This is a genomic window from Rhodopseudomonas faecalis (assembly GCF_003217325.1).
GTDB classification, from domain to species: domain Bacteria; phylum Pseudomonadota; class Alphaproteobacteria; order Rhizobiales; family Xanthobacteraceae; genus Rhodopseudomonas; species Rhodopseudomonas faecalis.
In genome coordinates this window covers 167205-224875 of record NZ_QJTI01000003.1, presented here as the reverse complement: position 1 = coordinate 224875, position 57671 = coordinate 167205, and the positions used below count along the sequence as shown (strand labels likewise).

The following is a 57671-nucleotide window of genomic DNA, read 5'->3' as shown; positions in this document are numbered from 1 at the left end:
GCATGTTGAACCATTCCAGCGACACGCCCGGCTTGCCGTCCTTGGCCGCCTTCTTGTGATCGAGGAACGGCTCGCGGCGGCCGATCTCATAGACCACGTCCTGGATCGCCTCGGCGGTGGCGTCGGCCGGCAAATTGGACAGCGCATCGCGCAGATCCTGCAGCGCGGCGCGCTCGGCGTCGGTCGGATCGCGGAACACTTTGGTCGGCGCCACGAAGTCGCGATAGTAATTGATGGCGTAGCCGACCATGGCGTCGAGCTTGGGGTGGGTCTGCGGCGTCACGCCCGGGCGATAGCGGCCGATGAAGCCCCACAGCGTTTCGGCGTTTTCGGCATTGGATGACGACACCAGCGTCAAGAGCAGCTGGAACGTGACCGGCATATCGCCCTGCGGCGGCTTGCCGGAATGGATGTGCCAGACCGGATTGCTGAGCTGCTGCTTGGCGTCCTGACGCGAGAAGCCGTCCAGGAACTGCTGGTAATCGTCGACATTGCGCGGGATCACGTCGAAATACAGCCGCTTGGCGGCCTTCGGCTCGCGATACATGAACAGCGCCAGCGATTCCGGCGAGGCATAGCGCAGCCATTCGTCGATGGTCAGGCCATTGCCCTTCGACTTGGAAATCTTCTGGCCCTTGTCGTCGAGGAACAGCTCGTAGTTGAAGCCCTCCGGCGGCTTGCCGCCGAGCGCTTGGGCGATCTTGCCCGACAGTTTCACCGAGTCGATCAGGTCCTTGCCGGCCATCTCGTAATCGACGCCGAGCGCGGTCCAGCGCATCGCCCAGTCCGGCTTCCATTGCAGTTTGCAGTGACCGCCGGTGACCGGCACCGTGACGCGCTCGCCGGTTTCCGGGTCGTCATAGGAGATGGTGCCGGCCTTGACGTCATGCGCCACGATCGGCACCTGCAGCACAATGCCGGTGCGCGGGCAGATCGGCAGGAACGGCGAGTAGCTGGCGGCGCGCTCCTCGCGCAGGCTCGGCAGCATGATCGCCATCACCTTATCGAGCCGTTCCAGCACCTTGAGCAGCGTGGCATCGAACCGGCCGGACTTGTAGTAGTCGGTGGCGCTGGCGAATTCGTAGTCGAAGCCGAACGTGTCGAGGAAGCTGCGCAGCCGCGCGTTGTTATGCGCGCCGAACGAGGGATGGGTGCCGAACGGGTCGGGCACGCTGGTCAGCGACTTGCCGAGATGCTGTGCCAAGAGTTCCTGGTTCGGCACATTGTCCGGCACCTTGCGCAGCCCGTCCATGTCGTCGGAAAACGCCAAGAGCTTGGTCTTGATCTTGTCCTCGGTCAGCACGCGGAACGCGTAGCGCACCATGGTGGTGCGGGCCACTTCGCCGAACGTGCCGATATGCGGCAGGCCGGACGGGCCGTAGCCGGTCTCGAACAGCACCTCGTCTTTCGGCGCCTTCTTCAGCCGCGCCACCAGCGCCCGCGCCTGCTCGAACGGCCAAGCATTGGACTGCTCGGCGATCGCGCGCAGATCACTCGGGGAAGGGACAAGGTCGGTGGTGGACATCATTTACTCCAGATCGCAAGAGCCGCGCCGCAGGGCGCGAGCATTCAGAACGGGCTGACCGAAAAATATTTTAGCCAGAGATCGGTGAAGCGGCCTTTTTCCCAAAGCCGGAACAGGCCCCAATTCAGCGCTTGCCGCAAAACATCATTGCCCTTGCGGACGCCGATGCCGATGCCCTCGCCGAAATAACGGCTTTCGATAAACGGACCGCCCGAGAAAGCGCAGCAATTTTCTGAATCGGTGCCGTTGATCCAGAACGCCAGCGAAATCGCGTCGCCGAAAATGAAATCGACCTCGCCGCGGCGCAAGGCGGCGCGCAGCGCGTCGTCATTGGCATAGGGGCGCAATTCGGCGTCGGTGAACAGCGCTTTCAGATAAGCCTCGTGCGAGGAGCCGGCGATCGCGCCGACTTTCTTGCCTTCCAGCAGTTCCGGCCGCATCTCGATCAGCACGCCGTCCTTGCGCGAGGCAAAGCGCGCCGGCGCCCGGTAATAGGGATCGGTGAAATCGAGCCGGGCCCGGGTCTGCGCCGTCACCGCCAGCGAGGCGATGATGGCGTCGCCGCGATTGCTGGCGATGGCGTCGAGCAGCGTTTCGAAGCGGCGCATCTGCACGGTGCAGGTCGCCTTGATCTCCTCGCACAGCATGCGGGCGAGTTCGACGTTGAACCCAGCCGGGTTGCCGTCGGGGCCGGTGAAATTGAACGGCGGATAATCGGTCTCGGTCAGAAAGCGGATCACCGTGACCTTGGCGAGGTCCGGCCGCTCGGGGCGGCGGCGCGGGTCCCAGAAGCCGGGCACTGCCTGCGGTCCCGGCTGCACCACCGGGGGCGTTGCAGGCTGCGCCGCGGGCGGCGTGGCCGGCGCGTTTTGCGCGAGCGACGGCGCGCTGGGCGCGGCGCTCAGCATGACGCCGACCGCCAAAGCCGCGAGCCAGCGGGATATGGTTGTGGCGGGCGTCAAAACAATCTTCCGTTGAAGTGTGGCGCGATCGATGGTTGCATGATCGGGGGTCCGGGTCGGCTGGGACTTATAGCCCATCCGATGCCGTAGGCGAGCGTCGTTTGCGTTGGGGTAGCGTAGCGGATGGCGTGGGGGGCTGTTGGTGGCCACCAATCGGGCGGCGCTCCGGTTGTGGCCGTGCGGTGTGATGTCGAGCGCCATGAAAACGGGCGCCATGAAAACGGGCGCCGTGAAAACGAGCGCCATGAAAACGAGCGCCATGAAAACGAGCGCTGTGAAGTTGGGCGGTACCAAGCCGACCACAGCGACATTAGGCGATGCGAGCGGTTCGCAGGTCTGGCGCCCGAGCTGCACTGCCTGCGCGCGGTATTGCCGTCGCCGCTGTTGCACGCGGCGCAGCGCCGCGCCGAGCAGCTCGGCATCGGCGCCGACCAGGTGCTGATCCGCTGGGGCGCGATCGACGAGCGCGCCTATCTGCACCGACTGTCCGCGCATCTGGGGATCGCCGAAGAACCGTTCGCGCATCCGGCGCGCGCCGATACGCCGCTGCGCGATGATCAACTGCCACTGGCGGCGGCGTCGGGCTTGCTGCCGCTGCGCCGGAACGGCGAACTGCTCTGGACGGTGGCGCCGCGCCGTCTGGCGGCGCGCACCATCTGCCGTCTGACCGCAAGCTACCCTTCGACCATTGCCCGGCTGCGCGTCGCCAGCACGGCCTCGCTGCGGCAGTTCATGCTGCGTCATGGCGCGGCGCCGCTCGCCGACCTCGCGGTGTTCGGCCTGCAGCGCCGCTTTCCAAAACTGTCGGCGGCGCCGAGGCAAGGTCGCCACCCGGCGCTGGCGCTGCTGCAGCGCGCGCTCGGGGCGGCGCTGGTGATGTTGCTGCCGCTGTTGTTTGCCAATCCGGTCGGCAGCGCGCTGTCGCTGCTGCTGTTTCTCAGCTTTGTCGGCTTTCGTCTGGTGGCGGCGTTGGTGACGCCGCCGGCGCCGGCGCCGGCGCTGCAAGCGGCGCCGCGCGATTGGCCGATCTATACTGTGGTGGTCGCGCTGTACCGCGAGGCGAGTTCAGTCGCGCCGCTGCTACGCGCCATCGAGGCGCTCGATTATCCGCGCGAACAGCTCGACGTGATCCTGGTGGTCGAGCCCGATGATACTGAAACGCTAGCGGCGATCGCCAGGCTCGCGCCGCGCCCGCATCTGTTGACGCTGGTCGCGCCTGGGTCAGGACCGCGTACCAAACCGAAGGCGCTGAACTGCGCGCTGCCGTTTGTGCGCGGCACCTATGTCGCGGTGTTCGATGCCGAGGACCGTCCTGATCCTGGGCAGTTGCGCGCCGCGCTCGGTGCTTTTGCCGATGGCGGGCCGGCAGTGGCCTGCGTGCAGGCCAGCCTGTGCATCGACAATCTCAGCCATAGCTGGCTGTCGCGGCTGTTTACGGCCGAATATGCCGGCCAGTTCGACGCGGTGCTGCCCGGCATGAGCCGCTTTGCGCTGCCTTTGCCGCTCGGCGGCTCCTCCAATCACTTCCGCACGGCGGTGCTGCGCGAGGTCGGTGGCTGGGACCCGTTCAACGTCACCGAGGATGCCGATCTCGGCTTTCGTCTCGCCCGCTTCGGCTATCGCGCGATCAGCTTCGACTCGGTGACCTATGAAGAAGCGCCGCTCCGGTTCGGCGCCTGGTTGCGGCAGCGCTCGCGCTGGATGAAAGGCTGGATGCAGACCTGGGGCGTGCATATGCGCGATCCGCGGACGCTGTGGCGCGAGGCGGGCTGGCGCGGCATGCTGACACTCAATTTCGTGGTCGGCGGCGCGATCCTCACCGCGCTGTTGCATCCGCTGCTGCTCACTGATTTCGGCTATGCGCTCGTGCGGCTGTATCACGGCGAAACGCTGGCCAGTGTGATCGGGCCGATGACCCTGGTCTATGCCCTGACCATTGCCGCGAGCTATGGCGGCAGCGCCGCGGTGGCGCTGATCGGCCTGTCGCGGCGCGGCCGCGCCTGGCAGGGCTGGTGGCTGCTGCTGATGCCTGGTTACTGGCTATGCCTGTCGATCGCGGCGTGGCGCGCGCTCGGCCAGTTCGTGCTGATGCCGCATCATTGGGAGAAGACCGAGCATGGTCTCGCGCGGCGCGAGGCCGTGGTGACAGCCGGCAAGGGTGCGTCATCAGCCAAGCTGATGGCGGTGCGCGCGCTCACAGATAGCGCTTGAGATCAGCCGCGGCCACGTCCGGTTTGCGCTTGATATCGAACGGCGCCACGAAGCGGCCGTTGCGGTCCATCAGATAGACCAGCGCGGTGTGGTCCATGGTGTAGTCGCCGTCTTTGAGCGGCACCTTGCGGGCATAGACCCGGTAACTGGTCATCATGGCGGCGATCGCGGCCGGATCGCCGCTCAGCCCTTTGATGCGCTCATCGAAGCTCGACAGATATTCTTTCAGCGTCGCCGCGGTGTCGCGTTCCGGATCGACCGACACGAAATAGACGTTGATGCGGTCGCCATCAGGTCCCATGGCGCGCAACAGCTCGGTCATCTCGAACAGCGCAGTCGGGCAAATGTCCGGACAATGCGTGAAGCCGAAGAAAATCAGGGTCGGCTTGCCTTTGAGATTCTGATCGCTGACGCGCTGGCCGTTCTGATCGCTGAGCTGGAACGGACCGCCGATCGTCGCCGACGGCGTGACATTGCGCAGTCCGCCGAGCGCAAACAGCGCAAACAGGCCAATCGCCAGACTGATGGCAAAAGCCGCGAAGATGATGAGAGGGCGTCTGTTGTCGGCGGCCATGGCGCGATCCTCCCGCCTCATGTCACGCACACAATCGTATCACGAAAGTTCGGACACGGCTTGCTTCTCCAGATAGGCGGCGAACTGGCGACCGGCAAGCGCTGCACGCGCCGATCGGGGCGGCTCAGCGCGAGGTGCTGGCCCGTGCGTCGAGATAGCACGGCTTGTACATGTTCATCAGCTGCTTGCCGCGCAGGAAGATCATGCGCGGCGTCAGCCCGCCGCGCTGGGCGATCCAGCGCTGAACCTGCGAGGGATACATCGAATACAGCATATCGGTGGCTTCGCGGTTGGTGACCGCGCGGCCATTGACGCCGAGGTCCCACGCGGCATGGAAGCCGAGATTGGCGCGCGGCGTCACGCAGATTTTGTCGTGCGGAACGGCGCCGAGCACGATGGTGCAGGCCGACGCGCACAGCCCGTCGATCATCACCGTTTCGCCGGATTGCCGCAGCCCCTGATATTTATCGACATAGGTGCCGATCCGTCCGCCGCGGTCTTCGGTGATCCGCACCAGCGCCTGGCTCGTCTCGATGCCTGCCAAAACCAGCACGGCCGCCAGCAATCCGGTCGCGAACTTCATGATCTGCCTCAGTCCAACCCCGTCGGCTCGCGCTTGAGCAGCGCCAGCCGTGATCCCGAACCTCGGGAAAGGTCATTCGAAACCAGGTGCCTTGTCCAGATCACCACGAACGTTCGGGTGCCAAATAAACCGAGTGTTGCACGCAAGATGCACCCTTGATGCGCGCCTTTGGGGATGTTTCCCAAACTGAAACAACCAGCGGCGGGCACTGCGCGGGGCGGGCGCGGCGATCATGCAGCGCAACATCGGCGAAGGCGGTGCGTGCGCGGCGCGGAAAATCGCCGGTTGAGCCGGTTCGACTATAGTCGGGCGCGTCGCAGGCCGAGATCGAGACCGCTTGCCGCGCCCCACTATTTGACGCCGGCAAGCCATTGACAGGGGCAACGCGCGGTGCGACGTGCCGCGGGTCACGGCCTGCATTTGTCTGATGTCAAGGCACCTCTGCCGAAATCGGCGTCGGATGACCGCAGGCACGGCCCCCTTGCTGTCCCTGGCCGTCTTCCAACCTCAAACGATTGTCATCCGGAGTTTTCCGTGCGTCCTGCCGTCATCGCCGCGACTGGCCTTTTTACCCCGCCCGAGAGCATCAGCAACGACGAACTGGTCGAGTGCTTCAACACCTATGTCGAGCGCTTCAATGCGGAGAACGAGGCGGCGATCGCCGAGGGCAAGATTGCGGCGCTGCTGCCGTCGTCGTCGGCCTTCATCGAAAAGGCCTCGGGCATCAAGTCGCGCTATGTGATGCAGAAGTCCGGCATTCTCGATCCGGAAGTGATGCGGCCGGTCATTCCGGAGCGCTCCAACGAAGAATTGTCGCTGCTGGCGGAAATTGCGGTCAAGGCGGCCGAACAGGCGCTGGAGCGCTGGGGCAAGCCGCGCGAACGGATCGGCGCGGTGTTGTGCGCCGCCTCGAACATGCAGCGCTCCTATCCGGCGATGGCGATCGAAGTGCAGGCGGCGCTCGGGCTGCCGGGCTTTGCGTTCGACATGAACGTGGCCTGCTCGTCGGCGACCTTCGGCCTCAAGACCGCGGTGGACTACATCGCCACCGGCACGGCCGACGCGGTGCTGATGGTCAATCCGGAAATCTGCTCGGGCCACCTCAATTTCCGCGATCGCGACAGCCACTTCATCTTCGGCGATGTCGCGACCGCGGTGATCGTGGAACGCGCCGACCAGGCGGAAGGCGGCTGGGATGTGCTTGGCACACGGCTGCGCACGCAGTTCTCCAACAACATCCGCAACAATGCCGGCTTCCTGAATCGCGCCTGGCCGGAAGGCCGCGATCTGCCGGACAAATTGTTCGTGCAGCAGGGCCGCAAGGTGTTCAAGGAAGTGGTGCCGCTGGTGTCGGAGATGATCAACGATCATGCCGCCGAGATCGGCATTGAACTGCCGACGCTCAAGCGCATGTGGCTGCATCAGGCCAACATCAACATGAACGAGATCATCGGCCGCCGCGTGCTCGGCCGCGATCCGACCCCTGAGGAAAACGTCATCATCCTCGATGACTATGCCAACACCTCGTCGGCCGGCTCGATCATCGCGTTCCACAAGCGCTGCGACGATCTCGTCGCGGGCGACCTCGGGCTGATCTGCAGCTTCGGCGCTGGTTACTCGGCCGGCACGGTGTTTGTGCGCAAGCGCTAACGGCACCAGCCTAGCGTTTTCGAGCGACGTTGCTGCTGGCTCGAACCACTCCGCTTATCATGGCCGGGCTTCGTCCCGGCCATCTGCGTCTTTGACTCTGAGCAGGGTGGCTGAGCCATCACGATCGGCCCTTGTTCGATGGCAAGGGTCTTCGATGGCAAGGGTCTTCGATGGCGGAGGTTAGCCCGGTTTGCGGCGGTGCAATCCGGTCGCAAGGCTGACCGCGACCGCAGCTTGCCACACCGGGTAGAGGAAAGAGAAGAACTCAAATCCGACCGCGAAATCGACCGCCAGCAGGCCGCCCGCCAGCGTGCCGATCAGCGGGGTGACGATCCAGGCGAGGCGCTCCACCGGCACGCCCGGCAGCGGCAGCAGGCCCAGCACCAGCAGCAGCGAGCCGGTGCCGCCGCCGGCCAAGCCGGCCAGCGCGTTGCGGATGTTGCGGCCGCTGTCGAAGGTCAAAGCATCGACCAGGATCGCGACATTCACCGCGGCGACGAATGCCAGCATCGTGACCAGCGCGGCGAGCGTCGCGGTCCACCAGCGCCGCCCGGTGCGCCACACCAGCCATTGCACCAACAGCGCGAATGGCAGCGCCATCAGCGCCACGCCGACGCCGCCGGGCGGCAGGTCGACGCGGTCGAGCAGCGGTTGCAGCCAGGGCGTGATCAGCCCGGTCGCCAGCCCGGCGCACATCACCTTGAACAGGTCGAACAGCCGCCGCAGCGTGGCGTGATATCCAGTTTCAGTCGGGTCCACTCGGGCCACTCCGCAGTCTTGCGGCTGCCCTCAAATCATCGATGCCGCTTCGGATCAACGCCACCTTTGATCAGGATCGGCGATCAAACCAATGCGCAGGCTATCGCGACAACATAACGCAGCCCGTTGACGGTCACCCCTTACCCTGGGGGCTTCCCCAGGTCGGCACCGGAACCTTGGGGAACCTATATCGTCATCGGGGGTTGAAGCTCGAAGACGACGGAGAGCCATGATGCCCAGCGACCACACCACCAAAAGCGGAATTGCGCTTGCGCTTGCGCTGGCGGTCGGCGTGACGTCGATCGGTCCGGCGCCGGCCTTTGCGGGAGTGGCCCCGGCCGCGCCCAAGGCGCCGGTTGCCACTGTTGCCACCGATCAGTCGGTCACCGACCTCAGCGCCGCCCGCAAGAAGCGCCGTTATGTCCGGCATCGCGGCGATGGCGGAGCGGCGGCCGCGGCGGCGTTTGTCGGCATCGTCGGCGCGATCGGCGCCATGGCGGCCGCGCAGCAGCGGCGCGACTATTATTATGAGCGGCGCTATTATGGCGGCCCCGGCTACTATTACGGCGGCCCGCCGCCGGCCTATGGCTACCGGCCGGGCTGGGGCTATTACGGCTATTGACGCGGTTTCCGGCGCGCCGGACGGGCAGAACGCCGCTCGATCTCGCGGCGTCCGCTCTATTCGTTAACGCGCTGGCGATCTGTCTGGACTAGTGTGCCGACATGTCCGATTCGCTTGAACGGCTCTATCAGGCGGTACTGGCCGCCCGGGACCTGGACCCGTCGAGTTCTCGGACCGCGCGGCTGTTTCAGCGCGGCCCGGCGAAAATGGCCAAGAAGCTGGCCGAAGAGGCGATCGAGGTGGCGATCGACGCGGTCGGCGGTGACCGCGATGCGGTGATCAGCGAAAGCGCCGATCTGCTCTACAATCTGGCGGTGCTGTGGGCCGCGGCCGATGTCAGCCCGGACGACGTCTGGGCCGAGATGGACCGCCGCGAAGCGCTTCTTGGCATCGCTGAAAAGCTGCCCAAGGAGCGGGCCAAGGACCGGCTCAAGGCGCGGCTCGAGCGGCCCGTTGTCGCGGCCGAAGCCGCCGAGCCGGCCCCAAAGCCGGCGCAAGTGGTCGCTTTGCAGCCGCTTTTGTCGGTGCGCAAGAGCGGCTGATTGTCAGGAGTTGGTTCGCAAAGCATGGACAAAACCGCCTAAGGGTGGTTGATCGCGCCCATGCTGAGACGAATCTACGACTGGTGTATCGACGCCGCCCACAAGCGTTACGCGACCTGGATCATGGGCAGCGTGTCCTTTGCGGAAAGCTCCTTCTTTCCCGTCCCCCCGGACGTGATGCTGATCCCGATGTCGCTGGCGCGGCCGGAGCGGGCGTGGTTCTACGCCGTGCTCTGTACGCTGACCTCGGTGGCCGGCGGTATCGCCGGCTATGCGATCGGTGCGCTGCTCTATGACTCGGTCGGCCAATGGCTGATCCAGCTCTATGGCTATGGCGACAAGGTCGAGGCGTTCCGGGCCGGCTATGCCCAATACGGCGCGCTGATCATCCTGCTCAAGGGGCTGACGCCGATCCCCTACAAGCTGGTGACCATCACCTCGGGCTTTGCCGGCTACGATATCTGGCTGTTCATCCTGTTCTCGCTGATTGCGCGCGGTGGCCGGTTCTTCATCGTGGCGATCCTGCTCAACCGCTACGGCACCGCGATCCGCGCGGCGATCGAGCGGCGGCTCGGGTTCTGGGTGGCGGTCGGCACCGCGCTGTTGGTGCTGGGCTTTGTGATTGCGCTGCGCGCTTTCTAAAACCTGAGGCGGTAAGGCGTTCGCCCCGCGCATGGCGCCGTTGCGTGATGTCGCAGCGCCGGCGCTTTTGCTTTTCGCTGCGCCGCACCGGGATTACGGTGCGGCCGATGTCTGATTCTCCTGGTTTGTGGATGATCGCGGGGCCGGCGCGTGTCGCCGTCGCCGCGATGGCGCTTGTGATGTCTCCGGCGATGATGTCGGCCGTTATGGCTCAGCGGGCCGCAACGCCGCCGCCGGCGAGCGCTGCCCCAAGCGCGCCACCCGGCGCGCCCGCCGTCCCAAGCGCGCCGCCCGTTGCGCCCGCCGCCGCTCCGGCCGCGGATGACAAGCCCGGCCTGATCGATGAGATCGGCAAGATCTGGGACAAATCCACTTCGATGCTGCCGAGCCTGACGCCGTCGCCCGCAGCGCCCGACCCCGCGGCCGCCGCCAAGCCGGCAGAACCCGCTCCTCCGGCGATGGCCCCCGTCCCGGCTCCGTCCGGCCGTGCCGCTGTACCGGCGCCGGCTCCCGCTCCCGCTGGCCGCGTCACCGCTCCAGCGCCCGCGGCGCCTGCTCCGGTCCCCCCGCCGGTCGCCGCACCTGCCGTCCCGGCTGTCCCCCCGCCGGCAGCCCCGCCTGCCGACAGCAGCATGGTGCCCTCGATGGTGTCGGGCCGCGTGCAATGCCCGACCGCCAGCGATGGCGCGGCCGATTGCAAGGCTGGCGCCGATCAGCTGTGCCGCAGCAAGGGCTTTCGCGAAGGCAAGAGCCTGACCACCGATTCCGCCGAAGCCTGTTCGGCGAAAGCGTTGATCCCTGGCCGGCAGCGCGAGCCAAGCGATTGTCACACCAATTATTTCGTGACGCGGGCTATCTGCCGTTAGCAGACGTTTTCGTGCGCAGCTACGCGCAGCGCGCGCTTGCACAGCGCCGGCGCTCTTGCTTTGCTGGCTGTCGCGGCCGTCCGGCCGCGCGCCAAGCACACAAGAACACGCCGGAGGAATGCCTGAATGTCGATGCCTGCCTTGTTTAAGGGCCGTCTGTCGCTGCCTGTGATCGGTTCTCCGCTGTTCATCGTCTCGGGCCCCGATCTGGTGATCGCGCAGTGCAAGGCGGGAATCGTCGGCTCGTTTCCGGCGTTGAATGCGCGCCCGGCCGCGCTGCTCGACGAGTGGCTGCATCGCATCAGGGAAGAACTCGCCGCCCATGACCGCGCGCATCCGGAGCGGCCGTCAGCGCCGTTCGCGGTCAATCAGATCGTGCACAAATCCAACAACCGGCTCGAACAGGATCTGGCGCTCTGCGAAAAGCATAAGGTGCCGATGATCATCACCTCGCTCGGCGCGCGCGAGGATTTGAACCAGGCCGCCCATGGCTGGGGCGGCATCGTGTTTCACGACGTGATCAATCAGAAGTTCGCGCATAAGGCGGTCGAGAAGGGCGCCGACGGCCTGATCCTGGTGTCGGCCGGCGCCGGCGGCCATGCCGGCACGCAGTCGCCGTTCGCGTTCGTGGCCGAGACCCGCGCCTGGTTCGACGGACCGATCGCGCTGTCAGGGGCGATCGCCAATGGCCGGGCGATCCGCGCGGCGCGCGTGCTCGGCGCCGACTTCGCCTATATCGGCTCGGCGTTCATCGCCACCGACGAAGCCAATGCCGTGCAGCGCTACAAGGAGATGATCACCACCTGTAGCGCCGACGACATCGTCTATTCCAACCTGTTCACCGGCGTGCACGGCAATTACCTCAAGCCGTCGATCGCCGCGGCCGGGCTTGATCCCGACAATCTGCCCAGCTCCGATCCCTCCAAGATGAGCTTTGGCACCGACGACAGCGGCGAACGCGCCAAGCCGAAAGCCTGGAAGGAAATCTGGGGCAGCGGCCAGGGCATCGGCTCGGTCTCCAGCATCGTGCCGGTGGCCGAGCTCGTCGCGCGGCTGAAGCGCGAATATGATGCTGCCATCGATCCGGCGCTGTGAGGTCGGCGATGGAGGCGATCTATCGGATTGACGGAAATCACATCACCACCAGCCCGTATGCGGCTGGTCCCTGGGATCTCACCATGCAGCACGGCTCGCCGCCGTCGGCGCTGGTGGCGTTTATCGCCGAGTCGATTCCGACCGCGCAGCCGATGCAGATCGTTCGCCTCACCATCGATCTGATGCGGCCGGTGCCGGTGGCGCCGCTCACATTCGAGACCGAGGTGATCCGCGATGGCCGCAAGATTCAGCTCTGCGCGGTGCGGCTGCTCGCTGAAGGCGTGGTGGTGGTCAGCGCCACCGTGCTGAAAATGCGGATCGGCGCGCAGACACTGCCTGATGAAATCGAGCATCCGCCGATCGACGTGCCGCCGCCGGAGCAAGGCCAGCCGCTGCGCGCCATGGGCGACAACAATCCGTTCGTGTCCTGCGTTTCGATCCGCGAGGTTCATGGCGGTTTCCTGTCGCTCGGCCCGGGCGCGATCTGGTACCGGATGGACCGGCCGATCGTCGAAGGCCATGCGATCTCGCCGGTGATGCGCGCCGCGGTGGCGGCCGATTTCAGCAACGCCACCTCGGCGGTGCTGGATTTCAAGGAATGGACCTTCATCAACGCCGATCTCAGCATCAATCTGGCGCGGCCGCCGATCGGCGAGTGGGTGCTGCTGAACTCGGAAATGTGGATTAGTCCCGATGGCGCCGGCATCGCGTCCTCCAAGCTCGGTGACCTGCATGGTTATTTCGGGCGCGCGGTGCAGAGCCTGGTGATCGAGAAACGCTAACCGCCGGCTCGGCGGTTAGTTATTCGTTAACCACATACTTAGTTGTTTCTTAACCAAGCGGATTCACCATAACGCATGGCTGATCGCGACTGCCGTGCATCATCGCGCTGCTGCGCTACCAGCCAAAGCGAAAGCTGGATGCCGCCATGCTCGTTGAAAAAACCCCCGCGACTCTCTGTGAGATCCGAACCCGGGTGTACCATGCGTTGCAGCGTCACCCGCTCTGCCGGCAGGTGAAGTTCGACGTCATGCAGACGCCGCGCTCCCGGCGCGGTGTGAACTGGACCGTCAATATCCGCGCGGTTGAAGCACGCGCCCTGTGGGAAGCGTCGGAAATCGTCGCCGATATTCAGGACGCTTACGACCTCGCCGCCGCCTGACGCCTGTCGCAAGCTGAGCGACCGATGGCCGTTTTCGCGCCTTGATGATGTGGTGCGATCGGCTTGCTACGCGCCGCCTCCGCCAGGCTGCAGGCCTGAGCGGAGCTGCTCGCTGCTCGAAAACCTTGTTTTTCCGGGCTTTTCCATGCGGTGCCGGGGCGCGCGCGACCTGTTAACAGGCCGTAACTAGCAAGTCCGAGTTGTAACCAGTTCTTAACGATCTCGCCGGGCGCCGCCGCGGAACTTATGGTTAAGCCATATTTAATCTGCAATTATGTTCAAGATGGCCGGCGATCCGTACCGCGGAAGGGAGACCAGCGTGACACGAACCATTGCCCTGCTGGCGCTGGGTTGCACGCTCATCGCCAGCGCAGCCGCGCTGAGCATCGTGACTCGCAATGATGGTGTCGCCGAATTGGCCGGCACCGAGTCCGCCAATCACCGCCCGGTCGCCAATCGCACCGCCAAGACCGACCGGCTGGCGGTGATGACGGTGTCGACCAACGCCGCCGAATCCGCGGCCGCGCTCGCCGCCGCGCCGGAAGAAGTGCCGCTGCGCCAGGCCTTTGCCGCCGATACCCCGCTGGTACTGCCCAAGCCGGTCGAAGCTGCTGCGGCGATGGTGCCGGTGCCGGAAGCCAAACCAGACGCCAAGCCCGATGCCAAGCTCGAGGCTAAGCCGAAAGCGGCCAGCAAGCCGCCGGTGCAGAAGACCTATGCGCTGCTCAGCGATTCACAGATCGCCGCCATCAAGAGCCGGCTCAATCTGTCGTCGTCGCAAGCCTATTATTGGCCGTCGGTCGAGCAGGCGCTGCGTGCCGTCGCGCGCAAGATGCACGCCACCCAGCAGGCCAATCCCAAGGGCGCCGCACCGGCCATCGATCCTGATAGCGAGGAAGTGCAACAGCTTAAGTCGGCGGCGATGCCGCTGCTTTTCCAGTTGCGCGAGGATCAGAAGCAGGAAGTGCGCTCGCTGGCCCGCATCATCGGCTTGCATCAGGTCGCCGCGGCAATCTGATCAATTCTGCACATCCAGCGGTGCATCCGATTGTGTACGCTGGGCCGGCCGATTGTCTTAACAACTGTTAATAAAAAGTTTCTCATCCGCAGTCGATTTCCCGAAACCAAATTGTACCGGGCGCGACTAATACGGGGTGCCGAAATCGTCAGCGCCGCGTGTTCAAGGATGAGGGTTGATGTCTGGCACTGCCGAGTCTGCGTTCCTACCGAGGTCCGCTTTTCAAAAAGACCTGCTGTACACTCTCGGCGGCGGTGATCCGCGTATCACCATCGCCGTGCTGGATGGGCCGGTGGATCGCACCCACGAGTGTTTTCGCGGCGCGCGGCTGACGCCGATCGATGATTTCGCTCCCGATGAATTTGTGACAGCGCGCACGTGCAACGATCGCACCATGGCGCAGGGCTCCCATACCGCCAGCGTGATTTTCGGACAGCCATGCAGCGCCGTGGAAGGGCAGGCGCCGCTATGCCGTGGCCTGCTGGTGCCGATCTTCGCCGATGGCGCGGTCTGCACGCCGCAGCGGCTGGCGCGGGCGATCGTGGTGGCGGTCGATCATGGCGCGCAGGTCATTCATGTCGGCGGCGGCGCGTTTGTCACCATGGCCGACCATGACGGCCAGCTCGCCAAAGCGCTGGCGCTGTGCCTGCGCCGCAAGGTGCTGATCATCGCGGCGGCGGGTCGCAGAGGCAGTGCCGAATTGCTGCGCGCCGCGCTGGCGGCGCCGGTGTTGGCGGTCAAGGCGGTCGAGCAATTGCCGTCGCCGGGCTGCGATGGCGCGCTGGCGATCGGCGGCGGGTGCGGTATCGCGATGCCGGGTAGCCGGATTTTCGGCGCGGCCTTGGAAGGCCGGGTGGCGCGCCGCAGCGGGGCCTGTAGTGCCGCGGCATTGGCCAGCAGCCTCGCCGGGCTGTTGCTCAGCCGGCAATTGGTCACGCAGGATCGCGCCGATCCGCTCGCGGTGCGCCACTGGCTGCTCGATGCCGCCTGCGCCAACAAAGCGCGCGGCGGCTATGCGGTGCTGGACAGCCAGCGCGATATCGAGCGGCTGGCCGCCCATGCCGGCCTGGCCTATCCGGTGACGCGGTCGTTCGGCCCGGCGTGAGGCCGCGCTCATCGAGCTAAGCGCGACATCCCCGGTGTCATCATGCCGTCGGGCTGTGGCTGGGGTCGCGAGACCTGTCGCCGCGTCCCGGCGCCAGCGCCACGCCCTTGACCTGGGCGATCACCTGCTGGCCGGTGGCAAGCTGTAAATGATCCCATGAGCGCCGGGTGACGCGCGCCAGCAAGCGCGCGCCGCCCGTGCCGTCGCCGAGCGCCAGCACCACCACCATCTCGCTGGCGTTGAGCGGCGTCGCCGACACGATCTTAGTCGGCAGCGCGTTCAGGATGGTGGATTGCTGCGGCAGTTGGCGCGCCAGGCTGACGTCGCCGGCGGCAATGCGCACCCTGCGGCGCTCACCGGCCGCGACCGGCGGCGCCGGCACCAGCAGTTCAGCGCCTTCGAGTTGCAACGTCACCAACCCGTAGTTGCTGTCATAGCGCTGCACGATCGCGTCGAAATTGACGGCGGCCTCACGCGAGGCGGCGAGCGGCAGCGTCGGGTCGCTCTGCACCTGGGTCAGCGGCCCCGAGGCGATCACCTCGCCGGCGCGCATCAGCACCAGATGGTCGGCCAGCCGCTCGATTTCGGTGATGTCATGGCTGACATAGATCACCGGCAGCGATAGCCGCTCATGCAGCCGTTCCAGAAATGGCAGGATGTCATCCTTGGTGAGCCGGTCGAGCGCCGATAGCGGCTCGTCCATCAGCAGCAGCTTGGGTTGCGACAGCAGCGCGCGGCCGATCGCGACCCGCTGCCGTTCGCCGCCGGACAAATGGCGCGGCGAACGATCGAGCAGCGGCACGAGGCCAAGCAACTCCAGCACCTCGTCAAAGCCGATGCTCTGGCCGTTGCTCTGCTCGGCGGGGTGGCGCGGCGCGCCGTACAAGAGATTGCCCTTCACCGACAGATGCTGAAACAGGCTGGCTTCCTGAAACACATAGCCGATCGGGCGCTGATGCGCCTTGCGAAACAGGCTTTCGTCCTGCCAGGTGTCGCCCGCGATCGAAAAGCGGCTGCCGGGCAGTTGCTGCAGCCCGGCGATACAGCGCAGCACCGTGGACTTGCCGCAGCCGGACGGGCCGAACAGCCCGGTGATGCCGGTCGCCGGCACGGTGAATGCGGCGTCGAGCCGGAAGCGGCCCAACTGGCCGCGAAACTGCGCGTTGATCGAGTTGGCGAGGTCTCTCATCCTTTGATCCGCGCGGTGCGTTTTTCCAGCATCATCATGGTCAGGATCACCACAAAGGCGAAGGCGGCCATGCCCGCGGCCAGGATATTGGCCTCACGCCATTGCGAGGTCTCGACATAATCGTAGATCGCCACCGACAGCACCTTGGTGGTGCCGGGAATGTTGCCGCCGATCATCAGCACGATGCCGAATTCGCCGACGGTGTGCGCAAAGCCGAGCACCGCGCCGGACAAAAAGCCCGGGCGCGCCAGCGGCACCGCCACCGTCCAAAACGCTTTCAGCGGCGAGGCGCGCAGCGTGGCGGCGACTTCGAGCGGCCGGTCGCCGACCGCGGCAAAGGCATTGCGGATCGGCTGCACCACGAATGGCATCGAATACACCACCGAGCCGATCACCAGGCCCTCGAAGGTGAAGGCCAGCGTGCGGCCGCCCCACAGACCGGCGAGCGCGCCGCCGGGGCCATCCGGTCCGAACAGCACCAGCAGATAGAAGCCGAGCACGGTCGGCGGCAGCACCAGCGGCAGCGCCACCACCGCGGCAATGCCTTCCTTCCACCAGGCTTTGGAGCGCGCCAGCCACCACGCGATCGGCGTGCCGACGATCAAAAGGATCAAGGTGGTCATCGCCGCCAGCTCGACCGTGAGCCGAACCGGCTGCCAAATATCGGGGGGAAGGCCGCTCATTGCTGGAACATGAGTTGGAAATGACGGGTGGTCCTAACCTCTCCCCGCATGCGGGGAGAGGTCGATCGCCGGAGCGAAGCGAGGGCGGTCGGGAGAGGGGGCGTGTTCGCGCGGTCGGGCGGCTCAGCCTGGGGGAGGCGCCCCCTCACCCCACCCCTCTCCCCGCACGCGGGGAGAGGGAGCTTTTTCCGCTCCGTTGGTGCCATTCTCGAAACGCCCGGTCTCATGCAGCGAGGCTCAGCTCGCCTTGGCGGGCGGGACCTCGTAGCCGAACTTTTCGATGATGGCGCGCGACTCCGGTCCCTTCAGGAATTCAAAGAACGCCTTGGCGGCTTCGTCGTTTTCACCCTTCTTGAGCAGCACCGCGTCCTGGGTGATCGGCGAATACAGGTTTTGCGGCACCATCCAGCGCGAACCGTCCTTGTCGTTGATCACCTGCGACAGCGCCACAAAGCCGATCTCGGCATTGCCGGTCTGCACGAACTGGAATGCCTGCGAGATGTTGGCGCCTTCCACGAATTTCGGCTTCAGCTCGTCATAGAGCTTCAGGGTCTGCATCGCCTCGACCGCGGCGGCACCATAAGGCGCGGCGACCGGGTTGCAGATCGACAGCTTGGCGAATTTGCCGTGCTTGAGGGTCTGTTCGCCCTTCACCAGGCCAGGCTCCTTGCTCCACAGCACCAGCTTGCCGACCGCATAGGTGAAGCGGCTGTCCTTCACCGCCAGACCGTCTTCGACCAGCTTCTTCGGGCGGGCGGAGTCCGCCGACAGGAACACCTGGAACGGCGCGTCCTGGCTGATCTGGGTGAAGAACTGGCCGCTCGAGCCGAATGACAGCACCGCCTCATGGCCGGTCTTGGCCTTGAACGCCGCGGCGATCTCCTTGGCGGGCTCGGTGAAATTCGCGGCAACCGCGATATTGGCGCTGTCGGCCAAAGCCTGGGAGCTGGTGACGCAGGCAACGGCGACGCCGATCAGCGCCAGCTTGATGGGCATGATGAACTTCAAGGGTCTCTCCTGTTGGTCAGCTTGGTGGTGGGAAGAAACGGAAGGGCGAGCGGCGGCCGGCCGCTGCGAGGCCGGGTGCCGAACTGCAATGAGCGCGTGGGGAACGGCGTCATCGGCCGCCTCAATCGATCGCGATCAGCACATGGGCGGCGTCGAACACCGCACAGGCCGGGCTGCCAGGGTTGAGCCGCATGTCGGCGGCGCTGGCGGCGGTGATCGATGCCGCCAACGTCTTGTCGGCGCCGACGTCGAGCACGATCTCGGCGTGGACGCCGGACACCTCGCAGCGCCGCACCGTGCCCTGCACGCAATTGCGCGCCGAGGTTTTGGGCGGCTCGCGGCCGGGGGCGATCATCACGAACGGCGCCTTGATCAGCACCACCACCTCGCGGCCGACGCACAGCCCGAGATTGTCGGCGCTCTCGCTGGTCACCAGCGCGTAGATCGTGGTGTCCTCGGCCACCGCGACCGCGACTTCGGCATTGAGCGTATCGGCGGTGATCGCGGTGATGGTGCCGCGCAAAGCGTTGCGAGCGCTGGTTTTCATAAAATATCCCGAGACCAGATTGCTGGGGGTGATGCCGCTGCCGGCGAGCTCCGGCTCGAGCGCGCGGATCACCCGTGCCATTTCCGCTTCCAGCCGGTTGAAGGCTTCGATCACCCGCAGTCCGGTCGGGGTCAGGTGGGCGCCTCCGCCCGATTTGCCGCCGGTGCGCCGCTCCAGCAGCGGCTGCCCGAACAGATTGGTCATCGCGTCGAGCGCGTCCCAGGCGGCCTTGTAGGTCAGTCCGGCGGCCCGGGCGCCGGCGGCAATGCTGCCCTCGCGCGCGACCGCCTGCAAAAGCCGGATTCGATCGCGGCCGACCGCCGCGACATTCTTAGTCTTTAGGGTAATGCTGGCTTCGATCGACAAACCCCAGCTCCCGACTCCCGTGATATAGTTTGTCTATATAACGAGGCGGGGCGGGCTGCAATCGGGTGCCTGCGCTGCATTAGAGCCGCGTTAAGATCATGAAAGATATATGAAAACAGCGGCCCATGTCCGTGCCAACCCTGACGCGAATCTGTTGCAATGCGACAATTCGATGCCGCAATGCGAAATTGCCGCAATCACGCAACTTTGTTGCGCTAAACTGCTGCGGGATTCTCATTTGATGCGCGTCAAATCGACGGTATAGGGGCCGTGCTACGGACCCGCACGGCCCGGAGCAGGCGGCCGCAACGTCGCACGACATAAACAGGCTGGCTCGCGCAAAGACAGTCAATTCTGAAACTTGAGTTCGGTTAGCCGGATCGCTCGCAGAAGTGGTCGCGGCAGGGGAAGCGCTTTTCGTTCGCCAGCGGCGGCGGATGCGACCCGCAGCATTGCAGAGATGGACGCATGACAATGAACGCAAAATATCCTGGCATTCCCTCCGTCATTCACGGCAACGGTGCCGTCGCCCAAGTGATGGGGCATGTCTGCGGTGGCGTCATCGGCTACCCGATCACCCCCTCGACGGAAATTTCCGAAATTTATGAAGCGTTCCGTTCGTCCGGCGGCTGCAACGTCTGGGGCAAGCATCCGTTCTTCTTCGAGCCGGAAGGTGAGCATTCGGCCCAGTCCGGCGCGCTCGGTGCGGCGCTGACGGGTGGCAAGTTCGTTTCCAACGCCTCGTCGAGCCAGGGCATTCTGTACGGCCTGGAATCGCATTACGTCACCGTTGGCAAGAAGGTCGGCGGCTTTGTGCTGCAGGTCGCCGCGCGCGTGGTGTCCAAGCACTCGCTGAACGTGATGGCCGGCCATGACGACGTCTATGCGCTGCTGCCGTCCGGCTACACCATTCTGTTCGGCTCCAATCCGCAGGAAGCCGCTGACCTCGCCGCGATCTCCTACAAGGTCAGCGCGATGTCGCTGATCCCGGTCGCCAATGCGATGGACGGCTTCGCCACCTCGCACATGCTCAGCGAAGCCTTGATGCCGGAGCCCGAGCTGCTGCGCGAATTCCTCGGCGACCCGGCCGGCCGCATCAAGTGCCCGACCGTGGCGCAGGAAATGCTGTACGGCGCCAAGGGCCGCGTGTTCCAGCTCAAGCAGTATCTCGCCCGCCACAAGGCCGACTTCATCGCCTCCGACCTGGAAAAGCTGATCGCTTATCTGGACGGCCGCGCTGACACCGTCGAGACCGATTCCGAAGGCAAGCTGATCGCCGGCTCGCTGGAATACGTGCCGGAAGAACTGCATGCGCAGTGGAAGCGCCAGTGGATCAACGCGCCCGAGAAGGGCACCCGCCAGCTGGTGCCGGCGCTGGTTGACGTCGACAATCCGGGCCTGACCGGCGGCGTGCAGAACCAGCCGGACTTCCAGGCCGGCGCGGTCGATCACCGCACTCACTTCGTCAGCGCGGTGCCGAACTTCGTCAAGGAAGCGATGCGCGAATACGCAGCGCTGACCGGCCGTGAATATCAGCCGGTGATGAGCTTCATGGCCGACGACGCCGAGCACGTGGTGGTTGGTCTCGGCTCGGTCACCGACGACGCCGAGGCGGTCGCTGCCTATCTGCGCGGCCAGGGCAAGAAGGTCGGCGTGATCTCGATCAAGATGCTGCAGCCGTTCCCCGAGGCCGAACTGGTCGCGGCGCTGGCCGGCAAGAAGTCGGTCACCGTGCTGGAGCGTTCGGAAGTCACCGCGCTCACCACGCTCGTCACCCAGGCGCTGTGCAAGGCGCGTGAGAACGGCGACGTCGGCGTCCGCCACGCTGGCATCCCGGCGATCGACAAGCTGCCGAAGATCACCACCGCGATCTTCGGTCTCGGCGCGCACGACCTGCAGCCGCGCGACATGATCGCCTGCTTCGAGAACATGGAGAAGGAAAAGAGCGCGCCGTTCGTCTATCTCGGCACGCAGTTCTTCTCGAAGAATCCGTCGCCGCGCATGGCGGCGCTGCAGGATCGCCTGAAGGCGGCCTATCCGGAAACCCAGCTGATGGCGCTGGAAACCGGCCCGAACCCGCAGCTGCTGCCGCCCTCGGCGTTCCGCATCCGCTTCCACTCGATCGGCGGCTACGGCACCATCGCCTCGGGCAAGCTGCTCACCGACATTCTGGCCGGCGTGCTCGACATGCGCTCGAAGTCCGCGCCGAAGTATGGCTCGGAAAAGAGCGGCGCGCCGACCAACTACTACATCACCCTGTCGCCGGAGCCGGTGAAGATCACCAACGCCGATCTGGAAGACGTCGAGATCGTGATCTCGCCGGACCACAAGGTGTTCGTGCATGCCAACCCGCTGCGCGGCCTGGTCGCCGGCGGCACCTTCATCCTGCAGTCGAACCTGTCGCCGCTCGAAGTGTGGCGTGACCTGCCGGCCAAGGCGCGGCAGACCATCCGCGACAAGAAGATCAAGTTCTATGTGATCGACGCCTTCGCGGTGGCCAAGCGCCACGCCCCGACCGCCGAACTCGAAACCCGCATGATGGGTATCGCCTTCATCGGCGCGGTGTGCGGCCATGTCGACCGCGTGGTGGCCGACGCTTCGCGCGACGCGATGCTCACCAAGATCCGTCAGCAGATCTCCAAGAAGTTCGGCTCGAAGGGTGGCGACATCGTCGAAGGCAACATGGCGGTGATCCGCGAGGGTTCGGAAGCGACCCAGCAGGTCAATTACGACGCGCCGGAATTCGCCGAAGCCGAAGTCCAGGCCGCGCCGAAGGCCAAGCGCGACGTGTCGATCTCGGCCTCGATGTGCCGCGTCGCCGGTCCGGCCCAGGCCTCCGGCATCTTCGATCCGCAGTACTATGACGACGTGCTCGCCGGCCCGTTCCGCGACGGCACCATTGCCGACGCCCCGGTGCTGCCCGGCATCGGCATGTTCATGCCCGCCGGTTCGGCGGCCATGAAGGACAAGGGTCTGTTCCGCCGCAACGTTCCGGAGTTCAACCCGGATCAGTGCACCGGCTGTCTGGAATGCGCGCTGGTCTGCCCGGATGCCGCGATCCCGAACGGCGTGCACGACATCCATGAGCTGCTGGCCTCGGCCATCAAGCAGCTCGACATCGCCCCGGCGCAGCGCGACGCGCTGAGCGCTCACGTCCACGCGCTGAGCGAGGCGGTGCGCGAGATGTATCGCGCCGGCAAGGACGACAAGCCGTTCCACGAGATCGTGGCGCAGGCGGCCGAGGCGATCGACACCGACAACGCCACCTTGAAGCGTAACTTCGGCAAGCTCGCCGCGGCGCTCTCGGTGTTCCCGGTGGCCCGCACCCGTCCGTATTTCGACGCGGCCGAGAAGAACCAGCCGGGCTCCGGCGGTCTGTATTCGGTGAACGTCGATCCGTGGAAGTGCACCGGCTGTCTGGAATGCGTTGACGTCTGCGGCCCCGGCGCGCTGGTGGAACGTGAGCAGGACGAGGCGCTGCTGGACAAGCTGCAGGGTAGCTTCGAGTTCTTCAGCCGCACCGCCAACACCCCGGCCCGGTTCGTCGATGGCGCCACCAAGCCCGACGGCGAAACCAAGCGTCTGATCCTCGATCGCGCCAACTACTACGCGACCACGGGCGGCCACGGTGCCTGCCGCGGCTGCGGCGAAGTCACCGCGATCCGTCTGGTCACCGCGACCAACCACGCGCTGCACGACAAGCGCCGCAAGGACCACGTGCGCGAGCTGGAAAGCCTGATCGAGAAGCTCTCGGCCAAGCGTGACAGCGTCACCGACGCGGCCCGCCGCGAGCGCATCGAGCGCACCATGAAGACGCTGGAAAAGCGGCTCTACCTGTTCGAGAGCGGCCCGACCGGCAACGGCCCGTCCGGCATGGTGATCGCCAACGCCACCGGCTGTTCGAGCGTGTACGCCTCGACCTTCCCCTTCAACCCCTACACCGACCCGTGGGTGAACAGCCTGTTCCAGGACACTCCGGCCGTTGCCAAGGGTATCTTTGAAGGTCTGATCGCGCAGGCGTCCGACGACTTCCGTGCGCTGCGTGTCGCCAAGCTCGAACTCGGCGATGCCTATGAGCCGAGCAAGCACGACGGCTACTTCCGTTACTTCGGCTGGAATCAGTTCTCGCCGGAAGAACGGGCGCTGGTGCCGACCGTGCTGTCGATGGGCGGCGACGGTGCGACCTACGACATCGGCTTCGGCGCGCTGTCGCGTCTGTTGTCGACCTCGACCCCGATCAAGGTGGTGGTGCTGAACACCGGTGCCTATTCCAACACCGGCGGTCAGACCTCGACCGCGAGCTTGACCGGTCAGGATAGCGACCTGTCGCGCTTCGGCATCGCCAACACCGGTAAGCAGGAATCCCGTAAGGAACTCGGCCTGATCGCCTCGTTCCACCCGAACGTCTTCGTGATCCAGACCTCGACTGCGCTGCAGGGTCACTTCATGAAGAACGTGCTGGAGTTCCTGACCTACACCGACTCCCCGGCGGTGCTCGACGTCTACACCCCCTGCCAGGCTGAGCACGGCATCGGCGATGCGGTCGCCAACCGTCAGGCCCGCAAGGCGGTGGAGAGCCGCATGAACCCGGTGTTCGTGCACGACCCGCGCAAGGGCTCGAAGCTGAACAACTGGTTCTCGCTCGACGGCAACCCGGAAGCCGATCAGGATTGGGCCACCCAGTCGATCGAATATGTCGATGACAACGGTGCTACCCAGCTCTTGAAGACCCCGGTGACCCCGGCCGACTTCGCCTACACCGAAGTCCGCTTCCGCAAGCAGTTCAAGCCGCTCAAGGCTGATGCCGATGGCGTGCCGGTGGCCGACTACGTGGCGCTCGATGCCGACGCCCGCGCTGGCAAGACGCCGTTCATCTACGCCACCGATGGCGACAAGAAGCTGATCAAGCTTTCGGTCGGCGCGGCGGTGATCAAGCTGGTCGAGGAGCGTCGCCGCTACTGGCGCACGCTGCAGTATCTCGGCGGCTACGACATCCGCGTGCTGGACGAGAGCCATCGCGCTGAGCTCGAGTCGCTGCAGCACCAGTATGAAGAGTCGGTGAAGGCCCGCGAAAGCTCGCTCGATCAGATCGCGCGTGGCATGAGCGAACTGGCGGCGTCCTCGAATGCTCCGGCGGCTGGCGGTTTCGCCGGTCTGATGGCTGGGCTCGCTCCGGCTCCGGCCGCGGCGGCTGCGACCAACGGTGCCAAGCCGGCGAACGGCAACGGCGCCTCCCCGGTGGACATTGCCGAGTCCGATCTCGACAAGTGCACCAACTGCAAGAGCTGCTATCAGGACGTCCCTGAAGTGTTCGAACTCACCAAGATCGTGGTCGGCGGCGCCAGCAAGGACGTCGCTCACGTGATCCCGGGCGTGTTCAACAAGATCAAGGTCACCCCTGAACTGTCGGCCAAGCTCAGCCGTGCGGCGGCCAACTGCGACGCGGAGATCATCCGATGAGCGGCGCCACCGGCATGACCACTGACGAACTGAAGCGCTACGAACAGGCTCGCACCGTGCTTGACACAGCACGGAGCGAACTGGAGGAACTGCAGAACAGCGAAGCTGTCAGCGTGTTCCAGAAGCAGCTCGCGCTGTTGCAGAAGCGCCTGGTCAATGACCCGGCGTCGCTGCGCAGCATGTTCATCGCCGACGGCTCCCAGGCTCTGGTCTGGGAGTTCCAGCAGCCCGAACTCGGCGCCGCGTTCACCGCGACGCTGTGGAATCTGCTGGCGCGCGGCGATGACATGAGCATCATCCTGCAGCGCTTCATCTGGGCGCTGCCGCTCAAGTTCAAGCGCAAGTTCATCAAGGCGATCGACGTGCATCTGCGCGATCGCTACCCGATGTTCGAAAATCTGTCGGAAGGCTGGCCGGGCGAAGCGTTCATTCCGCCCTACATTCGTCCGGCGGAAGAACGTTCGATCGACTTCGAACTCGTCAACCAGGGCTACCTTGGTTACCAGTCGCTCGGCTACAGCGTGCGTGAATGCGAGCTGTTCGTCTGGCTCGAAGTGATGCGCGACAAGCAGTGCGACGACAAGCCGTGCGAACTCGGCGTGCTGATCCACGGCAAGAGCGAGCCGAAGGGCGGCTGCCCGGTCAAGATCCACATCCCCGAGATGCTGGACCTGCTCGGCAACGGCAAGCACCGCGAAGCGCTCGAGCTGATCGAGAGCTGCAACCCGCTGCCGAACGTCACCGGCCGCGTGTGCCCGCAGGAACTGCAGTGCCAGGGCGTCTGCACCCACACCAAGCGTCCGATCGAAATCGGTCAGATCGAATGGTATCTGCCCGAGCATCAGAAGCTGGTCGAACCGAACGCCAATGATCGCTTCCTGGGCCGGATCTCGCCCTGGGCGGCGGCCACCAAGCCGCCGATCGCGGTGGTCGGCTCCGGTCCGTCCGGTCTGATCAACGCCTATCTGCTGGCGGTGGAAGGTTTTCCGGTCACGATCTTCGAGGCGTTCCACGATCTCGGCGGCGTGCTGCGTTACGGCATTCCGGAATTCCGTCTGCCCAACACGCTGATCGACGACGTGGTCGAGAAGATCACGCTGCTCGGCGGCCGCTTCGTGAAGAACTTCGTGGTCGGCAAGACCGCGACGCTGGAAGACCTCAAGGCTGAGGGTTTTTGGAAGATCTTCGTCGGTACCGGCGCGGGTCTGCCGACCTTCATGAACGTGCCCGGCGAGCATCTCTTGGGCGTGATGTCGGCCAACGAGTTCCTGACCCGCGTCAACCTGATGCGCGGCCTGGACGATCGCTACGAGACGCCGCTGCCCGAGACCAAGGGCAAGGAAGTGTTCGTGATCGGCGGCGGCAACACCGCGATGGACGCGGCCCGCACCGCCAAGCGGCTCGGCGCCAACGTCACCATCGTCTATCGCCGTACCCAGAGCGAAATGCCGGCGCGCGTCGAAGAACTGCATCACGCGCTCGAAGAAGGCATCAACCTCAAGGTGCTGCGCGCGCCGCGAGAGTTCATCGGCGACGACCACACCCACTTCGTCACCCACGCGCTCTTGGACGTCAACGAGCTCGGCGAACCGGACAAGTCCGGCCGTCGCAGCCCGAAGCCGACCGGCGAAATCGAGCGCGTGCCGGTGGACCTCGTGATCATGGCGCTGGGCAACACCGCCAACCCGATCATGAAGGACGCCGAGCCGGGCCTGAAGACCAACAAGTGGGGCACCATTGAGGTCGAGCAGGGTTCGCAGCGCACCTCGATCAAGGACGTCTACACCGGCGGCGACGCTGCCCGTGGCGGCTCCACCGCGATCCGCGCGGCCGGCGACGGCCAGGCGGCGGCGCGCGAGATCGTCGGCGAGATCCCGTTCACCCCGGCCGAGATCAAGGACCGCGTCGAACGTGCGGCGCGCTACACCGAGCTCGGCCAGGTGGCGCAGACCATCGTCAACAAGGTGCCGCTCGCTGGTGGCATCGTTGAGTTCACGGTGCGGGCGCCGATGGTGGCGCGTTCGGCCAAGGCCGGACAGTTCGTGCGCGTGCTGCCGTGGGAGAAGGGCGAACTGATCCCGCTGACGCTGGCCGATTGGGATGCCGAAAAGGGCACCATCGATCTGGTCGTGCAGGGCATGGGCACCTCGTCGCTGGAGATCAACCGGATGGCGATCGGCGACGCCTTCAGCGGCATCGCCGGCCCGCTCGGCCGCGCTTCGGAGCTGCATCACTACGGCAAGGATGAGACCGTGGTGTTCTGCGCCGGCGGCGTCGGTCTGCCGCCGGTCTATCCGATCCTGCGCGAGCACCTGAAGCTCGGCAACCACGTCACGCTGATCTCCGGCTTCCGGGCCAAGGAGTTCTTGTTCTGGACCGGCGAAGACGAACGCATGGGCCAGATCAAGAAGGAGTTCGGCGACCAGCTCGAGCTGATCTACACCACCAATGACGGCTCGTTCGGCGTGAAGGGCTTCGTCACCGGTCCGCTGGAGGAGATGCTGAAGGCCAATCAGCAGGGCAAGGGCCGCAAGATCGCGGAAGTGATCGCGATCGGTCCGCCGTTGATGATGCGGGCGGTGTCCGACCTCACCAAGCCGTATGGCGTGAAGACGGTGGCCAGCCTCAACTCGATCATGGTGGACGCGACCGGCATGTGCGGCGCCTGCATGGTGCCGGTGACCATCGACGGCAAGATGGTGCGCAAGCACGCTTGCATCGACGGCCCGGAAATCGACGCCCACATCATCGATTGGGACAAGTTCCTGCCGCGCTTCAACCAGTTCAAGACCCAGGAGCTGGAGAGCAAGAAAAAGCACGGCTTCGCCTGATCCAAGCTGGCGTGATGGCGCTGCCGTCACGCCGCTTGACCCGACCAAGATCAACCCGGTTCTGCCATGCAGAGCCGGGTTTTTCATTTGTCGCGGTGGCATAGCGGAGCGGGCAGGGGCACCGCGTCGCAGGCGACATCGGACCCCGCCCCGAACAACCGTCATCGCCGATCGGCTAATCTCCTCTGGTCAAGCCTGCCGGCCTGGACCAGATTGCGCCGGAACGCTTCAATTCGCCGCGGTTATGGCCACAAATTGCGCGTGGAGACATTCCATCGGGAGCTCATGACGAACCCCACCCAGATCGGCTAAAGTCGTTTCACACCAAGTCAGGATAGTCGTTTGTCCAACATTCTCACCGTTACGCCGAGCCCGGCGCTCGACGCCTCCACCACGGTCCCGACCCTTGCTCCGTTTTCCAAGCTGCGATGTGGTCCGATGCTGCGCCATCCGGGCGGCGGCGGCGTCAATGTGGCGCGCGTGATCGACCGGCTCGGCGGACAGGTGCGCGCGATCTATCCGGCGGGCGGTTCGATCGGCCAGCTGCTGCGGCAATTGCTCGATGCCGAAGGCGTGGAGAGCCAGGTGATCCCGGTCACCAACGAAACCCGCGAAGATTTCACGGTGTTCGAGGAGAGCACCCAGAAGCAATATCGCTTCGTGCTGCCTGGCGAAAAGCTGAGCGAGAGCGAATGGCAGGCCTTGATCGACGCGGTCGCCAATGCTGAACCGGCGCCGAAATTCGTGGTGGCGAGCGGCAGCCTGCCGCCGGGCGTGCCCGATGATTTTTATGCGCGCGTGGTGCGTGCCGGCCGCGCCCGCGGCGCCAAGGTGATCGTTGACACCTCGCATGCCGCGCTCAGCGCCGCGCTCGATGCCGGCGGCATTTTTCTGATCAAGCCGAGCATGAGCGAATATCGGGTGCTGACCGGCGTTGATGCCGATGCCGACGAGGCTGCGCTGATCCGTGCCGGCCGACAGCTGATCGAGCGCGGTGCGGTCGAGCTGGTGGCGCTCAGCATGGGCCCGAAGGGTGCGCTGTTGATCGCGCGCGATCATGCCTGGAGCGCCGAAGGCTTGACGGTGGCGCCCGCCAGCGTGGTCGGGGCTGGCGACAGTCTGGTGGGCGCCATGGTGTCGAGCCTGGTGGAAGGCGCCAGTCTGCAGGACGCGCTGCGCTTCGGCGTCGCGGCGGGAACGGCGGCGCTGGTCAACCCTGGAACGTCGCTGTGCCGGCGCGAGGATATCGACCGTTTCCTGCCGCAGATCGCGATCCGCGATCTCAGCGAATTGGCTTGCACGGACAGCCAGTGAGTGAACGCTCAAGGCGTTCTCCACTGCCTTGCTACGCTGCAACAAAAGCGCAGTCTTGACGGCAATCAGAGCACAATTGATCTTGCTCAAGGCAGCCGCGATTGCCGTGAACCTAAGGTTCGCGGCCGTTTCGCGGCAGCCGTTTTGGAGGTGATCGAGGCGTCACGCAAGCACCTCTTCTGAAAGCGAAAACTGGAGAGTTGCATGAGCGATCAGATCAAGTTCCTGCTCGACGAAGACAGTATTCCGAAAGCTTGGTACAACCTCGCCGCGGACTTCCCGACGCCGATGCCCGCGGTGCTCCATCCCGGCACCAAGCAGCCGGCGGGACCTGCGGATTTCGAGCCGCTGTTTCCGATGGAGCTGATCCTCCAGGAAGTTGCGACCGAGCGTTACATCGAGATTCCCGATCCGGTCCGCGACGTGTTCAAGCTGTGGCGTCCCTCGCCGCTGATGCGCGCGCGCCGTCTCGAACAGGCGCTCGATACCCCGGCGAAGATTTACTACAAGTATGAGGGCGTCTCGCCCGCGGGCTCGCACAAGCCCAACACCGCCATTCCGCAGGCTTGGTACAACAAGCAGGCCGGCATCAAGAAGCTGACGACCGAAACCGGCGCCGGTCAGTGGGGTGCGTCGCTGGCGTTCGCCGGTTCGCTGTTCGACATGGACATCACCGTGTTTCAGGTGCGCGTGTCCTATGATCAGAAGCCGTATCGCCGCGCGCTGATGGAGACCTATGGCGCCCGCTGCGTCGCCTCGCCGTCGAACGAGACCGAATGCGGCCGCGCCATTCTCGCCAAGAACCCGAACAGCCCCGGCTCGCTCGGCATGGCGATTTCGGAAGCGGTGGAAATCGCGGTGAAGAACCCCGACGTGAAATACGCGCTCGGCTCGGTACTGAACCACGTGATGCTGCACCAGACCATCATCGGCGAAGAAGCCATCAAGCAGATGGAAATGGCCGGCGACGATCCGGACGTGGTGATCGCCTGCGCCGGCGGCGGCTCGAACTTCGCCGGTCTGGCGTTCCCGTTCATCGGTCTGCATCTGCGCGGTGGCCGCAAGCGCCGTATCGTGGCGGTCGAGCCGGCGGCTTGCCCGACCCTGACCCGCGGTAAATACGCCTACGACTTCGGCGACACCGCGCAAATGACGCCGCTGATGAAGATGCACACGCTCGGCGCCTCGTTCATGCCGCCGGGCTTCCACGCCGGTGGCCTGCGCTATCACGGCATGGGCCCGATGGTGTCGCACGCCTATGAACTCGGCCTGATCGAGGCCAAGTCCTATCATCAGGTGAAGTGCTTCGAGGCTGGCGTGCAGTTCGCCCGCACCGAGGGCATCGTGCCGGCGCCGGAATCGACCCATGCGGTGCGCTGCGCGATCGACGAAGCGCTGCGCTGCAAGGCCGAGGGCAAGTCCGAGACCATCCTGTTCAACCTGTCGGGCCACGGCCACTTCGACATGCAGTCCTACATCAACTACTTCGAAGGCAAGCTGGTTGATCAGGACTATGACGAGGCCGAATTGGCGGCGTCGCTGGCGGCTCTGCCTGAAGTCGCGGCCTGATCGTCACGTCTCGCACGACATCAACCCCGGCTCTGCGCGCGCAGAGCCGGGGTTTTCTTTTGCGTGCTGGTGATCGCGCGCGGCTGTTCGCGGGGCGTGATGGAAACACGCGATTGGACCGTATACCAGAGGCTCCTACCATTGCCCCGTCATGCCCGCGCTTGTCGCGGGAGCCTTCGTCGTCAAAGCAATGCAAAAACGTCGATGGCCGGGACGAACCCGGCCATGACGCGCCAATCACTTGGTATCAATCGCTGAGTGTATCAATTGCTGAGTGGCTTACTCGGGCGCCGACTGTTTCTCACGGTCGTCGTTCTTGCGGCGCCGCTTGTCCTGACTGGCGTTGCGGCGCTCCTTGAACTCATGGAGCGCGTGGCTGAGCCGGCGCCGACCTTGCTCCAGCATCGCTGCCAAGGGGTGCAGCGGATCGCCGCCCGCGAGCTCGATCACGCGGTTCGACAGCGGCAGCTGCTCACCCCAGAACTTGCTCATGAACGGCCGGTTGGGCGGCGTGCAGGAATCGGCGCGCGCGATCGACGGATCGGCGAGCAGCTCGCTGGTGATGTACATCACCAGCTGCGAGCCCGGCGAGCTGGCCGCCTGGCTTTCGTCGTAGCAAATCTTGGCGCACCAGGCCTGATCGCCGGTCAGGTAGATGATCGATGACGCCAGCGTGCGGCCGTCGAGCCGCAAGCGATCGATCCGCACCCGGCCGCAGGCCGCGAGATTGCGCACGGTCTGGCGCAAGAATTCGATCTCGGCCGGCGAGCAACTGACCGCGGTGCCGCCGCGGCCCTTCCAGCCGGCGGCCTCCAGCGCCAGAAAATCCTCGAGCGCTTCGTCGATCTCATCGCGCGCGGTGATGGTGTCGAATGTCACCGTGCCCTGGCGCTCGATGCGGCGCAGCTCGGTGCGCATCTTGCCGCGCGTGCGCGACGACAATTTGTTTTCCAGATAGTGATCGCGCGCGCCGAGCGGCGGATCGAGGATCGCGCGCGCATAGCGGTCGAGCCGCAGCTCGCGCAGATTGTCCTGTTGTAGCAGCTCGTCGAGCAGCTCGGCGAACGGGCCGTGATCTGGAATCAGCGGCAGCACCATGCGGCGCGGCATGCCCGGCAGCACGCGCGCGGCGTTCAGCAGCGTGGCGATGGTGTCGCGCGCGCGGTCGCGGTCGATCAGCGGCACGCCAAGCGCCGCAAAGGGGTGATTCCAGGCGACCGCGACCGGCAGCGGCACGCCCCAGCGCCGGGTCGAGATCCGGAACGGCAGCAAGCCGAGCAATTGCACATCCGGGCCGCGCTCGTCGGCGATCAGCAGCAACTGCACATCATCGCCGAATGGAATCATCGCGGGAATTGCGAATTCCGGTTCGTAGAACACGTTCGGCACCAGCGCGCGCACCGCGAGATTGTGCCAGCGCTCGCGGCCATTGGGATTGTCGTAGGCCTTGAGCGGCACGATGCGCATATAGAGCCCGGTGTCAGCGCAGCGGACTGGCGGCGCGGCAACGGGGAGCGGAGGCTCCGCCGCCATCGGCGGCCGTTGCGCGGCTGCGCGGGTCAAAAGAGTCTGGGCTGTCATGGCACGGTCCAATTTCGCAGCGGCATTAGGATGCCGGACGTTCGCAGAGAAAGACCAAAGCGGCCTGGAAGTCTTCGTTAAAATAGTCTGAAGGTTAACCTGCGCGAAGCCTGGGGAATGTTCTGGCCGGGCCGCACTATACCCGAAGGCGCAGTGAATCGCAGCAGCCCCAGGTTGAGGATGCTGATTTCTCTGGCTTTGGTTGTGATGACGGCGCCCAGGGCATGGCACGGATACGCGGCGTTGGCTTGATTAAGCGACCTTGAGGTCGCGCCAGGGCGTTTCGTCGCACCGATGCGGAGCAGGTGGCGCCGGCGGCTTGCCGCAGCAAACCGCCGGCAGCCGATCAGATCACGCCGAGCGCGCGCATCGCTTCGGCGACGCGGACGAAGCCGGCGATGTTGGCGCCCATGACATAGTTGCCGGGCGCGCCGAACTCTTCGGCGGTCTCGGCGCAGGTGTCGTGGATGTTGCGCATGATGGTGGCGAGACGGGCCTCGGTCTGCTCGAACGTCCAGCTATCGCGCGCGGCGTTCTGCTGCATTTCCAGCGCCGACGTCGCGACGCCGCCGGCATTGGCGGCCTTGCCGGGTCCGAACAGCACCTTGGCATCCTGGAACACGCGGATCGCTTCGGGGGTCGAGGGCATGTTGGCGCCTTCGCCGACCGCGATCACGCCGTTCTTCACCAGCGTCTGCGCGTCCTTGCCGGTCAGTTCGTTCTGGGTCGCCGAGGGCATGGCGACGTCGCAGGGCACGTCCCAGATCGAGCCGTCCGGGATGTACTGCGTGCCGGCGCCCTTGAGGCGGGCATATTCGGAGACGCGCTCGCGGCGCACTTCCTTGATCTCCTTGATCAGCTCAAGGTCGATGCCTTTCTCGTCGACGATGTAGCCGTTGGAGTCCGAGCAGGCCACGACCTTGCCGCCGAACGCCATGATCTTTTCCATGGTGTACAGCGCGACGTTGCCCGAGCCCGACACCACGCAGCGCTTGCCGTCGAAGCTCATGCCCTTGGTCTCAAGCATGCTCTGCACGAAATAGGTGTTGCCGTAGCCGGTGGCTTCCGTGCGGGCGCGCGAGCCGCCATAGGACAGGCCCTTGCCGGTCAACACGCCGGCCTCGTAGCGGTTGGTGAGCCGCTTGTACTGGCCGAACATGTAGCCGATCTCACGGCCGCCGACGCCGATATCGCCGGCCGGCACGTCGGTGTGCTCGCCGAGATGGCGCGACAGTTCGGTCATGAACGACTGGCAGAACCGCATCACTTCGGCGTCAGAGCGGCCGCGCGGATTGAAGTCGGCGCCGCCCTTGCCGCCGCCGATCGGCATGCCGGTCAGGGCGTTCTTGAAGGTCTGCTCGAAGCCGAGAAACTTGATGATGCCGACATTCACCGACGGGTGGAAGCGGATACCGCCCTTATAGGGGCCGAGCGCCGAGTTGAACTGCACGCGGAAGCCGCGGTTGATGTGCACCTGGCCCTTATCGTCGGTCCACGGCACGCGGAAAATGATCTGACGCTCGGGCTCGCAGATCCGCTCGATCAGCGCTTCGTCGGCGTAGTCGGGGCGCTTGGCGATGACGTGGCCGAGGCTTTCGAACACTTCGCGGACGGCCTGGTGAAACTCCACCTCACCGGCATTGCGGTGGATTACCTGGGCCAGAATTGGTTCAAGCTTTTCGTCTAGTTGCGGCACGCATAGCCTCCATTTACGCCAATTCCGCTCATGGAATGAGCAGCGTGCGGTGGGATAGACCCGATCGAGGTTGAGATAAATAGACGGTTGGGCAGCGATTAGTCTAATGGCTCGCGAACTAGGCAGAGTTCGCTGAGTGGCGAGCTACAAGCGCTCGATTTGACCGCCCGCCCGGTAACAACTCAGCGCTGCAACAAACAACTTGCCGGTGCGGCTGCCGGTGGCGCCGGGGCTGAGGGTGGGTGGGTAATTGCTATCAGCAATCATTCCTGACGAGCGCCAATTGTACCGCTTTTCTGGTCAGTTGCGGTCACTGCGCGATCATTTCGCCCCAGTTTACCCGGCGATCAGCACCGCGCCGCTCCCGCGGCTGCGACCAATGGCAGCGGTCGCTGAGGTCGAGGGCGGCTTGGACCGGCCGCCGGCGAGGCGGCGCGGGCCGCTCGGTTAACCGTGCGAGCAGGTCGGCCGAGCGCCGAGATATGCGATCAGCGTCGGCCAGCAATGCTGACAACGGCGGCATTGATCGGTGGACAATTTGCGGGCCAGCGGGCGATCGCCCAAAATGGTGCCCCTGGCCGGAATCGAACCAGCACTCCTTGCGGAACTCGATTTTGAGTCGAGCGCGTCTACCAGTTCCGCCACAGGGGCCCGCGCGACCTCGGCAGCGCCGACATCGCGAAGCGGGCGGACTATAGCGGGCGGCCCGTTACGGTCAACCCGGATCACGCAGCGGCCACACGTTGTGTTCGATTCCGAGCACTGCTCGACAGCACCGGCGGTCGGCGCTAGGAGGGCAGAGAGGCAGGAGATTCCCCGTGGCATCCGAGTTCGGCATCGAGACAGCGGACAGCAAAGCGGGACGGCGCGCGGCGCTTGCACCCATGATGTGGGCGGCGCTCGGCGTGGCGCTGATTGGGGCCGGCACGCTGGCCGGCGCTTGGTTCTTTGAGCTGGTGCTCGATATCCGGCCCTGTCCGCTGTGCCTTGAGCAGCGCTACGGCTACTACTTCGCGACGCCGCTGGCGTTGTTGCTGGCGCTCGGCGCCTGGCTTGGCGCGGCGCCGGGATGGCTGCGCGCCGGGCTGGTGCTGGTGGCGCTGGCGATGGTCACCAATGGCGCGCTCGGCGCCTACCACTCGGGCGTGGAATGGGGATTTTGGAAGGGGCCGGCCGGCTGCGCCGGGCGCGCCGTCGATTTCGGCAGCGCCGGCAGCTTGCTCGACCGACTCGACGCGGTGAAGGTGATTCCCTGCGACGAGGTGCAGTGGCGCTTTCTCGGCCTGTCGCTGGCCGGCTACAATGTGTTGGTTTCGCTGGCGATGGTGGTACTGGCGATCGGCGGCATCGTGTATCGCCGCCGTTGAGCGCGCGGGCTTGGCGAATACCGGCCTTGGCACGTTGTCAGTTGGCATCTGCGCAGTAGGATGGGGCAATCGCGAAGGCGATAGGAGAGCTGATGATGAATCGCACCACATGGCTGGCAGGCGCCGCATTGCTTTGCACCGCGCTGCTGCCGCCACAGGCTGCTCAGGCGCTGACGGCGCAGGAATGCAGCGCCAAATATCAGGCGGCCAAGGCGGCCGGCACGCTCGGCGACAAGAGCTGGAATGATTTCCGCAAATCCGATTGCGCCGATGCGGCGGCGGCCAAGCCCGAGGGCAAGGCCGACGACGCCAAATCGGAGGCCCAGTCTGAGGCGAAGTCGGAGCCTACGCCCGAGATGAAGCCTGAGGCCAAGCCGGATACCAAGGCCGATGCCAAAACCGGCGCCAAGCCTGACGCTAAGCCCGATGGCAAACAGGCGGCGGCGAAGCCGGCCGCGGCCCCCGGCGCGGCGGTATTCCCCACGGCGATCGATCCGAAATACGCCGAGGAAAAGCCCGCACGCGCGCGACTGCACACCTGCGCGGACCAATGGAAGATCAACAAGGCCAACAACACCACCGGCGGATTGCGCTGGATCCAGAAGGGCGGCGGCTACTGGAGCCAGTGCAACAAGAAGCTGAAGGGCGCCTGATCGCCAGCACGGCACGCGGCCGCAGCTGCCGGTCGCGTGACCGCGGGGCGCGCCGATGATCGCCAGTTTCAGCCTGATCCTGCTTTGCCAATTGATCGGCGAAGGGCTGGCGCGCGGCTTCGCGCTGCCGCTGCCCGGCCCGGTGATCGGGCTCGCGCTATTGGTGCTGCTGCTGCTGCTGCGTGATCAGTTCTCGATCCTGGAATTTGGGCCGCTGCGCCATGACGGCGTCGAAAAGGCGGCGCGGGTGCTGCTCGCCCATATGTCGCTGATGTTCGTGCCCGCTGGGGTCGGCGTGGTGCAAAAGCTCGATCTACTCGCCGATCGCGGCGTCGCGATCGCGCTGGTGCTGATCGTCTCGGCACTGATCACGCTGCTGGTCACGGTCGGCACCTTCCTGCTTGCCGCGCGGCTGTTGACGCGGAGGGCGAAGTGATCAGCGACAATCCCTTTGCGCTCTGGGTCTATCTGTCGCAAACGCCGCTGCTGTGGCTGACGGTGACGCTGTTGGTCTATGCGGCCACCGATGCGCTGTCGCAGGCCACCGGCCGTCATCCGCTCGCCAATCCGGTGCTGCACGCGATGTGGATCATCGGCGTGTTTTTGTTGCTGACCGGCACCTCGTATCAGACTTATTTTGGCGGCGCGCAGTTCGTGCACTTCCTGCTTGGCCCGGCGACGGTGGCGCTCGCCGTGCCGCTCTATGAAAACCGCCGCGCGATCGTGGCCGCGATCGTGCCGATGCTGCTGGCGCTGATCGTCGGCAGCATCACCGCGATCCTGTCGGTGGTGTGGCTGGCACAGCTTGCCGGCCTGCCTGATGACGTGGTGCGCTCGCTGGCGCCGAAATCGGTGACCGCCGGCGTCGCGATGGGCATCGCGGAATCGATCGGCGGCGATCCGTCATTTGCCGCGGTCGCGGTGATCCTGACCGGCATCATCGGCGCGATCGTGGTGACGCCGCTGATGAATCGCTTGCGGATCAGCGATTTTCGCGCGCGCGGTTTTGCGCTCGGGCTGACCTCGCATGGCATCGGCACGGCGCGCGCGTTCCAGGTCAATGCCATTGCCGGTGCGTTCGCGGGCATCGCCATGAGCCTCAATGCGCTGCTGACCTCGCTGCTGGTGCCGCTGGCCGCCACACTGCTGCTGCGCTGACGATCAATCCTGCGCGAGACCGCCGTGCGGCGGCCGCGGCCGCTATCGTCCCTGGGCCAGATGTGCCAAAGCGAGCGGGTCGCCATGGACGGATCGTGGCGGCGGCAGGAGAACCATGATGATCACGCAGACGATGTCCGCCGGCCGCGCGCCGACCAGCCCCCAGCTTTCGCGCCGTCATGCGCTGGTCTTGACCGGTGCGGCGCTGCTGCTCGGTGGCAGCACCGCGGCGCTGGCGGCTTCCGACCTTGAAGTGCTGAGCGAAGCCTCGGTGCTGCGCGATCCGGAGATTCCGGTGGCCGGCAATCCGGCCGGCGATATCACCATCGTGGAATTTGCCGATTATCAGTGTCCCTATTGCCGCAAGATCGCGCCCGATCTGCACGCGCTGGTCAAGGAAGACGGCAAGATCCGCATGGTGTTCAAGGATTGGCCGGTACTCGGCCCGGCCTCGGTCTATGCCGCGCGGTTGGCGCTGGCGTGCAAATATCAAGACAAGTTTATCGAAGCGCATGATGCGCTGATGGCGATGACCTCGCGTCTCACCGAGAGCACCGCGCGCGACGCCTTGGCGCGCGCCGGCCTTGATGTCGATCGCGCGGGCCGCGATCTCGACAAGAACCGCGCCGCGATCGAGGCGGTGCTGAAGCGCAGCGACAGTCAGGCCAAGGCATTCGGCTTTGTCGGCACGCCGTCTTACATCATCGGCAAGTTCCGGGTGCCGGGCGTGCTGACCAAGGAGCAGTTCGCCATGGCGGTTGCCGATGCCCGCCGCGCGGCCGCCGCCAAGAAAGAGTGATCGGGCAATTTCCGTCGCTGACGGGGAAATTGCCGATCCGGCAACGTTGCGCTAGCGTGGCTGATCGACCCACGGAGGTGGTGATGACCGATGCCGTCGGCTACCCCTTGCACCGAAGGGCCGCCGCAGATGCTGCGACCCGCGCCGCCGCGCGGCCGCCGCTGTGGCGCAGCAGCCTCTGGCAACCGGCGCTGCTGCTGGTGGCGATGATCGCTGCCGCGGCCGGCCTGCTATTGGCGCCGGCTGGAGCGGAACTGCTGCGCAGCGACGCCGAGCTTGCGATGCTGCTGCGGTTCATGGCGGTGGTGAAGGCCGTGATTGCCATCGCGCTGCTCGCGATCACCACCTGGCGGCTCGGCCATCCGTTGCCGATCTGGCTTGGCTTACTCTATTCGTCCGGCTGCGCGCTGATGATGGCCGGGCCCGGCGTGATCTGGCATCTCACCGCAGTCGGCTCCGGCGCCGCGCTGTTCCATGGCGGCGTGCTGTTGTGGCTGGCGGCGCTCGCCGCTGATCACGACACCGCTCGCGCGCTGGTGCAGCGCGTGGTCAGCGCCTGCCGTCTCCAAAACAACGGTCCGCATGCGCGCTGACGAGAATAAGTTCTTCGTGTTGCTGATCGTGGTGGTGACCCTGGCCTTTGGCTGGGTGTTGTTGCCGTTTTATAGCGGCCTGTTGTGGGGCGTGGTGATCGCGATCGTGTTCACGCCGCTGCATCGCTGGCTGTGGCAGCGCCTGAACGGCCGCGACAATCTCGCCGCGCTGCTGACGCTGGCGATCATCATCATGATGGTGCTGCTGCCGCTATCGCTGATCGGCGCGGCGCTGACCAAGGAGGCGGCCCGCACCTATGCAAGGTTCCAATCGGGTGAGATCGATCTGGTGCGGCTGTTCCGCGAGGCGACCGCGGCGCTGCCGTCCTGGGTCACCGATCTGGTGAAAGAGTTCGACATCGGCAATCTCGGCGCATTGCAGCAGCAATTGTCAGATGGCCTGCTCAAGAGCAGCCAGTTTCTGGCCGGGCAGGCGCTGACCATCGGCCAAAACACTTTTGAGTTCGTCATCAATCTCGGCGTGATGCTGTATCTGCTGTTCTTTCTGTTCCGCGACGGCGAGAAGCTGACGCGCCGGATTCGCGGCGTGCTGCCGCTGCATGAGCATCAGCTCAATGAATTGTTGCTGAAATTCATCGTGGTGATCCGCGCCACCATCAAGGGCAACATGGTGATCGCCATGCTGCAGGGCGCGCTCGGCGGGCTGATGCTGTGGGCGCTCGGCATCGGCGGCGCGCTGCTGTGGGCGGTGGTGATGGCGTTTCTGTCGCTGCTGCCGGCGGTCGGCGCGGGCCTGGTCTGGGTGCCGATCGCGATCTATCTGCTCGCCACCGGCGCGGTCTGGAAAGGCGTGGTGCTGTTCGCCTATGGCGCGTTCGTGATCGGGTTGGTGGACAATCTGCTGCGGCCGGTGCTGGTCGGCAAAGACACCAAGATGCCGGACTATGTGGTGCTGATCTCAACGCTCGGCGGCATCAACGTGTTCGGCCTGAACGGCTTCATCCTCGGCCCGGTGATCGCGGCGATGTTCATCGCAGTTTGGGACATTTTTGGCGCCGCCAAGCAAAGCGACAGTCGCCCGGAACTGGGGTGATCGTGGGGCGCCTCTTGTGGCGTTAGCAGCAAGCGCCGCATCTAAAGTTGCGCGTGCTCCCTCCCCCCGCGGAGCGGTGTCGGAGCGGTGGGGAGGGGCGGCGCGAAGCGCCGGGGTGGGGGCTATGCGCCCGGCGTTGCCTCGTAGGCTCCGGAGCTCGCCTGATGACACCCCCACCCGTCCGGCCCGATTGTCATCGGGCCGTCCACCTCCTCACAAGGGGGAGGGACAACAGGGAGCGTTGCAGCTTTCCAGCGGCAACATCGTCATCGATGTCTGGCAGGCTTCCCAAAAATCATGAGGGCTCTTGAGCCCCAAAAAAAAGGTCTTAGCGGTTCTCAGAGCCGCTAAGACCGTTGTCGTGGCAACGATCGATCAGATCGCCAGATAGCGATGGCGCAGGTCTTCGTCCTCGAGCACCTGCTGCGCGGTGCCGTCGAACACCACTTCGCCGGTGTCGAGGATCACCGCGCGGTCGGACAGATGCAGCGCCGCCAGCGCGTTCTGCTCGACGATGATGCTGGTGATGCCGGCCGCGCGCACCTCCATCAACGCCTTGGCGATGTCCTGCCGCACCACCGGCGCCAGCCCTTCATAGGGCTCGTCCAGCAGCAGCAGCTTGACGTCGCGCGCCAGCGCCCGGGCGATCGCCAGCATCTGCTGCTCGCCGCCCGACATGGTGACGCCTTCCTGCTTGCGCCGCTCCGCGAGCCGCGGAAACAGCTCGTAGATGCGCTCGAACGACCAGCCCTTCTTGCCGTTGATGATGGCGAGCTGCAAATTCTGCTCGACCGTCATGCCCGGGATGATGCGGCGATCCTCCTGCACCAGCTGTACGCCGGCCTGGGCCGCGAAGTAGTTCGGCTTGCCGTGCAGCTTGACGCCGTCGAGCACCACCTCGCCGCCATGCAGCTCCGGCGTCGAGGCGCGGGCGATCGAACGCAGCGTCGAGGTTTTGCCCGCGCCGTTGCGGCCGAGCAGCGCCAGAATCTCGCCCTTGTTGAGCGAGAACGACACCTTTTGCACGATGTAGCTGTCGCCGTAATAGGAATCGAGGTTGCGGCAATAGAAGAACGGCGTGCCAGTGGGCTGGGTCGCCTGCGGGCGCTGAATAGTGTGCACGTTCATACCTGCTCCTCGCCGAGATAGGCTTCGATCACCTTGGGATTGCCCTTGATCTCCTCAGGCACGCCCTGAGCGATCACCCGTCCGCCGGCCAGCACGGTGATGCGGTCGGCGAGCGAGAACACGACATGCATGTCGTGTTCGATGATGACGATGGTGATCCCGGTCTTGCGCTTGATGTCGCGCAAAATGTCGATGGTGGTGTTGGTGTCGGCGCGGGCCATGCCCGCGGTCGGCTCATCCAGCAGCAGCATCTTCGGGTCCTGCGCCAGACTCATCACCAGCTCGAGCCGCCGCTTGTCGCCACGCGACAGCGCGCCCGCCAGGTGATGCAAATGATCGCCGAGCCCGAGATCGGCCAGCGCCTTGGCGGCGCGCCGGCCAACCTGGCCGCGCTCGTCAAAGCGCGACAAGAGCCGCAGCCGGAACGCGCCGTCGCGATGCGACAGCATCGCCATCATCACGTTCTCGATTACGGTCAGATCGCCAAAAATCTCCGGCGTCTGAAACACGCGCGCCACGCCGAGCTGGTTGATCTCGAACGGCCGGCGCCCGGTGAGCTGCTGGCCGTCGAACAGCACCTTGCCCTTGGTCGGCGCGATCACGCCGACGCAGACATTGAGCAGCGTCGATTTGCCGGCACCGTTCGGGCCGATAATCGCGTGGGTCTCGCCCTCGCGAATATCGAGGTTGACGTCGCTGAGCGCGTGCAGGCCGGCGAACGTCTTATGGACATTGTCAATATGCAGCAGGGTCGGGTTCATGGCGCCACCGGAGTCACGTTGTTCTTGGCGGGATGTTTGTGGGCGCCGGAGGAGTCATAGTCCGACGGCATATCCTCGATGATGCTTTCGCCGAGCATGTCGCGCTGCGGCGAGTCGCCGAGCGAGCGCACCCGCGGGGTGCGCTTGACCCGGAACAGCCGCATCACGCCTTCCATCACGCCGCCGGGCAAGAAGATCACCACCGCCATGAAGATCAGGCCGAGGGTGAGCTGCCAGCCGTCGCCGACGAACAGGCTCATGAACTTCACCAGCGGTTCGCGCACGCCATCCGGCAGGAACGAGAACATCGCGCTCAGCATGTTCTCGTTATAGGCCGAGAAGATGTTCTCGAAGTATTTGATGATGCCGGTGCCGATCACCGGGCCGAGCAGGGTGCCGGCGCCGCCGAGAATGGTCATCAGCACCACTTCGCCCGACGCGGTCCACTGCATGCGCTCCGCGCCTGCCAGCGGGTCGGTGGCGGCTAGCAGCGCGCCGGCGAGACCGGCGAACATGCCAGACATCACGAACGCGCTGAGCAGATAGGGCCGGGAGTTGAAGCCGGTGTAGCCCATCCGGTTCTGGTTGGACTTGATGGCGCGCAGCGTCATGCCGAACGGCGAGCGGAAGATCGCGATCGACAGGCCGAATGCGGCAATCAGCACCACGCCGCAGATGTAATAGCCAGTCCAGCCGGTGATCTCGAGGCCGAACAGCGTCGGCGCCTTCGCCGAATAGCCGATCGCGGCGTCGAGATAGCGCGGGTCAGTGCGCAGCACGCGCAAGCCGGTTTCACCGTTGGTGATCGGCGTCAGCACCGAATAGGCCATGTTGTAGCACATCTGCGCGAACGCCAGCGTCAGGATCGAGAAGTAGATGCCCGATCGCCGCAGACTGACGAAGCCGATCGCGAGCGCGAGCAGGCCGGCCAGCAGCACCGACAGCCCGATTGCCGGCAATAGCTCCATCGACACCAGCTTGAACGACCACACCGCGGCATAGGAGCCGACGCCGAGAAACGCGGCGTGGCCGAATGACAGATAGCCGGTGAGGCCGAACAGGATGTTGAAGCCGATCGCGAAGATGCCGTAGATCGCGAACTTCTGCAGCAGGTCCGGATATCCGGCGCCGATCGGCGCGAAGATGAACGGGCCGAGCGCCACCGCGAGCGCGAAACAGCCGAGCAGAATGAAATCTGCGGTTTTGGTAATGTGCTTCATCTGACTAGCTCTCCATCACGCCCTTGCGGCCGAGCAGTCCGCGTGGCCGAACCAGCAGAATGATGACGGCAATCAAATAGATGATGATCTGGTCGATGCCGGGCAGCAGCGCCTTGACCTCGTTCATCGACGCGAATGACTGCACGATGCCGAGCAGGAAGCCGGCTAGCACGGCGCCGGGCAGCGAGCCCATGCCGCCGACCACCACCACCACGAAGGACAGCACCAGGAAGTCCATGCCCATGTGATAATCGGGCGGTAATATCGGCGTGTACATCACGCCGGCGAGGCCAGCGACCACGGCCGCGAGGCCGAATACGATGGTGAAACGCCGTTCGATATTGATGCCGAGCAGGCCGACCGTTTCGCGGTCCTGCATGCCGGCGCGCACCACCATGCCGAAGGTGGTGAGCTGCAGGAAGGCAAACACCGCGCCGATCACCACCACCGAGAACGCCAGATAGACGATGCGCCAGTACGGATAGACGATGGTGTCGGTCAGCGAGAGGCTGCCGGACACGATATGCGGTGCCACCTGCGGGATCGGGTTGGCGCCAAAGATCTGCTTGACGATTTCCTGCAGCACGATCGCGAGGCCGAACGTCACCAGGATCTGGTCGGCGTGCGGGCGTTTGTAGAAGAAGCGGATCAGGCCGCGTTCCAGCACCAGGCCGATCAGCAGCATCACCGGAATCGCCAGCAGGATCGACACCGGAACGGAATAGTCGATCAGAAACTTGCCCCAGTCGCCGAGCATGGCCTGCACATAGGGCGTCTTCACCTCAAGCGGCGATCCCCATGGCGTGGTGCGGGTCGGATCGATGCGGACGATCTCATAGGTCAGGATCTTGTTCAGCGTCACCGCGCAGAACGCGCCGAGCATGAACAACGCGCCATGCGCGAAGTTGACGACGCCGAGCGTGCCAAAAGCCAGCGTCAGACCGAGGGCAATCAGCGCATAGGCGCCGCCCTTGTCGAGACCGTTCAATATCTGAAGAATAAATGCGTCCATTCGTCGCCCAACCTTCCGCAAGGACAGCTCATCGAGCCGGCCGTGGCACTGCGCATCGTTCCGTCCCGGCGCCACCAGGCGGCGAGACGGCATGAGAGGCAATCGTCGTTGCTACGTCTGGGGTCCCACGTCAGGTGTTGTGACGTGTCTGTTCCGACGTGTGTGGCCCGACGTTTCTGTTCTGACGTTGTTATGTCGCGTCTTGTTAAGTCGCGTCTTGCTTAGGTCGAATCTTGCTAAGTCGCGTTTTGCTTAGGCCGTGTCGCCGTGTCGTCGCAGCGTGCGGTGATCGCCCGGCGCTGCGAGTGACACGGACCGGCCGGCTGCACCTGGGGCGCAGTCGACCGGAGACACGTCAAAGCGGCGGGACTGATCCAGTCCCGGCCGCGATCAGCACTTCTTGGCTTCGCTCGATCCGAGTTCGCCGCCAAAAATGGCGGGATCGTAAGTGACGTCCTTGGCCGCGACGATCTTCTTGATGTTCAACAGATCGTACTTGTCCTTGGGGTTGTCCTTACCCTGCACGACCAGCACGTCCTTGAAGCACTGGTGATCGGCGCCGCGATACAGCGTCTTGCCGTTGCCGAGGCCGTCGAATTCAAAGCCCTCGAGAGCCTTGATCACCTGGGTCGGATTGAAGGTACCGGCGCGCTCGCAAGCGTCGGCATACAGGATGGCCTGCACGTAGCAGGTCTGCGCGGCCTGCGAGGGCGGGGTGCCGTAAGCGGCGCCGAACGACTTGGTGAAAGCGCGGGTCGCTTCGTCCTCGAGCTTCCAGTCCCAGTTGGCAGTGCCGATGATGCCCTTGATGTTGTCGCCGGCGCCCTGGGCCATCAGTTCGGAGAACAGCGGCACCACGATTTCGAACTTCTTGCCGTTCGCCATCTTTTCGCGCAGGCCGAACTGCACCGCCTGGGTCAAGGAGTTGATCATGTCCTTGCCGTAGTGGTTCAGGATCAGCACGTCCGCGCCCGAATTGAGCACCGGGGTGATGTATTGCGAGAAGTCGCCGGCACCGAGCGGCGTGCGGACCGCCTTGATGGTCTTCCAGCCCTGCTTCTCGGTAGCGTCCTTGATCGACTCTTCCTGCGTCCAGCCCCAGGTGTAGTCGGCGGTGAGATGATAGGCCGCGCGGTCCTTGCCATAGGCTTCGGCCAGCACCGGGCCGAGCGCGACGCCCGACATATAGGCGTTGAAGAAGTGGCGGAAGCCGTAAGCGCGCTTGTCCTTGCCGGTGGTGTCGTTGGAGTGGGTCAGGCCGGCCATGAAGATCACGCCGATGTCGTGACACAGCGACTGCACCGCGACCGCTTCGGCCGAGGACGAACCGCCGGTGATCATCACCGCGCCGTCCTTCTCGATCATGCGCTTGGCGGAGGCGCGCGCCGCGTCAGCCTTGGTCTGGGTATCGCCGGAGACGAACGCGACCTTCTTGCCGAGCACGCCATTGCCCTTCAGCGCCAGCGGCTTCATGGTTTTCAGCATGCCGCCGTCGCCTTCGCCGTTCAGATGCTTGACGGCGAGCTGATAGGCGCGCAGCTCGTCATTGCCTTCGTCGGCATAGGGGCCGGTGAGCGGAATATTGAAGCCGAAGGTGACGGTCGAGCCCTTCGGCATGTTGCAGAAGTCGTCGGCCCAGGCGCCGCGGATGAATGACATCGGCGCAGCCAACGCCAGAGCGCCGCCTGCGCCGGCCTTGAGAATCGTGCGACGGTCGAGCGTCGTTTTCCTTTGGGACATATTTCCTCTCCAATGTGTGTTGATGGTTCGTGCAGAAGGCAATCAGTTGATTGCAGGCCGAACTCTTGCATTTTGTTAGAAAGGTGACCGGTGAGGCTCGGTCGGGTCAACCGAAACCTTCGTATATGTCAAGCTGCCGCGACAGCATATCTGCTGTGCGCAGCGTAGCAAGTCACGATGATCGTTGCCATTGTCCGCATCTCCCGCACTGCAGTGGTAATCGATGCGTCACCATGTCCCATCACGCAGTTACTAATTCCGCGGCGACCGCTGACATTGCTGACAAATCGAGCAATCGCGTGCAGTGCAACGAGCGCAGTTGCAGCAATGCTGCGCGTCAATGACAGCGCGGCATGCGTCGTGACACGGTTTGTCGCGGTCCACCGCAGTTGACATGAAAGCTTGATGCGCCAGTGTGACGCGATCGGCACGCCGCCGTCGTCCTCGCAGCGCGAAGCCGATCTGCACGCAGCAATGCTGCCGGAGATGAGGAGATGATCTGCGCCAACGACACTTGAGCCGATGATGCGAACCTGATCTGCCGTTCGAAGTGGCCTTTTGCGGCAGCAATACACTCTGTCAAGGAACGAACATGAACATCAACCAGCCGGGATCGAGCGGTTCAGTTTTGAACGAGGGCGAGGCGCCCGCCGCAGCGCTGGACGACGCCGTGGTGCGCGCCCGCGTCGATGCTCTACTGGCGCAGATGACCGTCGAGGAAAAGGCGGGGCAGATCACCCAGTATTTCGATTTCCTGACCTCGCAGGATGAGGCCAAGCGCGTCGAGGCCGAGGTGGCGGCGGGGCGCGCCGGCTCGCTGCTGTTCGTGACCGATCCTGAGGACATCAATCGCCTGCAACGCATCGCGGTCGAACAGACCCGGCTCGGCATTCCGCTGTTGTTCGGCTTCGACATCGTCCATGGCTTTCACACCGTGATGCCGGTGCCGATCGCGATGGCGGCGAGCTGGGACCCGGAGCTGGTCGAGCAGGGGCAGGCGGTGGCGGCTGCCGAAGCGCGCGCGATCGGTCTGCATTGGGCGTTTGCGCCGATGGTCGATATCGCGCGCGATCCGCGCTGGGGCCGCTTGATCGAAAGCGCGGGCGAAGACCCTTATCTCGGCGCGGCGATGGCGGCGGCGCAGGTGCGCGGCTTCCAGGGGCCGTATCTCGGCAGCCCGGACCGCGTGATCGCTGGTCCGAAACATTTTGCCGGCTATGGCGCGGCGCTCGGCGGCCGCGATTATGACGAGGTCAATCTGTCGGATAGCGAGCTGTGGAACGTGTATCTGCCGCCGTTCAAGGCCGCGATCGACGCCGGCGCCGGCAATGTCATGACCGCCTATATGGGGCTGAACGGCATCCCGGCCACTGGCAATCGCTGGCTGCTGACCACGGTGCTGCGCGGCACGCTCGGCTTCGACGGCTTTGTGGTCACCGATGCTGGCGCCGCGGCCGACCTCACCACCCATGGCGTTGCCGCCGATCTCACCGAGGCCGGCGTGCGCGCGCTGCAGGCCGGCGTCGATATGGAGATGGCGCCGCCATTCGGGCAATCGGCCTACAAGCGGCTGCCCGAGGCGCTGGCCGATGGCCGCATCACCATGGCCGAGCTCGACACTGCCGTGCGCCGCGTGCTGGCAGCGAAAATCCGCATGGGGCTGTTCGAGCAGCCTTATGTCGATATTGCGCGCGCGCGTGCGGTGCTGAGCGATCCGCAGCACCGCGCCGTCGCGCGGCTGGCCGCAGAGCGATCAGTGGTGCTGCTGCGCAATGAAAATCAGCTGCTGCCGCTCAATGCTGAAGCGCTGCGTTCGGTCGCGGTGATCGGTCCGTTCGCCGATGCCGCGCGCGACAGTTCGGGGCCGTGGATTTTTGCGCAGGACGATCAGGAAACGGTCACGGTGCTGGCCGGCATCAAGGCGGCGCTCGGCGATCAGGTGCAGGTTGCGTATTCGCCCGGCGTCAGCGTGCCGGCACGGCAATTCCGCTCGATCTTCGAAAGCCCCGAGCACAAGCAGGCGCCGCGCATCGAAGTCGATGACGAGTCGGAGATCGCCCGCGCCGCCGAGCTGGCGCGCGGCGCCGAGGTCGCGATCCTGGTGCTTGGCGAAGCGCAGATCATGATCGGCGAAAACGCCTCGCGCTCCTCGCTCGATCTGCCCGGCCGTCAGCAGCAATTGCTCGATGCGGTGCTAGCCACCGGCACGCCGACCGTGCTGCTGCTGATGAGCGCGCGGCCGCTCGATCTCAAGGGCAGCACGCCGCAGGCGCTGATGACGATTTGGTATCCCGGCACACAGGGCGGCACCGCGATCGCCTATCTGTTGTTCGGCCATGTGTCGCCGGGCGGCAAGCTGCCGTTCAACTGGCCGCGCAATATCGGCCAGTTGCCGCTGCCCTATGCGCGGCTGAAGTCGCATCAGCCGCACAAGGCCGAGCAGCGTTATTGGAACGAGCCGAATAGCCCGCTTTATCCGTTCGGCTTTGGGCTCAGCTACAGCAGCTTTGCGTTTGTCGGGCTGAGCTTCGATAGGGCGGAGATCGCGCCGGGCGAGACGCTGCAAGTCAGCGTCGAGGTCTGCAACACCGGCAAGTGCACCGCTGATGAGGTCGTGCAGCTCTATATCCATCAGCGCTATGGCAGCGCGGCGCGCCCGGTGCGCGAGCTGAAAGGGTTTCAGCGCGTCACGCTGGAGCCCGGCAAGCGGTGCACGGTGCAGTTCGCGCTCGGCCCGCAGCAGCTTCGCTATTGGAACGCGGCCGCGCGCGACTGGGTGCAGGATGAATCGCCGTTCGACGTGTTTGTCGGCAGCGACTCAACGGCACCGCTGACGGCGAGTTTTGCTGTGCGCCGCGCCGCACCGGAGGTGTGATCGCGTTCGACGGGGCGCCGCGTCGTCGTTTCCTTCCGTCATTGCGAGGAGCACCCGGATCGGCGCTTTGCGCCGTCCGGGCACAGGCTACGCGACGAAGCAATCCAGGCCTATCGTGTGATACTGGATTGCTTCGCTGCGCTCGCAATGACGGGGTTAGTGCAGTGCGAGCGCGTCACGATGCCTGCGGTCGCGCCTCGTACCAGCTGCGGCTGCGGTTGACGATCCAGACCACGCTCAGCATCACCGGCACTTCGATCAGAACGCCAACCACGGTGGCGAGGGCCGCGCCCGATTCAAAGCCGAACAGGCTGATGGCGGCGGCCACCGCCAGCTCAAAGAAATTGCTGGCGCCGATCAGCGCGGACGGCCCGGCGACGCAATGCGCCTCGCCAACGAAGCGGTTGAGCAGATAGGCGAGGCCCGCATTGAAATAGACCTGAATCAGGATCGGCACCGCCAAGAGCGCGATCACCAGCGGCTGCTTGATGATCTGTTCGCCCTGGAAGCCGAACAGCAGCACCAGCGTGGCCAGCAGCGCCACCAGCGACAGCGGCTGTAGCACTTTGAGCAGTTTCTGTAGCGCCGCGTTGCCGCCCGTGGCCAACAGCCGCCGCCGCAGGAGTTGCGCGATCGCCACCGGCACCACGATATACAGGATCACCGACAGCACCAGCGTGTCCCACGGCACGGTGATCGCCGACAGCCCGAGCAGCAGTCCGACGATCGGCGCGAAAGCGAACACCATAATGGTGTCGTTCAGCGCCACCTGGCTCAGCGTGAAATGCGGCTCGCCCTTGGTCAGGTTCGACCACACGAACACCATCGCGGTGCATGGCGCCGCGGCGAGGATGATCAAGCCGGCGATGTAGGAATTGATCTGGTCGGCGGGCAGATAGGATTTGAACAGCGTGCCGATGAATAGCCAGGCCAGCGCGGCCATCGAAAACGGTTTGACGGCCCAGTTGATGAACAGCGTGACGCCGATGCCGCGCCAATGGTCGCGCACCCCAGCCAGCGCCGCAAAGTCGATCTTCACCAGCATCGGGATGATCATCAGCCAGATCAAGGCCGCGACCGGCAAATTGACCTTGGCGATTTCCGCCGCGCCGATCAGCTGGAACAGGCCCGGCATGAAATGGCCAAGCGCGATGCCGGCGACGATGCACAGCGCAACCCATAGCGTCAGATAGCGTTCGAAGGTGGACATTGGCTGCCTCGGAACAAGAAACGAAGTTCAAGAGAAAATTCGGACCATCCTCCCGTCATTGCGAGGAGGCGAAGCCGACGAAGCAATCCATGCTCGCCGTTTGGTGCTGGATTGCTTCGCTACGCTCGCAATGAAGACGATCGCTTGGCTACCAGTCTGATTGTCGTTCGTCATGCCCGGCCTTGTGCCGGGCATCCACGTCTTTGCAGCGGCTATCCCGTGAAGGGCGTGGATGGCCGGGACGAGCCCGGCCATGACGACGGTGATGGGGTGTCGAAGTGCGCTGAAGCATCCTGATAACGAAGTAACTTGATTGGACCTGAGCGCAGCGACGAAGCAATCCAGTAGCTCACTGCGTTAGGTCTGGATTGCTTCGCTGCGCTCGCAATGACGGCGCTGTGGCGCACGTGACTAAGCACCAGCGATGCGGTGGCCGTGAGCGTCGATCACCAGCTCGCCATCCTCTTTGCGGAATTCGCCGCGCTGCGTCGGCAGCAGATCAAGCACCGCCTCGGACGGCCGGCACAGCCGCACGCCGTTCGGCGTCACCACCAGCGGCCGGTTGATCAGGATCGGATGCGCCATCATCGCGTCGATCAATTGCGCGTCGCTGAGCGCGGGATCATCCAGTTTCAGCTCGGCAAACGGCGTGCCTTTCTCGCGCAGCAGCTCGCGCGGCGTCAGCCCGGCGCGGTGCATCAGTTGCTCGAGCAGCGCGCGGCTCGGCGGGCACTTCAAATACTCGATGACGTGCGGCTCGATGCCGGCATTGCGGATCAAAGCGAGCGTGTTGCGCGAGGTGCCGCAGGCCGGGTTGTGATAAATGATGACATCCATCACGCCACCTCCGGACGGCCGCGGCTCGCGCCTTCGGTGTGGCCGATCTCGCGTAGCTTGGCGTCGAGCGCGACTCCGTCCAGCCGCTTGATGGGCAGGGATGTGAAGACGCTGATCCGGTTCTTCATGAAGCGGAACGCCTGCACGAAAGCGCGTTCCTTCTCGAGATCGTTGCCGTCGATGGCCGCCGGATCGTCGATGCCCCAATGAGCGGTCATCGGCTGGCCGGGCCACACCGGGCAGGTCTCGCCGGCGGCGTTGTCGCAGACGGTGAACACGAAATCCATCACCGGGGCATCGGGCGCGGCGAACTCCTGCCAGCTCTTGGAGCGCAGTCCTTCGGTGGGATAGTCGCTGGCGGCAAGCACTTTGAGCGCGAACGGATTGACGACGCCCTTGGGCTGACTGCCGGCCGAAAAGGCGTTGAACTTGCCGGCGCCATCCTTGCGCAAAATGCTTTCGGCCAGGATCGAGCGGGCGGTGTTGCCCGTGCAGAGAAACAGCACGTTAAAGATCCGATCAGCCATCGACGGTTTCCTTCGGCGGGCAGCAGGGCACAAGATCGGCGATCAGCGGCGCGCAGATTTCGCTGCGGCCGCCGCAGCAATCTTTCAGCATGAACGTCATCAGCGCGCGAAAGCGGTCGAGATCGGCGCGATAGACGATCGAGCGGCTATGCCGCGTCGAGCTGACCAGCCCGGCGCGGCTCAGCACATTGAGATGCACCGACATGGTGTTGGCCGGCACGCCCACGGTTTTGGCGAGATCGCCGGCGGCCATGCCGTCCGGCTCGCAACGCACCAGCATCCGAAACACCGCGAGCCGGGTCTCTTGCGCAAGGGCGGACAAGGCCTCAATGACAGCTTTCGATTCCATAGTTCGTGAATAATGGAAATGGAGATCGGGATCAAGCCCGAAGCCTGCGGCGTCAGTTCTCCAGCCAGTTTGCGATCAATTCACCACCGGCAGGCCGCCGGCCGTTGGTCTCCGATCAATGCGCAGGCTGCCGCTGCGGATCAGCAGGCTGGTCCTGGGTGTCGTCGGTGCTGCGTGGTCGCTGCGGCACTGGCGCGGCGGGGCGGGCCGGCGGCGGTTCAAGGAACGGTGGCGGCGGCGCCAGTTGCGGGGTATCGGCGGCGTCGGCCACCGATCGGCCCAGCATCCGTGCCTGCGACAGTTGGCGCAGCCGCCGCTGCACCCAGCGCCTCTGGTCCATGATCAGCTCCTTTCGATTTCGGTGACGGCGCGGTCGATCGCCGCTGCGATGGCGCGGGCCGCTTCCTCGCTTGGCGCACCGCGCTCCATGCGCAGTTGCAATGCCAGCTTGAGATTCTCCATGGCGCGCACCACCGGAGCCGGCACGGCGGCGCGGCTGGCGCCGACCTCGGCGATCCTGGCCAGCATCGCCTCGACCACGTCGCGATTGTCGCCGAGATAGCTGCGTCCAGCGTCGGTCGCGCTGTACAGCTTGGCGCGGCCTTCGCCGTTGACCTCGACAAAACCGCGGTCCTCCAGCAGCGCCAGCGCCGGATAGATGGTGCCGGGACTCGGGCTATAGGCGCCCGCCACGCTGTCCTCGATCGACTTCATCAGGTCGTAGCCGCTGCGCGGCCGCTCGGTGATCAGCCGCAATATGATCAGATGCAGGTCGCCATGGCCGAACAGTCGACCCATGCGCCGGCTGCGGCCCCGGCCGCTGTTTTGGCCGCCGCCTCGGCCCAAACCGCCAAAGCCGCCAAAATTACCGCCACCCTGGTCGGGCGGCGCGTGTTGAAAGCGGCGGCCACCAAAACCGCCTGCGCCACATTTGAACATTGCATCGCTCCTGCTTGGGCCTTGGCCGTCAGCGCGGCCAAAGCCTTATCGATATTATTTCGATATATCGAAATTGCATCGAAATCAAGACCGGACTCGGCCGCTGCCGTCGTTTCGGTCGCATGACCGGACCAATGGCGACGCGCCGGCGATGGCACGCGGGGGCCGAGCGGGTGAGGGATAATTGAGGCAGCGGACGCGCACTGTCCCGGCACGCCGCGCGAATGCGCTACCGCGTTCGCGACCTCACGGCTGCCAGGTGATCACTGCGATGCTGTGGAGTGGGGCGTCAGTTCACCAGCTTACGGATCGAGCTCGGTGTCCCAGTACAAGTAATCGAGCCAGCTTTCGTGCAGATAGTTCGGCGGAAACAGCCGGCCATTGCGATGGAGCTGGTGCACGGTCGGCGCGAATGGTGTCTGCTTGGGAAACATGCCGGCCTGATGCGGCGTGAGATTGCCCTTGCGCAGATTGCAGGGCGAGCAGGCCGCGACGACATTGTCCCAGGTGGTCTGGCCGCCTTTGGAGCGCGGCGTCACATGATCGAAAGTGAGATCATCCGGCGCGCCGCAATACTGACAAACGAAGCGATCGCGCAAAAACACGTTGAAGCGCGTGAAGGCTGGATGGGTCGACGGTTTGACGAAGGACTTGAGCGACACCACGCTCGGCAGCTGCATATCGAAGCTGGGGCTATGGATGGCGCGGTCGTAGAACTCGACGATATTGACGCGGTCGAGGAACACCGCCTTGATCGCGTCTTGCCACGACCAAAGTGACAGTGGGTAGTAGCTGAGCGGGCGGAAATCCGCGTTCAATACTAATACCGGCCAACCGCCCTGTGAGACATGCGCGTTCAAGTAACGCTCCTGGCCCCCAGAATGCTGCGAAGCAGCGTAGGCCAGGACATACTACAGGCAGCGTGACGCCATTGTGAAGGGCGTTAACTGTAGTTTTGGCAGGAACTCGCTGCTGATGATCGCAGCAGATTTACCAACGACGATTGATACCAACCACTCCGCACGTCATGGCCGGGCTCCGTCCCGGCCATCCACGTCTTTGATCTTGCAGCGCTTTCAAGACGTGGATGCCCGCGACAAGCGCGGGCATGACGGGTCAATGGTAGGAGTTGCTGATAATAGTCGTCCAGCGGACGCGATGTCCGCCAGACGTTCGCATTGCGCGCTTACATCGCCAGATGCGGGTTCCGGGCGTTGAGCAATGCGCGGTACAGCTGCGCGTAGTGCTCGGCCGGCCGCCGCCAGGATACGTCGGCGCGCATGCCGTTGCGCTGCAGGGTCTTCCAGACCGGACGGTCGCAATAAAGCGCATGGGCGCGGACCAGCGCCGCCGCCAGCCGGTCGGCGGTCACCGGCGCGAACTGCACCCCGGTGGCGACACCGGCGGCGATCGCCATTTCATTGGCGTCGATAATGCTGTCGGACAGGCCGCCGACCCGCGCCACCACCGGCACCGTGCCATAGCGCAGCGCGCATAGCTGGGTCAGGCCGCAGGGCTCAAAGCGCGACGGCACCAGCAGCGCGTCGGCACCGGCCTGGATCAGATGGGCGAGGTTCTCGTCATAGCCGATCGCAACGCCGATCTGGCCGGGATGGGACTGCGCCACCTGGCGGAACGCGGTTTCAAGCTCGGCGTCGCCGGTGCCGAGCAGCGCCAGCTGAATCCCCTCCGACAGCAGCACCGGCATCGTTTCCAGCAGCATGTCCAGGCCCTTTTGCCAGGACAGTCGGCTGATCACCCCGAGCACTAGCCGATCGGTTTCCGAGCGCAGCCCGAAATGCTCGCGCAGCGCCGCCTTGTTGAGGGCGCGGGCGTGCAGCTTGCGCGTCGAATAGGGCGCGGGGATGCGCGTGTCGGTGGCCGGGTCCCACACCGCCTCGTCGATGCCGTTCAAAATGCCGCTGAGATGATGCGAGCGCTGCCGCAACAGGCCATCCAGCCCCATGCCGGCGTCCTGCGCCTGAATTTCCAGCGCGTAGCTCGGAGATACCGTGGTGATGCGGTCCGACAGCTGCAATCCGGCCTTCAGGAAGCCGATCGCGCCGTAATATTCGACGCCGTCCATGGTGAAGGAGTTCGGCGGCAGCCCGAGCGCCGGCAGCAATTCATGCGGGAATTGGCCCTGGAACGCCAGGTTGTGCACGGTGAACACCGTGGCCGGACCGGGGCGGTCGCTGTAGCGCAGATAGGCGGCGGTCAGGCCGGCCTGCCAGTCATGGGCGTGGATCAGCTCGGGCACAAAACCGGGCAGCAGCCCCTGGCCGAGCTCGGCGCCGACCCGCGCCAGCGCAGCAAAGCGCTGGGCATTGTCGGGCCAGTCATTGCCGTCGGGGCCGATATAGGGATTGCCCGGCCGGTCGTAGAGATGCGGGGCATCGAGCACCAGCAGCTGCAGCTCGCCCTTGCGTGCCGCCAACAGCCGTGCCGGCCCGCCGAGCAGGTCCGCGAAATGGTGCACCGGCTCGGCCTTGTCGATCGCTTTCAGCACCGCCGGATAGCCGGGGATCAGCGTCAGCAGCGTCACCTGATGGGCGGCGAGCGCGCCGGGCAGCGCGCCGGTGACGTCGGCAAGGCCGCCGGTCTTGATCAGCGGATAAACCTCGGATGCGACCGAGAGCGCAGTAATCGGCTTCATAGCTCCAGCCTGTCGATCATGGGTTGGGTGATGAGGCAGACGCCGTTCTCGGTGCGCCGGAAGCGCTTGGCGTCGAGCTCCGGGTCTTCACCGACCACCAAACCATCGGGAATATGCACGCCGCGGTCGATCACCACCTTCGTCAGCTCGCAGGACCGGCCGACATCGACATAGGGCAGGATCACCGCCTGTTCGATGGTGGAGAATGAATGCACCCGCACGCCGGTGAACAGCAGCGTCTCGCGCAGCGTCGAGCCGGAGACGATACAGCCGCCCGATACCAGCGAGGAGGTGGCCAGACCGCGGCGGCCGACCTTGTCGTGCACGAATTTCGCCGGTGGCGTGATCTCGCTAAAAGTCCAGATCGGCCAGTTGCGGTCGTACAAATCGAGCTGCGGCACGATATCGGTCAGGTCGATATTGGCGGCCCAATAGGCATCGACCGTGCCGACGTCGCGCCAATAGGAGGCCGACTCGGCGTGCGAGCGGATGCAGGAGCTCTCGAAGCGATGCGCCACCGCTTTGCCGTTCTTGACGATGTAAGGAATAATGTCCTTGCCGAAATCGTGGCTCGAGTTTTTGTCGGCGGCGTCGCGGCGCAGTTCCTCGAACAGGAATTTGGTGTCGAACACATAGATGCCCATCGACGCCAGCGACATGTCCGGCTTGTCCGGCATGGTCGGCGGATTCTCGGGCTTTTCGACGAACGACAGGATCTGGTCGTTGGCGTCGACATCCATCACGCCGAAACCGGATGCCTCCTTGCGCGGCACTTCCAGGCAGCCGACCGTGACGTCGGCGCGCTGGTGCACGTGCTGCTGCAGCATCTTCTCGTAGTCCATCTTGTAGATGTGGTCGCCCGCGAGCAGCACGATGAATTGCGGGTCGTAGCTCTCGATGATGTCGATGTTCTGATAGACCGCGTCGGCCGTGCCGAGATACCAGAGCTCCTCGGAGACGCGCTGGCTCGCCGGCAGAATGTCAAAGCTCTCATTGCGCTCCGGCCGGAAGAAGTTCCAGCCGTGCTGCAGATGGCGGATCAGGCTGTGCGCCTTGTATTGGGTGGCGACCGCGATGCGGCGGATGCCCGAATTCAGCGCATTGGACAGCGCGAAGTCGATGATCCGCGATTTGCCGCCAAAATACACCGCCGGCTTGGCGCGGCGGTCGGTCAGCTCCATCAATCGGCTGCCACGGCCTCCTGCCAGCACATAAGCCATCGCGTGACGAGCGAGCGGGGCATCAATTACGACACTCATCCAAGCCTCTCTTGATCCGCAGTCCGTTCGGGCTTCCTGCGGCCGCACAGCGAATCTAACGACGCAGCCGCAAGCATCTTCTGTATCGAGTTTCTCAGCCAAAAGGGATGGAATTGGACAAACTTTGCGGCCCGGAAACCGTACCCGATGCGTTGTTTGATGCGGCCTGCTGCCGCAGCAAACAATCTGCCGCGCGAACGAGCAATGCTCCGGTGTCGCAAGGGTCTGTGAAGCGTTGACGACATTGGACTACGACGATTTGCCGCCACGCGACCGCGCCGATGTGGCGCTGGCCGTCGCTGAATCGACGCTATTGTGACCCGGTATCGCGGCCTCATTCGTCGTGTGCCGCTGTCTGGAGATGCCCATTCGATGCCCTCCCTTGTCAATCTTGCCGGCAAACGCGGTCTGGTGGTCGGGATCGCCAACGAGCATTCGATCGCCACCGGCTGCGCGCAGGCGTTTCGCGCCGCAGGTGCCGAGCTTGCCATCACCTATCTGAACGCGAAAGCAGAACCGTTCGTCCGGCCGCTCGCCGAAGCGCTGCAGGCGCCGATTATCGTGCCCTGCGATGTGCGGGTGCCGGGCGAATTGGAAGCGGTGTTCGAGCGGCTGACGCGTGAATGGGGCCGGCTCGATTTCCTGCTGCACTCGATCGCATTCGCGCCGCGCGAGGATCTGCAGGCCAAGCTGGTCGATTGTTCTGCGGAAGGCTTTGCGATGGCGATGGATATTTCCTGCCACTCGTTCATCCGGATGGCGAGGCTGGCGGTGCCGCTGATGGCGGAGGGCGGCAGTCTGCAGACCGTCAGCTTTTTCGGCGCCGAGCGCGTGGTCGAGCACTACAACGTCATGGGGCCGGTCAAGGCGGCGCTGGAGGCCACGGTGCGCACGCTGGCCGCCGACCTCGCGCCGCAGCGCATCCATGTGCATTCGCTATCGGCCGGGCCGGTGAAGACCCGCGCCGCGTCAGGCATTGGTCGTTTCGATGAACTGCTCGACCGGGTGCGCGAGCGCACCCCGGCCCATCAGCTGACCTCGATCGAGGAAATCGGCCAGGTGGCCGCCTTCCTCGCCAGCGATGCCGCGGTCCCGCTGACCGGCTCGGTCAGCTATGCCGATCGCGGCTTCCATATCGTTGCGTGAACGGGGCTGGGGACGCCGCTACCAGGCCAGGAACAGGCCGATATCGCCGGGGATGCCGTTCGGGAATTCGACAACGCGGGCATGCAGGGCAAAGCCCTGCGGCCGCAGCTCGGAGCGCCAGCGCAAAAACACCTCGGACGCCATGCCGCGCAGCGTTTCCGGCCAGGCCGGGTCCGGGGCGTTGATGGCGCGGCCGTGATCGCGGCACACTTCGGCGGGGAAGCGCAGCATCAGGCTCTCTTCCTCGCCGCGCAGCGCCGCGGCGCGGGCATTGGCGAGCATCTGCTGCCAGGCTTCTTCGGTGAGCTGATTGGCCAGAAAATCCTGTGCGTCCTTGTGCTGCTGTTGCGCGGCGCGCAGCCGCTCCTGTTCGCGCTGTTGCAGCAGCTGTTGTTCATGATGGGAGACAAGATCGTGGAAGCCGGCCGCCGACAGCCCGCCCGCGGGGGCGGCCGCTGCCGGTTCGGGCTGTGCCGGCGGCGCGGTCAGGGCTTCCAGCCGCGCCGAGGCGACCGGCCAGCCATCGCCGTTGCGGCTGACCTGCGCCGCTGCCGTGATGGCATCGGCTTCCGACTGCACCACGGCGCGCACCAGATCGGCGCGGCTGACGATGCCGGCGAGCTTGCCGTTGCGCATCACCGGCAGCCGCTTGATGCGGTTTGCCGACAACAGCCCGGCAATTTCCAGCAATTCGGCGTCGGCCTCGATGGTGACCGCCGGGGCGCTCATGATTTCGCTGGCCGAGCGATCATCATCGGTCAGCAGTTCGAGATAATCGGAGCCGACGTCCTGGCCGTGCGACAACATGCTCAGCCATTGTTCGCGCCG

51 protein-coding genes and 1 tRNA gene (2 of these 52 cut by a window edge) are annotated in these 57671 nt (G+C 65.0%); 25 read left to right on the top strand and 27 right to left on the bottom strand.

All coding sequences use genetic code 11. The annotated features are described in order from the left end of the window. On the bottom strand, positions 1-1525 hold the 5' portion of the coding sequence (locus BJ122_RS04460) for a lysine--tRNA ligase (RefSeq protein ID WP_110780007.1). 116 nt of this gene lie to the left of the window's left edge; only the first 1525 of its 1641 coding nucleotides appear in the window; it begins with the start codon at positions 1523-1525; its stop codon lies beyond the left edge, outside the window. 44 nt (positions 1526-1569) lie between these two features. Further along, complete coding sequence (locus BJ122_RS04455) at positions 1570-2433, bottom strand: transporter substrate-binding domain-containing protein (protein WP_245407615.1); 864 nt, start codon at positions 2431-2433, stop codon at positions 1570-1572. 786 nt (positions 2434-3219) lie between these two features. On the opposite strand from BJ122_RS04455, the gene BJ122_RS04445 reads away from it, so the two are divergent. Further along, entirely contained in the window at positions 3220-4698 is a 1479-nt protein-coding gene (locus BJ122_RS04445; RefSeq protein ID WP_245407607.1) for a glycosyltransferase, read from the top strand. On the opposite strand, the gene BJ122_RS04440 is transcribed toward BJ122_RS04445, so the two are convergent. Further along, the gene (locus BJ122_RS04440; protein WP_110779932.1) at positions 4682-5272 is read right to left on the bottom strand and encodes an SCO family protein; all 591 of its coding nucleotides are present in this window, start codon (positions 5270-5272) and stop codon (positions 4682-4684) included. The two genes, BJ122_RS04445 and BJ122_RS04440, sit on opposite strands and share 17 nt — an antisense overlap. A gap of 124 nt (positions 5273-5396) precedes the next feature. Next, a complete protein-coding gene (locus tag BJ122_RS04435) occupies positions 5397-5855 on the bottom strand; it encodes a hypothetical protein (protein ID WP_110779931.1) in 459 nt (152 codons plus the stop codon). A gap of 534 nt (positions 5856-6389) precedes the next feature. Between BJ122_RS04435 and BJ122_RS04430 the strand changes: the two genes are divergently transcribed. Next, on the top strand, positions 6390-7505 hold the full coding sequence (locus tag BJ122_RS04430; protein ID WP_110779930.1) for a beta-ketoacyl-ACP synthase III: 1116 nt from the start codon (positions 6390-6392) through the stop codon (positions 7503-7505). 180 nt (positions 7506-7685) lie between these two features. Here BJ122_RS04430 and BJ122_RS04425 read toward each other — a convergent pair whose 3' ends face one another. Then, complete coding sequence (locus tag BJ122_RS04425; protein WP_110779929.1) at positions 7686-8264, bottom strand: hypothetical protein; 579 nt, start codon at positions 8262-8264, stop codon at positions 7686-7688. A gap of 232 nt (positions 8265-8496) precedes the next feature. On the opposite strand from BJ122_RS04425, the gene BJ122_RS04420 reads away from it, so the two are divergent. The 9 genes from BJ122_RS04420 (at position 8497) to BJ122_RS04380 (ending at position 15316) form a co-directional block, all read left to right on the top strand. Continuing rightward, the gene (locus tag BJ122_RS04420; RefSeq protein WP_110780004.1) at positions 8497-8886 is read left to right on the top strand and encodes a hypothetical protein; all 390 of its coding nucleotides are present in this window, start codon (positions 8497-8499) and stop codon (positions 8884-8886) included. Between the two features lie 101 nt (positions 8887-8987). After that, a complete protein-coding gene (gene hisE / locus BJ122_RS04415; protein WP_110779928.1) occupies positions 8988-9428 on the top strand; it encodes a phosphoribosyl-ATP diphosphatase in 441 nt (146 codons plus the stop codon). Positions 9429-9488: 60 nt separating this feature from the next. Continuing rightward, positions 9489-10070 carry a YqaA family protein gene (locus BJ122_RS04410; RefSeq protein WP_027278561.1) on the top strand — a complete coding sequence of 194 codons (582 nt, stop codon included), beginning with the start codon at positions 9489-9491 and terminating at the stop codon, positions 10068-10070. Positions 10071-10702: 632 nt separating this feature from the next. Next, positions 10703-10936, top strand: a complete 234-nt coding sequence (locus BJ122_RS19530) for a hypothetical protein (protein ID WP_245407606.1) — start codon at positions 10703-10705, stop codon at positions 10934-10936. 126 nt (positions 10937-11062) lie between these two features. After that, entirely contained in the window at positions 11063-12031 is a 969-nt protein-coding gene (locus BJ122_RS04400; RefSeq protein ID WP_110779926.1) for an NAD(P)H-dependent flavin oxidoreductase, read from the top strand. Positions 12032-12039: 8 nt separating this feature from the next. Then, on the top strand, positions 12040-12813 hold the full coding sequence (locus BJ122_RS04395; protein ID WP_110779925.1) for a thioesterase family protein: 774 nt from the start codon (positions 12040-12042) through the stop codon (positions 12811-12813). Between the two features lie 146 nt (positions 12814-12959). Then, positions 12960-13193, top strand: a complete 234-nt coding sequence (locus tag BJ122_RS04390) for a hypothetical protein (RefSeq protein WP_110779924.1) — start codon at positions 12960-12962, stop codon at positions 13191-13193. Positions 13194-13512: 319 nt separating this feature from the next. Next, positions 13513-14211 (top strand): hypothetical protein, encoded by a 699-nt coding sequence (locus BJ122_RS04385; protein WP_110780003.1) that lies wholly within the window; start codon positions 13513-13515, stop codon positions 14209-14211. Between the two features lie 178 nt (positions 14212-14389). Further along, positions 14390-15316, top strand: coding sequence for a S8 family serine peptidase (locus BJ122_RS04380; protein WP_110779923.1), 927 nt, complete (start codon positions 14390-14392; stop codon positions 15314-15316). A 40-nt stretch (positions 15317-15356) separates the two neighbouring features. Here the strand turns inward: BJ122_RS04380 and modC are convergent, their stop codons facing one another. The 4 genes from modC to BJ122_RS04360 form a co-directional block, all read right to left on the bottom strand. Beyond that, positions 15357-16505, bottom strand: coding sequence for a molybdenum ABC transporter ATP-binding protein (modC, locus tag BJ122_RS04375; RefSeq protein WP_110779922.1), 1149 nt, complete (start codon positions 16503-16505; stop codon positions 15357-15359). Then, positions 16502-17188, bottom strand: a complete 687-nt coding sequence (gene modB, locus BJ122_RS04370) for a molybdate ABC transporter permease subunit (protein ID WP_110779921.1) — start codon at positions 17186-17188, stop codon at positions 16502-16504. The genes modC and modB overlap by 4 nt, the downstream gene beginning before the upstream one ends. Positions 17189-17425: 237 nt before the next feature. Then, positions 17426-18184: a molybdate ABC transporter substrate-binding protein gene (modA, locus tag BJ122_RS04365; RefSeq protein WP_430694757.1), complete on the bottom strand. Its 759-nt coding sequence runs from the start codon at positions 18182-18184 to the stop codon at positions 17426-17428. A gap of 133 nt (positions 18185-18317) precedes the next feature. Continuing rightward, a complete protein-coding gene (locus BJ122_RS04360; protein WP_110779919.1) occupies positions 18318-19109 on the bottom strand; it encodes a TOBE domain-containing protein in 792 nt (263 codons plus the stop codon). Between the two features lie 474 nt (positions 19110-19583). Between BJ122_RS04360 and BJ122_RS04355 the strand changes: the two genes are divergently transcribed. The 4 genes from BJ122_RS04355 to BJ122_RS04340 all read left to right on the top strand — a co-directional run bounded on the left by BJ122_RS04355 (position 19584) and on the right by BJ122_RS04340 (position 30283). Next, the gene (locus tag BJ122_RS04355; RefSeq protein ID WP_110779918.1) at positions 19584-24569 is read left to right on the top strand and encodes a 2-oxoacid:acceptor oxidoreductase family protein; all 4986 of its coding nucleotides are present in this window, start codon (positions 19584-19586) and stop codon (positions 24567-24569) included. Then, on the top strand, positions 24566-27400 hold the full coding sequence (locus tag BJ122_RS04350) for a sulfide/dihydroorotate dehydrogenase-like FAD/NAD-binding protein (RefSeq protein WP_110779917.1): 2835 nt from the start codon (positions 24566-24568) through the stop codon (positions 27398-27400). The genes BJ122_RS04355 and BJ122_RS04350 overlap by 4 nt, the downstream gene beginning before the upstream one ends. Positions 27401-27742: 342 nt before the next feature. Continuing rightward, the gene (locus BJ122_RS04345) at positions 27743-28714 is read left to right on the top strand and encodes a 1-phosphofructokinase family hexose kinase (RefSeq protein ID WP_110779916.1); all 972 of its coding nucleotides are present in this window, start codon (positions 27743-27745) and stop codon (positions 28712-28714) included. Positions 28715-28918: 204 nt separating this feature from the next. Continuing rightward, complete coding sequence (locus BJ122_RS04340; RefSeq protein ID WP_110779915.1) at positions 28919-30283, top strand: TrpB-like pyridoxal phosphate-dependent enzyme; 1365 nt, start codon at positions 28919-28921, stop codon at positions 30281-30283. 279 nt (positions 30284-30562) lie between these two features. On the opposite strand, the gene BJ122_RS04335 is transcribed toward BJ122_RS04340, so the two are convergent. The 3 genes from BJ122_RS04335 to BJ122_RS04325 form a co-directional block, all read right to left on the bottom strand. After that, entirely contained in the window at positions 30563-31864 is a 1302-nt protein-coding gene (locus tag BJ122_RS04335; protein WP_110779914.1) for a GNAT family N-acetyltransferase, read from the bottom strand. Positions 31865-32210: 346 nt separating this feature from the next. Then, positions 32211-33560 carry an NADP-specific glutamate dehydrogenase gene (gene gdhA / locus BJ122_RS04330; protein ID WP_110779913.1) on the bottom strand — a complete coding sequence of 450 codons (1350 nt, stop codon included), beginning with the start codon at positions 33558-33560 and terminating at the stop codon, positions 32211-32213. A gap of 566 nt (positions 33561-34126) precedes the next feature. Beyond that, a tRNA-Leu gene (locus tag BJ122_RS04325) sits at positions 34127-34211 on the bottom strand. A gap of 233 nt (positions 34212-34444) precedes the next feature. On the opposite strand from BJ122_RS04325, the gene BJ122_RS04320 reads away from it, so the two are divergent. The 7 genes from BJ122_RS04320 to BJ122_RS04290 all read left to right on the top strand — a co-directional run bounded on the left by BJ122_RS04320 (position 34445) and on the right by BJ122_RS04290 (position 39184). Beyond that, positions 34445-34927, top strand: coding sequence for a disulfide bond formation protein B (locus tag BJ122_RS04320; RefSeq protein WP_110780002.1), 483 nt, complete (start codon positions 34445-34447; stop codon positions 34925-34927). A gap of 92 nt (positions 34928-35019) precedes the next feature. After that, positions 35020-35580: a hypothetical protein gene (locus BJ122_RS04315; RefSeq protein ID WP_110779912.1), complete on the top strand. Its 561-nt coding sequence runs from the start codon at positions 35020-35022 to the stop codon at positions 35578-35580. Between the two features lie 55 nt (positions 35581-35635). After that, positions 35636-36016 carry a CidA/LrgA family protein gene (locus BJ122_RS04310; RefSeq protein ID WP_027278544.1) on the top strand — a complete coding sequence of 127 codons (381 nt, stop codon included), beginning with the start codon at positions 35636-35638 and terminating at the stop codon, positions 36014-36016. After that, positions 36016-36738 carry an LrgB family protein gene (locus tag BJ122_RS04305; protein WP_110780001.1) on the top strand — a complete coding sequence of 241 codons (723 nt, stop codon included), beginning with the start codon at positions 36016-36018 and terminating at the stop codon, positions 36736-36738. The genes BJ122_RS04310 and BJ122_RS04305 overlap by 1 nt, the downstream gene beginning before the upstream one ends. Positions 36739-36856: 118 nt before the next feature. Further along, positions 36857-37537: a DsbA family protein gene (locus BJ122_RS04300; protein WP_245407605.1), complete on the top strand. Its 681-nt coding sequence runs from the start codon at positions 36857-36859 to the stop codon at positions 37535-37537. Positions 37538-37620: 83 nt separating this feature from the next. Then, a complete protein-coding gene (locus tag BJ122_RS04295) occupies positions 37621-38130 on the top strand; it encodes a hypothetical protein (protein WP_110779911.1) in 510 nt (169 codons plus the stop codon). After that, the gene (locus tag BJ122_RS04290; RefSeq protein ID WP_110779910.1) at positions 38120-39184 is read left to right on the top strand and encodes an AI-2E family transporter; all 1065 of its coding nucleotides are present in this window, start codon (positions 38120-38122) and stop codon (positions 39182-39184) included. The genes BJ122_RS04295 and BJ122_RS04290 overlap by 11 nt, the downstream gene beginning before the upstream one ends. Positions 39185-39559: 375 nt before the next feature. On the opposite strand, the gene BJ122_RS04285 is transcribed toward BJ122_RS04290, so the two are convergent. The 5 genes from BJ122_RS04285 to BJ122_RS04265 form a co-directional block, all read right to left on the bottom strand. Next, positions 39560-40312: an ABC transporter ATP-binding protein gene (locus BJ122_RS04285; RefSeq protein WP_110779909.1), complete on the bottom strand. Its 753-nt coding sequence runs from the start codon at positions 40310-40312 to the stop codon at positions 39560-39562. Beyond that, positions 40309-41073, bottom strand: coding sequence for an ABC transporter ATP-binding protein (locus BJ122_RS04280; protein ID WP_027278539.1), 765 nt, complete (start codon positions 41071-41073; stop codon positions 40309-40311). The genes BJ122_RS04285 and BJ122_RS04280 overlap by 4 nt, the downstream gene beginning before the upstream one ends. After that, positions 41070-42293, bottom strand: coding sequence for a branched-chain amino acid ABC transporter permease (locus BJ122_RS04275; RefSeq protein WP_110779908.1), 1224 nt, complete (start codon positions 42291-42293; stop codon positions 41070-41072). Before BJ122_RS04275 ends, BJ122_RS04280 begins: the two co-directional genes overlap by 4 nt. Before the next feature lie 4 nt (positions 42294-42297). Continuing rightward, on the bottom strand, positions 42298-43305 hold the full coding sequence (locus BJ122_RS04270) for a branched-chain amino acid ABC transporter permease (protein ID WP_103012194.1): 1008 nt from the start codon (positions 43303-43305) through the stop codon (positions 42298-42300). 390 nt (positions 43306-43695) lie between these two features. After that, entirely contained in the window at positions 43696-45045 is a 1350-nt protein-coding gene (locus tag BJ122_RS04265; RefSeq protein WP_110779907.1) for a substrate-binding protein, read from the bottom strand. A 592-nt stretch (positions 45046-45637) separates the two neighbouring features. Between BJ122_RS04265 and bglX the strand changes: the two genes are divergently transcribed. Further along, a complete protein-coding gene (gene bglX, locus BJ122_RS04260) occupies positions 45638-47920 on the top strand; it encodes a beta-glucosidase BglX (RefSeq protein ID WP_110779906.1) in 2283 nt (760 codons plus the stop codon). A 175-nt stretch (positions 47921-48095) separates the two neighbouring features. Here the strand turns inward: bglX and arsB are convergent, their stop codons facing one another. From arsB to BJ122_RS04225, 6 genes are all read right to left on the bottom strand, one after another. Further along, a complete protein-coding gene (arsB, locus tag BJ122_RS04255) occupies positions 48096-49130 on the bottom strand; it encodes an ACR3 family arsenite efflux transporter (RefSeq protein ID WP_110779905.1) in 1035 nt (344 codons plus the stop codon). Positions 49131-49541: 411 nt separating this feature from the next. After that, positions 49542-49967: an arsenate reductase (glutaredoxin) gene (gene arsC / locus BJ122_RS04245; protein ID WP_110779903.1), complete on the bottom strand. Its 426-nt coding sequence runs from the start codon at positions 49965-49967 to the stop codon at positions 49542-49544. After that, on the bottom strand, positions 49967-50494 hold the full coding sequence (locus tag BJ122_RS04240) for an arsenate reductase ArsC (protein ID WP_110779902.1): 528 nt from the start codon (positions 50492-50494) through the stop codon (positions 49967-49969). The genes arsC and BJ122_RS04240 overlap by 1 nt, the downstream gene beginning before the upstream one ends. After that, on the bottom strand, positions 50487-50843 hold the full coding sequence (locus BJ122_RS04235) for an ArsR/SmtB family transcription factor (RefSeq protein ID WP_110779901.1): 357 nt from the start codon (positions 50841-50843) through the stop codon (positions 50487-50489). Before BJ122_RS04235 ends, BJ122_RS04240 begins: the two co-directional genes overlap by 8 nt. 115 nt (positions 50844-50958) lie before the next feature. Further along, positions 50959-51183, bottom strand: a complete 225-nt coding sequence (locus BJ122_RS04230) for a hypothetical protein (RefSeq protein ID WP_110779900.1) — start codon at positions 51181-51183, stop codon at positions 50959-50961. Positions 51184-51185: 2 nt separating this feature from the next. Next, entirely contained in the window at positions 51186-51641 is a 456-nt protein-coding gene (locus tag BJ122_RS04225) for a PadR family transcriptional regulator (protein WP_110779999.1), read from the bottom strand. On the opposite strand from BJ122_RS04225, the gene BJ122_RS18950 reads away from it, so the two are divergent. Next, positions 51621-51908, top strand: coding sequence for a hypothetical protein (locus tag BJ122_RS18950; RefSeq protein ID WP_146227152.1), 288 nt, complete (start codon positions 51621-51623; stop codon positions 51906-51908). The genes BJ122_RS04225 and BJ122_RS18950 overlap by 21 nt on opposite strands. A 176-nt stretch (positions 51909-52084) precedes the next feature. Here BJ122_RS18950 and BJ122_RS04220 read toward each other — a convergent pair whose 3' ends face one another. The 3 genes from BJ122_RS04220 to glgC all read right to left on the bottom strand — a co-directional run bounded on the left by BJ122_RS04220 (position 52085) and on the right by glgC (position 55697). Beyond that, entirely contained in the window at positions 52085-52642 is a 558-nt protein-coding gene (locus tag BJ122_RS04220) for an HNH endonuclease (RefSeq protein ID WP_110779899.1), read from the bottom strand. Positions 52643-52968: 326 nt separating this feature from the next. After that, positions 52969-54438 carry a glycogen synthase GlgA gene (gene glgA / locus BJ122_RS04215; protein ID WP_110779898.1) on the bottom strand — a complete coding sequence of 490 codons (1470 nt, stop codon included), beginning with the start codon at positions 54436-54438 and terminating at the stop codon, positions 52969-52971. After that, entirely contained in the window at positions 54435-55697 is a 1263-nt protein-coding gene (glgC, locus tag BJ122_RS04210; RefSeq protein WP_110779897.1) for a glucose-1-phosphate adenylyltransferase, read from the bottom strand. Before glgC ends, glgA begins: the two co-directional genes overlap by 4 nt. A gap of 372 nt (positions 55698-56069) precedes the next feature. Here glgC and fabI point away from each other — a divergent pair, with 372 nt between their 5' ends. Next, entirely contained in the window at positions 56070-56843 is a 774-nt protein-coding gene (gene fabI / locus BJ122_RS04205) for an enoyl-ACP reductase FabI (RefSeq protein WP_110779896.1), read from the top strand. An 18-nt stretch (positions 56844-56861) separates the two neighbouring features. Here the strand turns inward: fabI and BJ122_RS04200 are convergent, their stop codons facing one another. Then, positions 56862-57671, bottom strand: partial view of a CBS domain-containing protein gene (locus tag BJ122_RS04200; RefSeq protein ID WP_110779895.1) — the 3' portion only. Its footprint extends 189 nt past the window's final position; the window shows 810 of its 999 coding nt (coding positions 190-999); its start codon lies beyond the right edge, outside the window — the gene reads right to left on this strand; its stop codon occupies positions 56862-56864.

Bases quoted from the DNA above. Each gene is read 5' to 3' on its own strand.
- BJ122_RS04455 (WP_245407615.1), bottom strand. From the start codon at position 2,433: ATGCTGAGCGCCGCGCCCAGCGCGCCGTCGCTCGCGCAAAACGCGCCG.
- BJ122_RS04445 (WP_245407607.1), top strand. From the start codon at position 3,220: ATGCTGCGTCATGGCGCGGCGCCGCTCGCCGACCTCGCGGTGTTCGGC.
- BJ122_RS04440 (WP_110779932.1), bottom strand. From the start codon at position 5,272: ATGGCCGCCGACAACAGACGCCCTCTCATCATCTTCGCGGCTTTTGCC.
- BJ122_RS04435 (WP_110779931.1), bottom strand. From the start codon at position 5,855: ATGAAGTTCGCGACCGGATTGCTGGCGGCCGTGCTGGTTTTGGCAGGC.
- BJ122_RS04420 (WP_110780004.1), top strand. From the start codon at position 8,497: ATGCCCAGCGACCACACCACCAAAAGCGGAATTGCGCTTGCGCTTGCG.
- hisE (WP_110779928.1), top strand. From the start codon at position 8,988: ATGTCCGATTCGCTTGAACGGCTCTATCAGGCGGTACTGGCCGCCCGG.
- BJ122_RS04410 (WP_027278561.1), top strand. From the start codon at position 9,489: ATGCTGAGACGAATCTACGACTGGTGTATCGACGCCGCCCACAAGCGT.
- BJ122_RS19530 (WP_245407606.1), top strand. From the start codon at position 10,703: ATGGTGCCCTCGATGGTGTCGGGCCGCGTGCAATGCCCGACCGCCAGC.
- BJ122_RS04400 (WP_110779926.1), top strand. From the start codon at position 11,063: ATGTCGATGCCTGCCTTGTTTAAGGGCCGTCTGTCGCTGCCTGTGATC.
- BJ122_RS04395 (WP_110779925.1), top strand. From the start codon at position 12,040: ATGGAGGCGATCTATCGGATTGACGGAAATCACATCACCACCAGCCCG.
- BJ122_RS04390 (WP_110779924.1), top strand. From the start codon at position 12,960: ATGCTCGTTGAAAAAACCCCCGCGACTCTCTGTGAGATCCGAACCCGG.
- BJ122_RS04380 (WP_110779923.1), top strand. From the start codon at position 14,390: ATGTCTGGCACTGCCGAGTCTGCGTTCCTACCGAGGTCCGCTTTTCAA.
- modC (WP_110779922.1), bottom strand. From the start codon at position 16,505: ATGAGAGACCTCGCCAACTCGATCAACGCGCAGTTTCGCGGCCAGTTG.
- modB (WP_110779921.1), bottom strand. From the start codon at position 17,188: ATGAGCGGCCTTCCCCCCGATATTTGGCAGCCGGTTCGGCTCACGGTC.
- modA (WP_430694757.1), bottom strand. From the start codon at position 18,184: ATGCCCATCAAGCTGGCGCTGATCGGCGTCGCCGTTGCCTGCGTCACC.
- BJ122_RS04355 (WP_110779918.1), top strand. From the start codon at position 19,584: ATGAACGCAAAATATCCTGGCATTCCCTCCGTCATTCACGGCAACGGT.
- BJ122_RS04350 (WP_110779917.1), top strand. From the start codon at position 24,566: ATGAGCGGCGCCACCGGCATGACCACTGACGAACTGAAGCGCTACGAA.
- BJ122_RS04340 (WP_110779915.1), top strand. From the start codon at position 28,919: ATGAGCGATCAGATCAAGTTCCTGCTCGACGAAGACAGTATTCCGAAA.
- BJ122_RS04335 (WP_110779914.1), bottom strand. From the start codon at position 31,864: ATGACAGCCCAGACTCTTTTGACCCGCGCAGCCGCGCAACGGCCGCCG.
- BJ122_RS04320 (WP_110780002.1), top strand. From the start codon at position 34,445: ATGATGTGGGCGGCGCTCGGCGTGGCGCTGATTGGGGCCGGCACGCTG.
- BJ122_RS04315 (WP_110779912.1), top strand. From the start codon at position 35,020: ATGATGAATCGCACCACATGGCTGGCAGGCGCCGCATTGCTTTGCACC.
- BJ122_RS04310 (WP_027278544.1), top strand. From the start codon at position 35,636: ATGATCGCCAGTTTCAGCCTGATCCTGCTTTGCCAATTGATCGGCGAA.
- BJ122_RS04300 (WP_245407605.1), top strand. From the start codon at position 36,857: ATGATCACGCAGACGATGTCCGCCGGCCGCGCGCCGACCAGCCCCCAG.
- BJ122_RS04295 (WP_110779911.1), top strand. From the start codon at position 37,621: ATGACCGATGCCGTCGGCTACCCCTTGCACCGAAGGGCCGCCGCAGAT.
- BJ122_RS04290 (WP_110779910.1), top strand. From the start codon at position 38,120: ATGCGCGCTGACGAGAATAAGTTCTTCGTGTTGCTGATCGTGGTGGTG.
- BJ122_RS04285 (WP_110779909.1), bottom strand. From the start codon at position 40,312: ATGAACGTGCACACTATTCAGCGCCCGCAGGCGACCCAGCCCACTGGC.
- BJ122_RS04280 (WP_027278539.1), bottom strand. From the start codon at position 41,073: ATGAACCCGACCCTGCTGCATATTGACAATGTCCATAAGACGTTCGCC.
- BJ122_RS04275 (WP_110779908.1), bottom strand. From the start codon at position 42,293: ATGAAGCACATTACCAAAACCGCAGATTTCATTCTGCTCGGCTGTTTC.
- BJ122_RS04270 (WP_103012194.1), bottom strand. From the start codon at position 43,305: ATGGACGCATTTATTCTTCAGATATTGAACGGTCTCGACAAGGGCGGC.
- BJ122_RS04265 (WP_110779907.1), bottom strand. From the start codon at position 45,045: ATGTCCCAAAGGAAAACGACGCTCGACCGTCGCACGATTCTCAAGGCC.
- bglX (WP_110779906.1), top strand. From the start codon at position 45,638: ATGAACATCAACCAGCCGGGATCGAGCGGTTCAGTTTTGAACGAGGGC.
- arsB (WP_110779905.1), bottom strand. From the start codon at position 49,130: ATGTCCACCTTCGAACGCTATCTGACGCTATGGGTTGCGCTGTGCATC.
- arsC (WP_110779903.1), bottom strand. From the start codon at position 49,967: ATGGATGTCATCATTTATCACAACCCGGCCTGCGGCACCTCGCGCAAC.
- BJ122_RS04240 (WP_110779902.1), bottom strand. From the start codon at position 50,494: ATGGCTGATCGGATCTTTAACGTGCTGTTTCTCTGCACGGGCAACACC.
- BJ122_RS04235 (WP_110779901.1), bottom strand. From the start codon at position 50,843: ATGGAATCGAAAGCTGTCATTGAGGCCTTGTCCGCCCTTGCGCAAGAG.
- BJ122_RS04230 (WP_110779900.1), bottom strand. From the start codon at position 51,183: ATGGACCAGAGGCGCTGGGTGCAGCGGCGGCTGCGCCAACTGTCGCAG.
- BJ122_RS18950 (WP_146227152.1), top strand. From the start codon at position 51,621: ATGGCCGAACAGTCGACCCATGCGCCGGCTGCGGCCCCGGCCGCTGTT.
- BJ122_RS04225 (WP_110779999.1), bottom strand. From the start codon at position 51,641: ATGGGTCGACTGTTCGGCCATGGCGACCTGCATCTGATCATATTGCGG.
- glgA (WP_110779898.1), bottom strand. From the start codon at position 54,438: ATGAAGCCGATTACTGCGCTCTCGGTCGCATCCGAGGTTTATCCGCTG.
- glgC (WP_110779897.1), bottom strand. From the start codon at position 55,697: ATGAGTGTCGTAATTGATGCCCCGCTCGCTCGTCACGCGATGGCTTAT.
- fabI (WP_110779896.1), top strand. From the start codon at position 56,070: ATGCCCTCCCTTGTCAATCTTGCCGGCAAACGCGGTCTGGTGGTCGGG.